The following is a 57,137-nucleotide window of genomic DNA, read 5'->3' as shown; positions in this document are numbered from 1 at the left end:
AGGAATCCGGCGATGCGATCCGGGCCGTCAGGGTGGGCAGCTCTTCCTTGCTGGCGGAAATGTCCAACTCGGCCCGCAGGGGTTGGCCCAGTCCGGAGAGGACGGTCAGCTTGCCCAACCCGGCGCCGTACGCCTGCGCCACAGGCAGGGTTGCCAGGGCGGCGGCAATTACGGTAACCCGGAGTTTGTTTCGCTTGTTATCGTCGGACACGGCGCACCCCTGTGGGGAATATTTTCCAGCAATCAAAATAACATCATGACCTTAGCCATGCAAGCTCAACCACCGCATCAGCTGTGACTTGCCTGACGAAACAACACCGCTCCCCGGCAGGGTATTACCCCAACAGGATGCGCAGCATGCGGCGCAGGGGTTCGGCGGCGCCCCACAGCAGTTGGTCGCCGATGACGAAGGCGGAAACGTATTCCGGGCCCATGTTCAGCTTGCGCACGCGGCCGACGCCGATCTTGAGACCACCGGTGATGGAGGCCGGGGTCAGTTCCTGCTCGGTGATGCCACGGTCGTTGGCGACGAACTTGACCCAGGGGTTGCCGGACTTGATGATGGATTCGATCTCGGCCAGGGGCAGGTCCTTCTTCAGCTTGATGGTCAGCGCCAGGCTGTGGCAACGCATGGCGCCGATGCGCACGCAGAGGCCGTCCACCGGCACGATCTGGCTGTTGCCGAGGATCTTGTTCACTTCGGCCTGGCCCTTCCATTCTTCCTTGGTCTGGCCGTTGTCCAGCTGCTTGTCAATCCAGGGGATCAGGCCACCGGCCAGGGGCGCGGGGAAGAATTCGTGGGGCACGTCCTCGCGAATGGTCTTGGCCACCTTACGATCGATTTCCAAAATGGCGGAGGAAGGCGTAGCCAGTTCGTCGGCCACGGCGGCGTGGATCACGCCCATGCCCTTGAGCAGCTCGCGCATGTGGTTGGCGCCGCCGCCGGAAGCGGCCTGGTAGGTCATGGAGGATACCCAGTCCACCAGGCCTTCGCGGAACAGGCCGCCGACGCCCATCAACAGGATGGAGTTGGTGCAGTTGCCGCCGATGTAGTTCTTGATGCCCTTGGCCAGGGCATTGCGGATCACCCCGTCATTGACCGGGTCGAGCACGATCACGGCATTGTCTTCCATGCGCAGGGTGGAGGCGGCGTCGATCCAGTAGCCGTCCCAGCCGGCGGCGCGCAGCTTGGGGAAGATCTCGGTGGTGTAGTCGCCGCCCTGACAGGAGATGATGATGTCCATCGCCTTCAGTTCGTCGATGTTGTTGGCGTCCTTCAGGGCGCCACCTTCCTTGCCGCCAAAGGCCGGGGCCTTGCCGCCGGCGGCGGAAGTGGAGAAGTACACGGGATCGATGTGGTCGAAATCCTTTTCTTCCACCATGCGCTGCATGAGGACGGAACCGACCATTCCACGCCAACCGACCAGGCCAACCTTCTTCATTTTCGTTCTCTCTTAACTCGATTCGTTCAACTTACAGGGCCGCCAGCACGGCGTCGCCCATTTCCTTGGTGCCCACCATCTTGGCACCGGCTTCCTTGATGTCGCCGGTGCGATAGCCCTGGGCCAGCACCTTCTTCACGGCGGTTTCGATGCGATCCGCCGGCTCGGCCAGATTGAAACTGTAACGCAGCATCATCGCGGCGGAAAGGATGGTCGCCAGGGGATTGGCGATGCCCTTGCCGGCGATGTCCGGGGCGGAACCGTGGATCGGCTCGTAAAGGCCGAAGCCCTTCTCGTTGAGGGACGCCGAGGGCAGCATGCCGATGGAGCCGGTGAGCATGGAAGCCTCGTCGGACAGGATGTCGCCGAACATGTTGCCGGTGACGATCACGTCGAACTGTTTCGGGCTCTTGAGCAACTGCATCGCGGCGTTATCCACGTACATGTGCTCCAGGGCCACGTCCGGGTACTCCTTGGAAACTTCGATCACCACTTCGCGCCAGAGTTGCATGGTGTCCAGCACATTGGCCTTGTCCACGGAACAGAGACGCTTGCCGCGTTTCTGGGCGGCCTGGAAACCCACGTGGGCCACGCGGCGAATTTCGCTTTCGCTGTAGCGCATGGTGTCGAAGCCCTCGCGCTCGCCATTGGCCAGGGTTTGGATGCCACGGGGCTTGCCGAAGTAGATGTCGCCGGTCAGTTCGCGGATGATCAGGATGTCCAGGCCGGCCACCACCTCGGGCTTCAGGGAAGAAGCATGGACCAGCTCGGGATAGACCAGGGCGGGCCGGAAGTTGGCGAACAGATTCAGCGCCTTGCGCAGACCAAGAATGGCCTGCTCGGGGCGCAGTTCCCGGGGCAGCGTGTCGAGGCTGAAATCGCCCACGGCGCCGAACAGGATGGCGTCGGCGGACTGGGCCAGCTTCAGGGTGTCCTCGGGCAGGGGATGGCCCTTGGCCCGGTAGCCGGCACCACCGACCGGGGCTTCCTCGAACTCGGCCTTGAGGTCCAGGGCCTTCAACACCCGCAGGGCTTCGGTGACGATTTCGGGACCGATACCGTCCCCGGGCAATACTGCAATTTTCATGGTCATTTCCTGATTACGCGAACAGCCAGGGCTGTTCGATACGACGACGGGCTTCGAATTCCTTGATCAGATCGGCATGGCGCAGGGTCAGGCCGATGTCGTCCCAACCGTTGATCAGGCATTCCTTGCGGAAGGGATCGATCTCGAAGTGGTAGCTGACGCCATCGGGTCGGGTCACGGTCTGGGCGGGCAGGTCGATCTTGAGGGTCATGCCCGGCGTGGCGGCCACCATGTCGAACAGGGCCTGCACTTCATTGGCCGCCAGCTTGATCGGCAGCAGGCCGTTCTTGAAGCTGTTGTTGTAGAAAATGTCGGCGAAGGTGGTGCCCACCAGGGCGCGGAAGCCGAAATCCTCCAGGGCCCAGGGTGCGTGCTCGCGAGAGGAGCCGCAACCGAAATTGTCCCGGGTCAGCAGGATGGAGGCACCCTGGTAGCGCGGCAGATTCAGCACGAAGTCCGGGTTGCGGGGACGGTTGCTGTTGTCCATGCCGGGCTGGCCCACGTCCAGGTAGCGCCACTCGTCGAAGGCGTTGGGGCCGAAGCCGGACCGCTTGATGGACTTGAGGAACTGCTTGGGGATGATGGCGTCGGTATCAACGTTGGCCCGATCCATGGGCGCCACCAAGCCCTCCAGTACGGTGAACTTGCGCATTACTTGGCCGCCTTCTGGATGGCCTCGCCACCCTTCTCGATATCCTGGCCGATGCCGCGGACAGTGTTGCAGCCGGTCACGGCGATGACGATCAGCAGGGCGGAAATCAGTTTGGTCATGATGTCTCTCCTCTCGCGGTCAGGGAAGTTCGCGCACGTCGGCAAAGTGGCCGGCGATGGCGGCGGCGGCGGCCATCGCCGGGCTCACCAGATGGGTACGGCCGCCGGCACCCTGACGGCCTTCGAAATTGCGGTTGGAAGTGGAGGCGCAACGCTCGCCGGGCTCCAGCCGGTCGGCGTTCATGGCCAGGCACATGGAACAGCCGGGCTCACGCCACTCGAATCCGGCGGCCTGGAAGATCTTGTCCAGTCCCTCCGCCTCGGCCTGACGCTTGACCAGGCCGGAACCGGGCACCACCAGGGCCAGCTTGACGTTGTCGGCCTTGCGCCGGCCCTTGGCCACGGCGGCGGCAATGCGCAGGTCCTCGATGCGGGAGTTGGTACAGGAGCCGATGAAGACCTTGTCGATCTTGATCTGCTTGATCGGCGTGCGCGGCGTCAGGCCCATGTATTGCAAGGCGCGCGCCACGCCTTCCCGCTTCACGGGATCGGTGTAGTCCTCGGGCGCAGGCACCACGTCGTTGATGGTCGCCACCATTTCCGGCGAGGTACCCCAGGTGACCTGGGGCAGGATGGCGCCGCCGTCCAGTTCCACCACGGCGTCGAACTTGGCGCCGGGGTCGGACACCAGGGTACGCCAGTGGGCCACGGCCTTGTCCCACTGCTCGCCCTTGGGGGAGAAGGGGCGATCCTTCAGGTAGTCGATGGTGTTCTGATCCACCGCCACCATGCCGGCCCGGGCACCGGCCTCGATGGCCATGTTGCACAGGGTCATGCGGCCTTCCATGGACAGGCCGCGGATGGCGGGGCCACCGAATTCAATGGCGTAGCCGGTGCCGCCGGCGGTGCCGATCTTGCCGATGACGGCTAGGGCCACGTCCTTGGCGGAGACGCCCTTGCCCAGCTGGCCGTTCACCTGCACCAGCAGGGTCTTGGATTTCTTTTGCAGCAGGCACTGGGTGGCCATCACGTGCTCCACCTCGGAAGTACCGATGCCATGGGCCAGACAGGCGAAGGCGCCGTGGGTGGAGGTATGGGAGTCGCCACAGACCACGGTCATGCCGGGCAGGGTGGCGCCGTTCTCGGGGCCCACCACGTGCACGATGCCCTGGCGCGGATCGCGGAAGGGGAAATAGGCCAGGGCGCCCACTTCGCGGATGTTGGCGTCCAGGGTTTCCACCTGCTGGCGGGACACCGGGTCGACGATGCCCAGTTCCCAGTGGTTCGTGGGGGTGTTGTGGTCGGCCGTGGCGACGATGGAGGACACGCGCCAGGGCTTGCGGCCAGCCAGCTTGAGGCCCTCGAAGGCCTGGGGACTGGTCACTTCGTGCACCAGGTGCCGGTCGATGTAAAGGAGCGCCGTGCCATCCGCTTCGGTATGGACCACGTGGCTATCCCATAGCTTTTCGTACAGCGTTTTCGCCATAAAACAGGGCTCTTAAAGGGTTCAGGGGGAATCCCGGAGGGAACTTGCAATTATGGCACAGCTTGCGGGAGGGCCCGCCGCCCCGGCCTGTCGGCCTAGAAAACCTGACGGATGCGCCAAAAGCGGGGAAATCGCGGCAGGCCCGCCGGCGTCAGGGAGGTGTAGCGATAGGTCAGCAGGGTGCCCGGCGCAGGCGGGTTGCGCCGTTCCTCGGCGGAAAACCCGGCGCCCAGGCGGAAGCGCTTGCCGTCGGGCATTTCCATCAACAAGGCGCCCATCTGCCCGGTCCATTTGCCCCGTCCCGGCAGGATCGCCACCACGACGGCCTCCGTGTCCTGCCAGGGCTTGAGCTTGAGCAGGTCATCATGCCGTCCCGAACGGTAGGGCGCGTCGGCGCGATGGAGCATCAAGCCCTCGCCCCCGGCGGCCACCACCTCCCGCAGCTTGCGTTGCAGGGCCTTGCGGCTCGGCACCTTGAACTGTTCGATCAACTGGACGAAGGGCGCGGGATGCTGCGCCAGCACCGCCCGCAGATGGGACAGGCGCGCGGTGAAATCCCCCGCCCCCTCGGGTTGGTCAAAAATCATGTAGCGCACTAGTCGCCACTCCGCATCCACCGGTCGCGCCTTGCGCACCGTGGCGGAGAGGGCATCGAATTGCTGCCGCCCCAGCCAAAGTTCCCCATCCAGGGCTTCCTCCGCCGGCAGGGCGGCGATAAACCAGTCCGGCGCCGGCACCGGACGGCCGCTACGGAAACGCAAGTCATGTCCATCCCACACGGCGCGGACGCCATCGAGTTTTTCGCTGACCCAGTAATCGGCCAGATCCAGCGACCTGGCCTCGGACCAGGTTTCCGCTAGCAGGAGCCTAGGCGGCGGCGTATCGCCCCCTGCCCGGGCTGCCCCGGCAAGGCAAAGCAGCCAACACAGGACGAGACGCAGGATCACGCTGCCGATTCCCGACGCATGCCCAACAGGATCACCACACCGCCAATGGCCGCGAACAAGGCAGCCAGACTGTAAGTGGGGCCGGCGCCCCAATGCTGCCAGCCGTATCCCGACACCAGCCCGCCCAGCACGCTGCCGCCGCCGAAGGAGAAACTGCTGTAGAGGGACTGGGCCCGGCCCTGATGGTGGCTGGCGAACCAGCGGTTGAGGGCGGCCATGGCGCCGGCGTGGCAGGCACCGAAGGTGGCGCCGTGGAGCACCTGGGCCAGGATCGCCAGGGGAATGGAGGCGACGCCCCAGCCGATCAGCAAAAACCGCAGCACGGCCAGGGCGAAGGTGACCGCCAGCAGGATGCGCAGGGGAAACCGGCGCAACAACCGAGGCATGGCGATGAAAACGAAGATTTCCGCCACCACCCCCAGGGCCCACAGGGCGCCGACCGCCGTCGCGGTATAGCCGTGGTCCACCAGATGGATGGAATAAAAGACATAGAGGGGGGCATGGGCCGCAGACATCAGGAAACAGGCCATCAGCAGGGCCATCACCTGGGACTGGCCGAGCACCTCGCGCAAGCGGCCGGCGCTCTTGACCGTTCCATTGGCGGCCCCTTCGCCCAGGGTGAGGGAAACCAGCCAAGTCGCCGCCAGCAACACACCGCACACGCCCAACAGGCTGTGCACCGAAAAATAGTCGAGCTGGATACCCACGCCCTGGACCGCCAGGATGAAACCGATGGAGCCCCACAACCGGATCGGACCATAGCGTTCGATGCGCTGTTGCAGGTTGGCCAGGGTCAGGGCCTCCACCAGAGGCAGGGCCGCCGTCCAGAAAAAGGACAGCAGCACCAGGATGGCGAAAAAGGCCCAGAAGCTCCGGGCCGGGAACAGCGACAAGAAGACGATCAGGCAGGCCGCCATGGTCCATTTGACGACCGCCGCCCGGGCATTGCGCCGGTCCGCCCACCAGCCCCAGAACAAGGGCCCGGCCAGGCGCATGAAGGAATGGGTGGACAACAGGACGCCGATTTCCCAGGCGCTCATGCCCTGCCCTTGCAGGTACAGGCCGAAATAGGTGACAAAGGCGCCGAGAAAGGCGAAGTAGCAGAAATACCACCCGGCCAGGCGCTGGGGCACGGACAGGATGTTCATTGCGGATCGCCCATGACCGGCACCGCTGCGCCGGGGAAAACACCGGGGCACAAAAAAACACACCCGACGGGGTGAACCGCCGGGTGGCTGGGGAGCGACATGGACAAAACCATGGCGCTTGGCACGGCCAAGGCCGCTGCTGCCATTGGAAGCCCCGTTTTAGGCCTTGTGGTCCTTCAACAGGTTGTAGAGCTCGTCCTTCAGCTTGAGGCGCTTCTTCTTCAGCGCTTCGAAGGTGTCGTCACCCACCGGCACGCCGCTGCCTTCGAGCTTTTCCACTTCGCTGGTGGCGGCGTGGTATTCGTCGAACAGGCGGGCGAAATGGTTGTTGCTGGTCTTGAGTTGATGGATCGCATCCTTGAATTCGGGGAATTCGTGGTGCAGGTCGTGATGTTCAACAGTCATGGTATCTCCTCGAGAAAGGTTGAAAACTCAGGCCTTGATGTGGCCGGGAATCTTGGGGGTCTCGCACACCACGTCGGCGCACTGGGCCCGATGACGCAAGGCGGCGTCCATCAGCACCAGCGCCAGCATGGCCTCGGCGATGGGGGTGGCGCGGATGCCGACGCAGGGGTCGTGGCGGCCATGGGTTTCCACCAGCACCGGGTTGCCCTGCAAGTCGATGGAACGACGTGGGGTGCGGATGCTGGAGGTGGGCTTGATGGCGATGTTGACGGTGATGTCCTGGCCGGTGGAAATGCCCCCCAGGATGCCACCGGCGTGATTGGTGACGAAACCCTCGGGGGTCATTTCGTCGCCATGGACGGTGCCGCGCTGGGCGACCGCAGCGAAGCCGGCGCCGATTTCGACGCCCTTGACGGCGTTGATGCCCATCATGGCGTAGGCGATGTCGGCGTCGAGACGGTCATAGACCGGATCGCCCCAGCCCACGGGCACGTTGGCGGCGGCGACGGAAATCTTGGCGCCAACGGAATCGCCGTCCTTGCGCAACTGATCCATGTAGGCTTCCAACTCGTCCACGATGGCGGCGTTGGGAGCGAAGAACGGGTTGGCGTCGATGGCCGCCCGATCCAGGAAGGGGATCTCGATGGGACCCAACTGGCTCATCCAGCCGTAAATCTCCACGCCGTAGCGCTGCCGCAGCCATTTGCGGGCAATGGCGCCGGCCGCCACGCGCACGGCGGTTTCCCGGGCAGAGGAACGGCCGCCGCCGCGATAGTCGCGGATGCCGTACTTCTGCCAATAGGTGTAATCGGCGTGACCGGGGCGGAAGCTCTGGGCGATGTTGCCGTAGTCCTTGCTGCGCTGGTCCTGGTTGCGGATCAGCAGGGCGATGGGGGTGCCGGTGGTCTTGCCTTCGAACACCCCGGACAGGATCTCCACCGTGTCGGGCTCGCGGCGCTGGGTGACGTGGCGCGAGGTGCCGGGCTTGCGCCGGTCCAGTTCGGCCTGGATGTCGGCCTCGGACAATTCGAGCCCGGGCGGACAGCCTTCCACCACGCAGCCGATGGCCGGGCCGTGGGATTCGCCGAAGGATGCGACGCGGAACAGGGTGCCAAGAATATTGCCGGACATGGATGAAAAATCAGGACAGTCAAACAACCGGGGCGTCGGCAACCGAGGCCCCGGACAAAAAAGACGACAGGATCAGGCCTTGCCGGCCTCGTCGGCGGGTTCGCCTTCCGGCCAGTCGCGGATATAGGCCTTGAGCATGCGGTTTTCGAAGCTCTGCTCCTCCAACACCGCCTTCGCCACGTCGTGGAAGGAAATCACCCCCATCAACACGGGGCCATCCATCACCGGCAGGTAGCGCATGTGCTGGTCCACCATCAGACGGCGCAGATCGTAAACCTCCATCTCGGGATCAGCCGCCACCGGGTCGCGCACCATGACGGCGGACACCAGAACGGATTCCCACTTGGCGCCACTGGCATGGACCGACTTGAGCACTTCGCGGAAAGTCAGCATGCCGACCATGCGCCCGCCCTCGAAACAGACCAGGGAACCCACGTCCAAATCACTCATGACCGTGACGGCCTCGCCCAAGGTCTTGTCCGGCGAAATCGTGTACAGCACGGTGCCCTTGATCGCAAGAATTTCACTGACTTGCATGGTCTGCCTCCTTTTTTCGGTCCCCGACGGCGGGATCTGCTCTTACGGTGACGGTGCTTATCGTTCCAGTTGGTCCAGCTTGCCCTTGACCTTGACCCATTCGTCAGCGTCGGGCAAGGGATCCTTGCGTTCAATGATGGGCGCCCATTGCTTGGCCAGTTCCGCGTTCAGGGCAACGAAATGCTCCTGCCCGGTCGGCACGTCGTCTTCCGCGAAAATCGCCTCGGCGGGACACTCGGCCACGCACAGGGTGCAATCGATGCACTCATCGGGGTCGATCACCAGGAAATTGAGGCCTTCCCGAAAACAGTCGACGGGGCACACATCCACACAGTCGGTGTACTTGCAGCGGATGCACGACTCGGTCACGACGTACGTCATAATGGTTTCCTACCGTTATTGCTTTACAAACCGCTATTGTAGTGGCTGGGAGGGTGGTCGGGGGGAGAATCCGGCGGACACCGCCCCGCCCTACCCCGGGCATATCGGCCCGATACACCCCCTCTATCCAGTATTTTGATAATCTAACGCCATGTTGAGCCGCCCGCAGCGGGCAGCGCCAACCTCCCAACACACCTAACGGACATACCGAGGATCCTCATGAGCGAACACATTCACCACGTTACCGATGCCACCTTCAAGGCCGAAGTGCTTGATTCCGCCACCCCCGTGCTGGTGGACTACTGGGCCGAATGGTGCGGCCCCTGCAAGATGATCGCCCCCATCCTGGACGAAATCGCCAAGGAATACGCGGGCAAGCTGAAAGTGGCCAAGCTCAACATCGACGACAACCAGAAGGTTCCCGGCGAATACGGCATCCGCGGCATCCCGACCCTGCACCTGTTCAAGGGCGGCAACGTCGAGGCCCAGAAGGTCGGCGCCCTGTCCAAGTCCCAACTGACCGCCTTCATTGACAGCAACCTGTAATACCGCTACATTGCGCCCCGGATTCGCCTGAGTCGGCCCATACCAAGGGCCTAGGCAATCCGGGACCGGCCCGGTCCGGCAGTACGGCGACCCCGGCCACCCCACCGAAAACACCCCGCCTTCCGACCAACCAGACAGACTCCTGTCTGGCAATGACCACATCCCTCACAGGTTTATCCCACAATGCATCTCTCGGAGCTCAAAGCCCTCCACGTCAGCCAGTTGCTGGAAATGGCCAGCACCAACGGCATCGAAGGGGCCAATCGCCTGCGCAAGCATGAACTGATCTTCGCGCTGCTGAAAAACCAGGCCAAGAAAGGCGAAACCATCAGCGGTGATGGCGTGCTGGAAATCCTGCCCGACGGCTTCGGCTTCCTTCGCTCGCCAGATACCTCCTACCTGGCCAGCACCGACGACATCTACATTTCCCCTTCCCAGATCCGCCGCTTCAATCTGCACACCGGCGACACCATCGAAGGCGAAATCCGCACCCCCAAGGACGGCGAGCGCTACTTTGCCCTGACCAAGCTGGACGCCATCAACGGCCAGTCCCCCGAGGCCTGCAAGTCCAAGATCCTGTTCGAAAACCTGACGCCGCTGCATCCCACCCAGCACCTCAAGCTGGAACGGGACATCAAGGCCGAGGAAAACACCACCAGCCGCATCATCGACATCGTCGCCCCCATCGGCAAGGGCCAGCGCGGCCTGCTGGTGGCGCCGCCCAAGAGCGGCAAGACGGTGATGATGCAGCACATCGCCCACGCCATCACTTCCAACCATCCCGACGTGGTGCTGATCGTGCTGCTGATCGACGAGCGGCCCGAGGAAGTAACGGAAATGACCCGCACCGTGCGCGGCGAAGTGGTGGCCTCCACCTTCGACGAGCCCGCCACCCGCCACGTGCAAGTGGCCGAAATGGTGATTGAAAAGGCCAAGCGCCTGACCGAACACAAGAAGGACGTGGTGATCCTGCTCGACTCCATCACCCGCCTCGCCCGCGCCTACAACACCGTGCAGCCCGCCTCCGGCAAGGTGCTGACTGGCGGCGTGGACGCCAACGCCCTGCAAAAACCCAAGCGCTTCTTCGGCGCCGCCCGCAACATCGAGGAAGGCGGCTCCCTGACCATCATCGCCACCGCCCTGATCGACACCGGCTCCCGCATGGACGAAGTGATCTACGAAGAGTTCAAGGGCACCGGCAACATGGAAATCCACCTGGACCGGCGCATGGCCGAGAAGCGGGTCTATCCCGCCATCAACGTCAACCGCTCCGGCACCCGTCGCGAAGAACTGCTGCTGGAGCCCTCCGTCCTGCAAAAGATGTGGGTGCTGCGCAAGCTGCTCTACAACATGGACGACCTGGAAGCCATGGAATTCCTCATGGACAAGATCAAGGCCACCAAGAACAATGGCGAGTTTTTCGACGCCATGAAGCGCGGTTGAGCGATAAACAAAACAGGGCTTGATTCCTCAGGGTTTTTTCTGGATAATCCCGCCCTCCCTGGCCCGCCACATTCACGGGCCGCAGATACCACCAAGGACAAGACACCATGAAAGAAGGCATTCACCCGAACTACGTCGAAGTGGACGTGACCTGCTCCTGCGGCAACAAGTTCAAGACCAACTCCACCAACGGCAAGCCCATCAACATCGAAGTTTGCTCCGAATGCCATCCTTTCTGGACCGGCAAGCAAAAGATCGTTGATACCGCTGGCCGCGTCGAGCGTTTCCGCCAGAAGTACGGCAAGAAGGCCGCCTGATACTCTGCGGCTTTGCGAAAAAGGCAGCCCCGGCTGCCTTTTTTATTTCCCGAACCGAGCCCATCCGCCGATGCCCCGAATCCCCTTGCCGCTGCCCGCCCTGCCGTTGATGTTGTTCTGCGCCGCCTACCTGTTGGCGGGGCTGGTGGGACACGACCCCTGGAAGGTGGACGATGCCGTGCACCTGGGGGTCGCCTATGAGTTCGCCCAGGCCGGCAACTGGTCCCTGCCCCGCCTCGGCCTTGACCCCTGGCTGGCCATGCCGCCCCTCTACCACTGGCTGGCGGCGTTGTTGGGCAAGGTGCTGGGGGGAATGATCGCCTTCCACAATGCCGCCCGCCTGGCCACCGCCCTCTGCGGCGCCCTGTTGTTCTACGGCCTGGCGCGGACGGCGCAACGCCTGCACGGTGACACCGCGGCCCTGGGCGCCCCCCTGCTGGCCATGGGCACGGTGGGCTTGCTGGTCCCCATCCACGAGGCCCAGCCACTGATCGGACTGCTGGCGGCCCAGGCTTTCCTCCATCTGACCCTCGCGCACTTGGCCCATGCCCAGGGCCGGCAGATCGCCCAGGCCGGCGTCGCCGCGGGGCTGTCCATCGCCGCCGGTCTGCTCTGCGTCGGCGCCCTGGCCGCCATTCCGCTCGTTGCCCTGCCCCTGCTTGCCCTGGCCCACCCGGCGTGGCGCGGTCAGCGCAGCCTGGGCATCCTCCTCGCCATCGGCCTCGGCCTGGGTCTCGCCGCCCTCTGGCCCTTCTTGCTATCCCAGCAATCGCCCCATTTGCTGCCAGCCCTGTGGCAAGCCGAACTGGCCAAGCTGACCCCGCCTCCATGGTCGGCGGACACCTTGCAGGACCACCTGGAACTGCTCGGCTGGGCCCCCTGGCCCCTGCTGCCCTTGGCGCTCTGGGCACTGTGGGTGCATTGCCGCCAACTGACAACGCCGGCGTTCTTCCTGCCCCTGCTGGGCAGTCTGTTGGCCTTGCTGCAATTGTTCCTGCTGGCGGAACCCCGCCCCCTCAATCATTTGTTGCTGATCGTGCCCCTGGTGCTGCTGGCCAGCGCCGGCGTGGAAAAACTGCGGCGCGGGGCAGCCAATGCCTTCGATTGGTTCGGCATGATGACCTTCACCCTGATCGGCGCCGTCGTCTGGCTGGGGGGCATTGCCATCATGACCGGCGCGCCAGCCCGGGTCGCCCGGAACTTCACCAAGCCCGAGCCGGGGTTCGTCGGCACATGGTCGACGCCGGCCGTGATCGTGGCGGCCCTGCTCACCCTGTTGTGGCTGTGGTCCCTGCTGCGCCTGCCCAAGTCGCCCTGGCGCTCCGCCACTCACTGGGCCGGCGGCTTGACCCTGATGTGGGGCCTGCTCGCGGCGTTGTGGATGCCCTGGATGGATTACGGCAAGACTTACCGACCCGTGGCCCTGGCCCTAGGTAAGGCGCTGGAACGCTCGGACGAATGCGTCGCGGCCCGCGACCTGGGCGATGCGCAAAAGGCATCCCTGCGTTATTTCATCGGCCTGGTTCCCCAGCCCTATGAAGCCCGCCACCGCTGCCCCCTGTTGCTGGTCCAGGGAGGAAGCCGCAGCGAGACCGTCCCATCGGGGTGGCGCAAGGTGTGGGAAGGCAACCGCCCCGGCGACAAGGGCGAGAAATTTCGACTCTATCGCCGCAATGGCTGAAGGCCAGGCCTGATTGCTTGTGGCCTATTGACCGGCGGCTATTGACTGCCGGCTATTTGCGGCGGAAATAAAACACGAAAACCGGCCCGTCCTGGGTCTCGGTATGCAATAGCGCGTTGCCGGTCTGGCGGGCAAAAGCGACGAAGTCTTTCTGCGAGCCAGGATCGGTGGCGAACACCTTCAGCACCTGGCCGCTGCCCAGTCCGGCCAGGGCCTTCTTGGTGCGCAGGATGGGCAAGGGGCAGGCCAATCCCTTGGCGTCCAGTTCCTGATCGGCAGTAATGGCGGTTGGTTCCGACATGGTCATGTCCTTCGTTTCCGGTGTTTATTGCGGCCGCTGGCCGGGCCTGTCCTTTTCCAACAGGGCGCGGACTTCCCGTAGGCGGGCATCCACCTGGGACTGCTCGTAGAAATCCCCGTCGGTCGCCTTTTGCGCCAGCTGCAACTGCTCCATGGCCCCCTGGAGCAGGCCCTGTTGATAGTAGGCATCGGCCAGCGCCCGGTGTTGACGGAACTCCTTGCCGAGCCCGGCGTAGGCCTTGGCCTGCATCAGATACAGGCGCGCCTCGGTACTGCGGCTTTGCTGCTCCTCGCCCAGCACCTGGAGCGCCTCTTGGTAGCGGCCGGCGTCGAGCAGGGTTTGGGCCAAAAGCAGGCTGACGGCAAACTCGCTGGGATGCTGGGCACGGGCCGCCCGCAGGATTTTCACCGCTGCCGCCGTATCCCCCTTTTTCACCTGGATTTCCGCCGCGAGGGTATCGACCATGGGCGAGGCAACCTTCAATCGCCGCACCTGCTGCAACTCCCGCTCCGCCTGGTCGGGCTTGTTGTCCCGCAGCCAGGCCCGGGCCATGCCGTAGTGAGCCGCGCCTTCCGAAACGTATTTGTGCTCCGCCAGCAGGGTGGAAAAGTCCGTCACCGCTTCTTGCGGCGTGCGCTCCTGGCTGCGCAGTTTGGCCCGTACCAAGTGGAAATCGAGGGAATCCACCACCTGCTTGTAGGGGCGCATCTGGATGCGGTTTTCCATGTCGGAAATCCGCTCCGTGGTCAGCGGGTGGGTACGCAGGTAGCCCGGGGCGCCGTTTTCGTAGATACGACCGAACTTGTCCAAACGAACAAAGAAGTCGCCCATGCCGCGGATGTCGAAGCCGCTCTGTTCCAGCAATTGCAGGCCGATTCGATCCGCCTCCCGCTCGAAGTCGCGGGAATAGCTAAGCTGGCTCTGCACCGCCGCCGCCTGGCCGCCGGCCATGGCGCCCATGGCCAGATCGGGGCGGCTGCGGGCGGCGAGGACGCCCACCGCCAGGGCCAACAGGGAGGCCATCTGGGTCTGCTGCTGGGCACTGACCTGGCGCGCCAAATGGTGCTGGGTGACGTGGGAGACTTCGTGGGCCAGCACCGAGGCCAGTTCCGACTCCGACTGGGCGGCCAGGATCAGGGCGGTATGAACGCCGATGTAGCCGCCGGGCATGGCGAAGGCATTGAGCATGGGGTCGCGCAGGGCGAACACCTCGAAGGTTTGTTGACTGCCTTTTTCGAGGTGCAGCGCCAAACGTCCCACGAGACGACTCAAATAGCCGTTGATCTCCGGGTCGTCGATGTAGGAAGGTTCATGGAGGCGGATGTCGTTCATGGCCTCTTCTCCCACCTTGCGTTCCATCTGGGGAGAAAAATCCACTTGGGCGGACTCCCCGAGACTCGGCAAGCCCTCGCCATAGGCGGGAGCAACAAGGGTTCCAGCAGGGGCGGCCAAGCCCAGGGAAAGGACGATGAAAGGCAACAACTTTTTCATGGCCGGTATGATAACCACTTCCTTCTGGGCGCCCGCCGCCCGTTTAACTTTGCTTACAAGCGACCATGAGCACCGATTCCAGTCCTCCTAGCAGTCCCCTCACCCATTTCAACGCCGAGGGCCAGGCCCACATGGTGGACGTGGGCCACAAGGCCGAAACCCACCGCCTGGCCCGGGCCGGCGGCAGCATCACCATGGCCGCGGCGACCTTGGCGCAAATTCGCCAGGGTGGCGCCGCCAAGGGCGACGTGTTGGGCGTGGCGCGCATCGCCGCGATCCAAGCCAGCAAGCGCACCGGCGAACTGATTCCCCTTTGCCATCCCCTTGGCCTGACCCATGTGAACGTGGTTTTCAGCATCGATGATGAACGCAATGCCGTCCATTGCGAAGTGACCGCCGAAACCTTCGGTCGGACCGGCATCGAGATGGAAGCCCTGACCGCTGTCTCGGTAGCCCTGCTCACCGTCTACGACATGTGCAAGGCCATGGACCGGGGCATGCGCATCGACAACGTCCGCCTCCTGGAAAAGCGCGGCGGCAAGTCCGGCCACTGGCAGGCCGCGTCATGACCGGCCGCGCAACAAGCACCCCGTTGCACGCCGTTGCTTTCGATTTCGACGGCACCCTGGTGGATTCGGCACCGGGCATCCTCAAGGGCATGGCCCTGGCCCTGGCCGAGAACCGGCTCGACCCCGTCGTCCCCCTGCGGGACGACATCATCGGCCCCCCCCTGCGCACCACCCTGGCCCTGATCAGCGGCAGCCAGGACGCCGCGCTGCTGGATCGTCTGACGGCCGACTTTAAGCGCTGCTACGACGGCGGTGGCTACCGGGACACGCGCCCCTACCCCGGTATCGACGCCGCCCTGCGCCGCCTGCACGAACAGGGGACCGCGCTCTACCTGGCCACCAACAAGCGCGGTACGCCCACGCGACTGATCCTCGACCACTTCGGCTGGACGCCCTGGTTTGCCGGGATTTACTGCCTGGACGAACACCCCGACTGCGCCGGCAAAAAACAGATGTTGGGCAAGATCCTCGGCGAGCAGCGCCTGCCCCCGGCGCGCACTCCCTACGTCGGCGACACCGAGGCCGATGCCGATGCCGCCGGCACCCAGGACATGCCCTATCTCCACGTGGCCTGGGGTTACGGCCATGATCTGTCCCCCACGGGTGGCCTGACCTGCGTCGAGCCCGAGGACCTGCCCGACCTGCTGGCGCGACTGCCATGGAATTGATCCTCTGGCGCCATGCCCAGGCGGAAGACCCGCTGCCCGACCAGGACGACCTGGCGCGCGCCCTCACCGGCAAGGGCCGCAAGCAGGCCAAGGCCATGGCACGCTGGCTGCATGCCCGTCTGCCGGCGGATACCCGCATCCTGGTCAGCCCAGCCCTGCGTACGCGGCAGACAGCCGATGCCCTCAAACTGCCCTATACGGTCATCCCCGCCTTGGCCCCGGACGCGGCGCCGGCTGCCCTACTACACGCAGCCGGCTGGCCAGCCCACCCCGAGCCCGTGCTGATCGTCGGCCACCAGCCCACGCTGGGCCTCTTGGCGGCCCGGCTGTTGTGCGGCCGCGAGCAACCCTGGTCGGTGAAAAAAGGCGCGGTCTGGTGGCTCAGGGCCGAAGGTAACGGCGCCAGCCTCGTGTCGGCCCTGTCCGCCGAGCAGCTTTGAAACCGCTGGCGCCGTGCTCGTGCGGTAAAGGTGATACCGGCAACAATGTCGTCCCCGCGCAGGCGGGGACCCAGCGGCTTCAACGCAAAGTGTCAAAGTTTCCACTAGACGTCACCGCCACGTTCCATTGCGCGCGAATTTCATGAGTCCCACAAGAACGAACATGTCGATCCTCAGCTCCCGTCATCTGCCCCTCTTCGCCCTGCTGCTGATCCTGGCCGCCAGCGCCGGACTCTATCTACCCTGGATCGACAATCCCCTGGTGTTCGACGATCCGAACCTGCTCAAATCGCCGGCCCTGGGGGACTACGCGATCATGCCGTTCTCCCTGTCGCCGCGCCAGTTCCCTTACTTCACCCTGGGCATGGAACAGGTGCTCTCCAACGGCAACCTGCACGTCTCCCGCTATGTAGCCTTGATCCTCCACGGCCTCAACGGCTTCCTGCTGTTCGCGCTGGCCCGACGCCTGCTGAACACCATTACCGAACCCAACAAAGCCGCCCTGCTGGCCCTGGCGGCGGGACTGCTGTTCGTGGTCCACCCCGTCTCGGTTTACGCCGCCGGCTACCTGATCCAGCGCACCATCCTCTTCGCCACTTTCTTCCTGCTGCTATCCGCCATCCAGTTCGACAAGGCACTCACCGAAGGCTCCTGGCACCGCGCCGTCTTCGCTGGGCTTTGCTACGGCATGGCTGCCATGTCGAAGGAACACGCCATGCCGGGATTTCTCGTCGTGGCAGCTCTGATTTTTCTGCGCGACTCAACAGCGCAGCGCACCTGCCGCCGACCATTGCTGGCGTTCCTTGCCGTTAGCGCACCGATTGCCGCATGGATCGCCCTCATCAAGCTCGGCTATGTTGCCGTTGCCTATGAACCAGACGTTGGCGAGATCATCGGCAGCAGCGGCTTCCCCGATGCCGGCTCCCGCCTAGGCAACTGGGCCTTGAGTGCCGCCCTCCAATGCGGTTTCTTTTTCCGCTATGTCGCTTTTTGGCTGTGGCCTGATCCGACAGGAATAAGCATCGATATCCGCCCCGACTTCGCCGCCATCACCCATGGTCCATGGCTATTTCTTGCGCCTGCCAGTCTGTTCGTCATGGCCGGCTGCGCCATCTACGGATTCACTTCACGACGGATAAGCCCCAGCCTTCGCCTTGTCGCCTTCGGCCTTTTCTGGATGCTGGTGCTTTTCTCCATTGAGCTGGCCACCATTCGCTTTCAGGAGCCCATCGTGCTCTACCGCAGTTATCTTTGGGCACCCGGCCTGTTACTCGCCGCGGTTGTCCTTAGCATCAAGGCAAAACCCCACGTTGCAGCACCAGTACTGTTGCTGTTGGTGGCGGCCTTGGTTTTCCTGAGCCAGCAACGGCTGGCGACCTTTGCCAGTGAGCTGTCCCTGTGGGAAGAGGCAGCAAACAAAATTCCCAATCTCAGCACCCCGGGTGCCATCCGCATTTTCTACAACCGGGGAATCTTTCGCTTGCGCAGCGGCGATCACGATGGCGCCGAGCAGGACTTTGAATGGGTGATCCAGACCGACCCCAAGGTAGTGCAAGGCTATCTTGGCCGCGCGGCGCTTCGGGTTACTCGACAGGAGTGGCAAGGTGCTGCCGAAGATTTGAGGATAGCCATTCATCTTCGTCCCGATGCAGCAATCTTGCATTACCGGCTTGGACTTGTTCTTAAAAAACTCCACAGACACCAAGAATCCGAAACAGAGATGTCAGAAGCTCAAAGTCTCGGCATGACATCACTCATAGAGCCATCTCCAAACAAAAACCCCGCAGCTCAATAGCTGCGGGGCCATGAAGACTAAGTAGCAATTAGTCTTTTAACGCCACTTCGCCAGTTCCGTCGTACACACAGAATTGGCAGTCAAGGTCCCATTGCCATACGTCCACGTCACAGCAGTCGTTCCAACTTGGGGAGTAACAGTAAAGTTGTTCCCGTTGGCACAAGCGCCGACGTTCTGCAACGTCACGGTCAACACACCTGTCGTTGCGGCCATTTGAATCCGCGCAATCTCATTGCCAAGGGTCGGTGTAGCAGACAAACCAAGGCCGCCAGAAGTTTGTGGATCAGTAAAACCAGTGACAGCGCCTCCAGTATCCGCGGCACCTAATGCAGTAAAACTGCCGCCATTGAACTGGGAGTATTCTGCCAGCGCTTGCTTGATCGGCTCCAAAGCTGCATTAACCTTGGATAGGCGAGCACGAACCATGTAGTCCTGATACTGCGGAATTGCCACTGCGGCCAGGATGCCGATGATGGCCACCACGATCATCAGTTCGATCAGGGTAAAACCTTGTTGAATCTTCTTCATGAAGTTCTCCTTACGGTTGAAATCTGCCGCCGGGGCGGCGAAATGCGCTGAAAAGCACGGAAACGCTTAGGCAAAGCCTGTGCCAAATCCTACCAAAGCCATAAACGGGCCTCAGCGGCGTTTGTCACGATGCCAGTGCGGGGAAGAGACGGGGTTTGCGGCAGAAAGTGACGATTTTCGTCACCCCAAAAGAGAAGATGCGCCACGAGGGCGCATCCTGTTTTCGTCCTGCTCTCGATCAGCCGGCCCGGGTTTTGTGACCGACGGAGGCGCTTTCGATCCAGCGCTTGATGCGGTTGGCGTCGCCGATCCGAGTCAGCTTGCCCCAGGAATCCAGCAGCACGATGATGGTGGGCTTGTTGTTGAACCAGGCCTGCATGACCAAGCACTTACCGGCCTCGTTGATGTAGCCGGTCTTGGACAAGCCGATTTCCCAACTGTTCTGCGTCCGCACCAGGGGGTTGGTGTTGCGGAACATTTCGTTGTGGCCCGCCACGTTGACTTCATATTCGGCGGTGGTGGTGAATTCCCGGATCAGGGGATATTGGTGGGCCGCGGCCACCATGCGCACCAGGTCGCGAGCAGTGGAAACGTTGGCGGAGGTCAGGCCGGTGGAGTCCTCGAAGTGGGTACCGGTCAGGCCCAGGGCCTCGGCCTTGCGGTTCATGGCGGCGACGAAGGCGGGACGACCACCGGGGTAGTAGCGGGAGAGGGACGCGGCGGCGCGGTTTTCAGAGGACATCAGGGCCAGGCGCAACATGTCTTCCTTGGGCAGCTGCGTGCCGACCTTAAGACGGGAACGGGTGCCCTTGAGCATATCCACATCCTCGTCACCGATCACCATCAGTTCCTGCAAATTCGGCTTGGCGTCCAGGCTCACCATGGCGGTCATCAGCTTGGTGATGGAGGCGATGGGCAGCACGGCACCGGCATTCTTCTCGAACAACACGGCACCGGTGGCCTGATCCTGCACCAGGGCGGCCGAGGATTGCAGCACCAGATGGTGGTTGTCCTCACGGAGCGTCGCGCTGTTGGCGGCTTCCGGCGCCACCTTGCGGGCGACGGGCACCGCTTTCTTCTTGGCGACCACGGGCTGCGCCTTGGTCGGCTTGACGCCGGCGTGGGTCTTGCCCGCCTTGGTCGGGGTGGATTTGTTCTTGTCGTGGGCAGCAAGGGCGCTCGGCGCGGCCAAAGAAACCCCCAAAACGGTGACAACGGCAATAACGGTCTGTTTCATAAAGATTTCCCCTTGGCAGCAGACAACATCTGCTGTTCGATATATCTTCTACGGCATTTTATAACAACAAATTAAGGAGATATACCGACTTCCTCAACAAAACATTAAGAAGTGGCAGCGACCTATTTTTCTATTATCGCCGAGCCCGGGGTCCTGTTGTGACAAAAAACACAGAAGCTTTCCATTGGCCGAGATCAAAAAGGGGATGGTGCCCTGTGCCATAATTACGCTTTTTGGGCGATCCAAAAGCAATAAAGGTTTGTCCCGCAGCGACCTCACCCGCGCGCCCCTGCGAAAAGACACCGCCGGCTATCCGCCGACCCTGCTCGATGCGACGAACCCGCCCTGATCATCCGTGTGGAGAAATTGATGACTCAGTCCCAGTCCGCCGTCGCCGCGAGCAACGTTAACGCGCCCGATTACGTCAAACACGCCAAGCTGAAGGCTTGGGTAGCCGAAGTGGCCGCCCTCACCCAACCGGACAACATCGTCTGGTGTGATGGTTCCCAACAAGAAGCCGACCGCCTTTTCGCTGAAATGGTCGAAGCCGGCAGCTTGATCAAGCTCAACCAGGCCAAGCGCCCCAACTCCTATCTGGCCCTGTCCGATCCTTCCGACGTGGCCCGGGTGGAAGACCGCACCTATGTCTGCCCCACCAACAAGGAAGACGCCGGTCCCAACAACAATTGGGAAGATCCGGTCAAGATGAAAGAAAAGCTGCGCGGCCTGTTCGCCGGCTGTATGCGCGGTCGCACCCTGTACGTCATCCCCTTCAGCATGGGCCCCATCGGCAGCCCCATCGCCCACATCGGCGTCGAGCTGTCCGACTCTCCCTACGTGGTGGTCAACATGCGGGTAATGACCCGCATGGGCCGCGCCGTGCTGGACCAGTTGGGTAGTGACGGCGAGTTCGTGCCCTGTCTGCACTCCGTCGGCGCGCCGCTGGAACCCGGTCAGAAGGACGTGAAGTGGCCCTGCAACGCCACCAAGTACATCTGCCATTTCCCCGAAACCCGCGAAATCTGGTCCTTCGGCTCCGGCTATGGCGGCAATGCCCTGCTCGGCAAGAAGTGCTTCGCCCTGCGCATCGCCTCCACCATGGCCCGCGACGAAGGCTGGCTGGCCGAACACATGCTGATCCTGGGCGTCGAGTCTCCCGAAGGCAAGAAGTCCTACGTGGCTGCCGCCTTCCCCTCCGCCTGTGGCAAGACCAACTTTGCCATGATGATCCCGCCCAAATCCCTGGACGGCTGGAAGGTCACCACGGTCGGCGACGACATCGCCTGGATCAAGCCCGGTGCCGACGGCAAGCTGTACGCCATCAACCCCGAAGCTGGTTTCTTCGGCGTCGCTCCCGGCACTTCCGAGAAGACCAACTACAACGCCCTGGCCACCCTCAAAGAAAACGTCATCTTCACCAACGTCGCCCTGACCGACGACGGCGATGTGTGGTGGGAAGGCATGACCAAGGAAGCCCCGGCTCACCTGATCGATTGGCAAGGCAAGGACTGGACGCCCGAAGACGGCAAGGCTGGTCGCAAGGCAGCCCACCCCAACTCGCGCTTCACCGCCCCTGCCAGCCAGTGCCCGTCCATCGACGCCGCCTGGGAAGATCCCGCCGGCGTGCCGATTTCCGCCTTCATCTTCGGCGGCCGCCGCTCCACCACCGTGCCCCTGGTGTACGAAGCCTTCAACTGGAACTTCGGCGTCTACATGGCCTCCACCCTCGGCTCCGAAACCACGGCCGCCGCCACCGGCGCCCAGGGCATCGTCCGTCGCGACCCCATGGCCATGCTGCCCTTCTGCGGCTACCACATGGGCGACTACTTCAACCACTGGCTCAAGATCGGCCACCAGGTTGAACATGCGCCCCGCATCTTCACCGTCAACTGGTTCCGCCAGGACGCCGACGGCAAGTTCATCTGGCCCGGCTTCGGCGACAACATGCGCGTGCTGAAGTGGATCGTCGGTCGTTGCAGCGGCCAGGCCGATGCCCGCCAGACCGCCCTGGGTTGGATGCCGGCCTACGAGGATATCGACTGGACCGGCCTCGACGCCATGAGCAAGTCCGAGTTCGAGGCCCTGACCAGCGTGGACACCGCCGCTTGGCGCGAGGAACTGAAGCTCCATGCCGAATGGTTCGACAAGCTGAAGAGCCGCCTCCCCCGGGAGCTGACCCTCAAGCTGGAACTGTTCGAACTGGGCATGGTGGACTAAGCCAGCTCAAGTTGTTCCGATCATGGCCACCCGCGGGTGGCCATTTTTTATGGTCCGCCGCCTGAAGGAATCCACGTCATGCAAATCGCCGAGCGAATGAAAGACATTGCCCCCTTCCACGTCATGGAACTGGTGCAAAGGGCCAAGGCGCTAGAGGCCGCCGGGCGCGACATCATTCACATGGAGGTCGGGGAGCCGGACTTCCCGACGCCGCCCGCCATCGTTGCCGCGGCTCAGCAAGCCATCGCCGACGGCAAGGTGTTCTACACCCACGCCCTGGGTTTGCCGCAATTGCGGGAAGCCATTGCCCAGGACTACCGCGCGCGCTTCGGCGTCGATGTGGCGGCGGAACGCATTGTCATCACCAGTGGCGCCTCCGCCGCCTTGCTGATGGCCCTCGGCGTCCTGGTGAACCCCGGCGACGAGATCCTGCTGGCCGACCCCGGCTACCCCTGCAACCGGCATTTCGTCCGGCTTTTCGAAGGGGTGCCGCGCGCCCTGGCGGTGGACGCAAGCACACACTTTCAACCCACCGCCCGCCAAGTGGCCGAACAATGGACAAGCCGCACCCGCGGCCTGATGGTGGCCAGCCCGGCCAATCCCAGTGGGACGCTGATGCCGCAGCAGGCGTTGACGGCCATCCTGGCCGAGGTGCGTCGTCGCGGCGGAACGCTGCTGATGGATGAAATCTACCAAGGGCTGGTCTACGGCGTGCCGGCGAGCAGTGCCGCCGCCTTGGGCGAGGACCTCTTCATCATCAACAGCTTTTCCAAGTACTTCGGCATGACCGGCTGGCGCCTGGGCTGGATGGTGGTGCCGCCGGAAGCCCTGCGTGCCGTTGAGAAGCTGGCGCAGAACCTCTACATCTCGCCGCCGACACCGGCCCAGTACGGCGCGTTGGCCGCCTTCGAGTCCGACACATTGGCATTACTGGAACAGCGTCGATGCCTATTCCAGGAACGGCGCGACATCCTGCTGCGGGGCCTGGCCGATTGCGGCATCGCAGTGCCCGCCCAGCCGGACGGCGCCTTCTACGTCTATGGCGACGTTTCAGCTCTGACCGACGACAGTTACACCTTTGCCCTGGAACTACTGGAACACGCTGGCGTCGCCGTCACCCCCGGCCTGGACTTCGGCGACACCCAACCCAAGCGCTACATGCGCTTCGCCTACGCCGTCGCTGCGGAGAAAATCGAGGAGGGCATTGCCCGGATCAAGCGCTTCGTCGCCATGCGTTGAAATGAAAAACGCACGGGCCGACAGCACCCGTGCGTTGAATACGTGGCCGACCTTGCGGTCGGCCAACCACCGATTCGCCTCAGGAAGGACGGGAGCCGGTGGGGAAAGGCCAAGCAGCGGCCGGATTCAAGGAAGACTTGATGCCGGGCGTTGCAGCGGTGGAAGGCGTTGCGGCAGGCGCAGCAGGCGCAGCGGCCTTCTTCACAGCGGGAGCCTTTTTCGCAGCAGGCTTGGCTGCGGGCTTCTTGGCAGCGGGCTTGGCAGCGGGCTTCTTCGCCACGGGCTTCTTGGCGGCGGGCTTGGCAGCGGGCTTCTTCGCCACGGGCTTCTTGGCGACGGGCTTGGCAGCAGGCTTTTTCGCCACGGGCTTCTTGGCGGCGACAGCCTTCTTGGCCACGGGCTTCTTAGCAACAGGCTTCTTGGCAGCCACGGGCTTCTTGGCGACAGCCTTCTTCGCCACGGGCTTCTTGGCGGCGACAGCCTTCTTGGCTACGGGCTTCTTAGCAGCCACGGGCTTCTTGGCAACGGCCTTCTTCGCCACGGGCTTCTTGGCGGCGACAGCCTTCTTGGCAACGGGCTTCTTAGCGGCCACGGGCTTCTTGGCAGCAGGCTTCTTCGCCACGGGCTTCTTGGCGGCGACGGCCTTCTTCGCCACAGGCTTCTTAGCAGCCACGGGCTTCTTGGCAGCAGGCTTCTTTGCTACGGGTTTCTTAGCTGCTGCGGGCTTCTTGGCAACAGGTTTCTTTGCAGCCGCGGGTTTCTTTGCGGCAGCGGGCTTCTTGGCAGCAGGCTTCTTAGCCGCCGGTTTCTTGGCTTTGGTCTCAGCCATGGGAACCTCCTAAAGGACAAGGGAACAAGGAAAACACCACTACTGCTTTTACATCTACAACCCGAATTGGGTATGCGTGCATTATTCACTGCAATCATGCAAAGGAAAGCAATGAATTCCTCACGTTTTTCCGCCCATCACTTCATTTAAGAACGCAGAACGGGAAACGTTGCGGAGACTAGCAAACGTATTCCTGGTTCACTCGCCACGTTGCACAGCTGCATACGCAACTGTCTCAATCCCACGACAACGCGCCTCCCGTCTGGTATTCGATGACGCGGGTCTCGAAGAAATTTTTCTCCTTCTTGAGGTCGATCATCTCCGCCATCCAAGGGAAGGGATTCTCCTCGCCAGTGAACATCGTATCGAGGCCGATCTGCTGGCAGCGCCGGTTGGCGATGTAGCGCAGATAGCCCTTGAACATTGAGGCATTGAGGCCCAGCACGCCACGCGGCATGGTGTCCTCGGCGTAGGCGTACTCCAGGTCCACGGCCTTCTTGAACAGTTCCCGCAACTCCGCGCGGAACTCGGCGGTCCACAGTTGCGGGTTCTCCAGCTTGATCTGGTTGATCAGGTCGATGCCGAAATTGCAGTGCATCGACTCGTCGCGCAGGATGTACTGGTACTGCTCGGCGGCACCGGTCATCTTGTTCTGCCGCCCCAGGGCCAGGATCTGGGCGAAACCGACGTAGAAGAACAGCCCCTCCATCAGGCAGGCGAAGACGATCAGGCTCTTCAGCAACTGCTGGTCTGCCTCGGCAGTGCCGGTGCGGAATTCGGGGTTGGTGAGCACGTCGATGAAGGGAATGAGGAACTCGTCCTTGGCCCGGATCGAGGGAACCTCGTGATAGGCGTTGAAAATCTCGCCCTCGTCCAGCCCCAGGCTTTCGACGATGTACTGGTAGGCGTGGGTATGGATCGCCTCTTCGAAGGCCTGGCGCAGCAGGTACTGGCGGCACTCCGGCGCGGTGATGTGGCGGTAGGTGCCGAGCACGATGTTGTTGGCGGCCAAGCTGTCGGCGGTGACGAAGAAGCCCAGGTTGCGCTTGACGATGCGCCGCTCGTCCTCGGACAGGGCAGCAGGGTCCTTCCACTGGGCGATGTCCCGCGCCATGTTGATTTCCTGGGGCATCCAGTGGTTGGCGCAACCGGCCAGGTACTTGTCCCAGGCCCACTTGTACTTGAAGGGCACCAACTGGTTCACGTCGGTGCCACCGTTGATGATGCGCTTGTCCTCTACCCGGATGCGGCGCAGGGCGGCATCCCCGGCCTCGTCTTCCCGGTCGGCCGGGGAGGGGCGGAGGAAACCGCCATCGCGGCCGGCGGTGAAACCGCCCGTGGAGGCGGGTGCAGCAAAGGACAGGTCTTCTTCGAACATGGTTTTCCTCCGGCTTTATTGGCAAGCTTCGCAATCGGGATTGTCTATGGAGCAGAACTGGGCCTCGGCCTGGGGTTCTGCCGCCACGGCGTTGAGGGCCCCAGCCTTGGTGGTGGACTTCTCGGCATGGGTGGCACCCAGGGTGCGCAGGTAGTAGGTGGTCTTCAGGCCGCGCTGCCAGGCCAGCTTGTAGGTCTCGTCGAGCTTGCGGCCCGACGCGCCGGCCATGTAGATGTTGAGGGACTGGGCCTGGTCGATCCATTTCTGGCGCCGGGAAGCTGCCTCCACCAACCAGGCGGGGTCGATCTCGAAGGCCGTGGCGTAGAGGTCCCGCAATTCCTGGGGCACGCGGTCGATGCGGGCCAGGGAGCCGTCGAAGTACTTGAGGTCGGCGATCATCACCTCGTCCCACAGGCCGAGGGCCTTCAGGTCGCGCACCAGATGCTCGTTGGCCACGGTGAATTCGCCGGACAAGTTGGATTTGACGTAGAGGTTCTGGTACTCGGGCTCGATGCAGGCCGAGACGCCCACGATGTTGGAAATCGTCGCGGTGGGGGCAATGGCCACGCAATTGGAGTTACGCATGCCCACCTGGGCGATGCGCTGGCGCAGGGCGTCCCAATCCAGGCTGGCGGAACGATCCACCTCCAGATAGCCGCCCCGTTCCCGGGCCAGCAGGTCCAGGCTGTCCTGGGGCAGGATGCCCTGATCCCAGAGGCTGCCCTTGAAGCTGGAATAGCGACCCCGTTCCTCGGCCAGATCGGTACTGGCCCAATAGGCGTGGTAGCACACGGCCTCCATGGAGCGGTCGGCAAACTCCACCGCCGCCTGGGAGGCGTAGGGAATGCGCAGCTCGTGCAGGCAGTCCTGGAAGGCCATGATGCCCAGGCCCACCGGGCGGTGGCGGACGTTGGAATTGCGCGCCTTGTCCACCGCGTAGAAATTGATGTCCACCACGTTGTCCAGCATGCGCATGGCGGTGCGGATGGTCTTTTTCAGCTTGTCCTGGTCCAGCTGGCCGTCCCGCAGGTGGGCCAGCAGATTCACCGACCCCAGGTTGCACACCGCGGTTTCCGTGGCGGAGGTGTTGAGGGTGATCTCGGTACACAAGTTGGAGCTATGGACCACGCCGACGTGCTGTTGGGGAGAGCGGATGTTGCAGGGATCCTTGAACGTCACCCAGGGATGCCCGGTCTCGAACAGCATGGTCAGCATCTTGCGCCACAGGGACAGGGCCGGCACCCGGCGGAACAGCTTGATCTCGCCCCGGTCGGCCTTTTCTTCGTAGCGGACGTAGGCCTCCTCGAAGGCGCGACCGTATTTGTCGTGCAGGTCGGGCACGTCGGAAGGGGAGAACAGGGTCCATTCGCCGGACTCCATGACCCGCTTCATGAACAGATCGGGAATCCAGTTGGCGGTGTTCATGTCGTGGGTGCGGCGCCGGTCGTCGCCGGTGTTCTTGCGCAGGTCGAGGAATTCCTCCAGGTCCAGGTGCCAGGTTTCCAGATAGGCGCAGACGGCGCCCTTGCGCTTGCCGCCCTGGTTCACCGCCACCGCCGTGTCGTTGACCACCTTGAGGAAGGGAATCACCCCCTGGCTCTTGCCGTTGGTGCCCTTGATCCGCGCGCCCAGAGCCCGCACATTGGTCCAGTCGTTACCCAGGCCGCCAGCGTATTTCTGCAACAGGGCGTTCTCCCGGATGGCGCCGAAAATCTGGTCCAGATCGTCGTCCACCGTGGTCAGGTAGCAGGAGGAGAGCTGGGAATGCAGGGTGCCCGAATTGAACAGGGTGGGGGTCGAGCTCATGAAGTCGAAGTTGGACAACACCTCGTAGAACTCGATGGCCCGGGTTTCCCGATCTATCTCATTGAGGGCCAGGCCCATGGCCACGCGCATGAAGAACACCTGGGGCAACTCGATGCGGCGTTCCTCGATGTGGAGGAAATAGCGGTCGTAAAGGGTCTGCAAACCCAGATAGCCGAACTTCAGGTCGCGCTTGGCATCCAGGGCCTGTCCCAGACGCTGCAGGTCGAACTGGGCCAGGCGCGGGTCGAGCAGTTCCGCCTGGATGCCCGTGCGGACGAAATGGGGGAAGTACTCGGCGTAACGCTGCGCCATGGCCTCCTGCCCCACCTCTTCGCCCAGCACCTCGCGGCGGATGGTGTGCAGCAGCAGGCGCGCTGTGACGTAACTGTAGGCGGGATCCTTCTCGATCAACACCCGGGCGGAAAGGATGGCGGACTTGCGCACTTCCTCGATCGGCACCCCGTCGTAGAGGTTCTTCAGGGTCGCGGCGAAGATGGCGGCGGGGTCGACCACGTCCCCCAGGCCTTCGCAGGCGGCGTCGAGCAGGTCGTGCAGGGCTTCCTGGTCCAGGGGATGGGCGACGCCGTCCTCCACCACGTTGAGGGCCAGTTCCGGTTGCAGGGCCGAGCGCTTCTGGCTGCGCTCCTGGGTCCGCCGTTCCCGGTAGAGGACGTAGGCCCGGGCCACGTCGTGCTCGCCGGAACGCATCAGGGCCAGTTCCACCTGGTCCTGGATGTCCTCGATATGCACCGTGCCGCCGTGGGGCTGGCGGCGCAACAGGGCGGCGATCACCGCCTCGGTCAAGCGCGCCACCATTTCCCGCACCCGGGCCGACACGGCGCCCTGGCCGCCGGTCACGGCGAGAAAAGCCTTGGTCAAGGCAATGGAAATCTTGGCGGGCTCAAAACCCACCACGGCGCCGTTGCGCCGAATCACCTTGAATTCGGGGATGGCGGTTCTGGAGGCTGGCGAGGGATCGGGGGAAAGATCGGGGGGAAGAGGCTTGGAGATCACATCGTCAGTCGCTAACCGCATCTTGGGACTCCCTGAAAGGAAAGGGGTGAAGGGGACAGTCATGCTCGACACAAAACACTATATCTAGTGTCTATATGTCAGATTGACACTAATTCTAGTGTTGCCCATCGGGCACCGCAATACACCCAATCGAAAAAAAAGAAGAAATTTTTCACGCCCGAAGAATGAAACGTCGTGACGTGCCAAGGATGCAAAACACCCACGGCGATAGACGGGGTTGGCGCTGACGAGAAGGTGTGCGGATGCAGGCATCCGGATATCCAGCGCCGGATTCCGCGCAGCGAGGAAAGGAAGGAGAAGGCCCTGGCACGCCTTTGCCCCGGTCGCAAGCCCATGTCACGAGCTCATGGCTGCGCCCCGGTCGCAGCATCAGGTTCATCCGCGCGCAGTCAGCCCACAGCGCAGAAAGGCAAACCGGAGAAGCCTGGGTTAAATCCGCCGCCAGTCAAAGGTCGGCCCCGGGTCGATCTTGCGACCGGGGGCGATGTGTTCGTGTCCGACCACGTCGACGATGGGGTAGCGCGATTTGAGCAAGGGAACCAGGTGGGCCAGGGTGGCGTACTGGTCCTCGGTGAAGGGCTGGGTTTCACACCCTTCCAACTCGATGCCGAGGGAAAAATCGTTGCAGCGGCTGCGCCCCCGCCAGGAGGACTGGCCTGCGTGCCAGGCACGGCGGTCGCAGGGCACATATTGGTACAGGCTGCCATCGCGGCGAATCAGGAAATGGGCGGACACCCGCAGGGCGGACAATCCGGCCAGACCGGGATGGACCGACTCATCCAGGGTATTGGTAAACAGGCGATGGATCGCGTCACCGTCAAAATGGCCCGGCGGCAAGCTGATGAAGTGCAGGACCAACAAGTCCACCTCCGCCCCCGCCGGCCGCTCATCCTGGTTGGGGGAGACATGGCGGTGGGCGCCGCGCACGAGTCCGTCGCCGTCCGTCTCCCAGGCAAGCATCGGCTCAGTCATTGAGGCCCAGGCGTTCCATGCGGTAGCGCAGGGAGCGGAACGTCACGCCCAACAGCTTGGCCGCGGCGGTGCGGTTGAAACGGGTTTTGTTGAGGGCGTCGAGCAGGGCCTGGCGTTCCACCTGATCCAGGTGGTCCTGAAGGGATAGGCTGGGGATCAGTCCCTCCTCCGCCGGCGGATGGCTGACCAAGGGCGCCAGATTGAGATCCTCCGGTTCGATCTGGGCATCGGTGCGCAGGGCCATGGCCCGCTCCAGGATGTTTTCCAGCTCCCGCACATTGCCGGGAAAGGAATAGGCCAGCAGGGCCTGGCGCGCCGCGGCACCCAGGGTCGGCGCGGGGCCGCCGGCCTCCGCCGCCAGCCGTTGCAGGATGCGGTCGGCCAACAGCAGCACGTCGCCGGCGCATTCCCGCAGCGGCGGCATGCGCAGTTCGATCACATTGAGACGGAAATACAGATCCTGGCGAAACCGGCCTTGTTCCACCAGGGCCCGCAGGTTCTGATGGGTGGCGCTGAGGATGCGCACATCCACCGGATCCTCGGTGGGGCTGCCGACCTTGCGCAGGCGCTTTTCCTGGATCACCCGCAGCAACTTCACCTGCATGGCCGGCGGCAGGTCGGCCACTTCGTCGAGGAACAGGGTGCCGCCGTGGGCCGCCTGGAAAAACCCGTCCCGGTCCTGGTCCGCGCCAGTGAAGGCGCCCTTGCGGTAACCGAAGAATTCGCTTTCCATCAAATTTTCGGGAATGGCGCCGCAATTGACCGGGACGAAGGCACCGGCACTGTGGGCGCCGAGACGGTGGATCAGGCGCGCCGCCATTTCCTTGCCGCTGCCGGATTCCCCCTGGATATGCACCGGCGCCTGACTGCGGGCCACCCGCTCGATGAGATTGCGCACCTCGGTCATGGCCGGAGAATCGCCAAGCAGGACGCCATCGTCCCGCGCCGGTCCCGCCGCAGCGGGCAAACCGACGGCGGTCTTCACCAATGCCCGCAGTTGCTCCAGGGAAACGGGCTTGGACAAATAATCGAAGGCACCGGCCTTGAGGGCAGCCACGGCATTTTCCGCACTGCCGTGAGCGGTGATGACCGCCACCGGCAGTTCGGGATGGCTGTCACCGATCTGGCGCACCAAGGCCAGTCCCTCGCCATCCGGCAGACGCATGTCGGTCAGACAGAGCTGGTACCGTTGCTCGGCCAGATACTGCCGGGCCTCCGCCAGATTGGCGGCGCAGTCTGCCACCAAGCCCATGCGCATCACGGTCATGTCCAGCAGTTCGCGGATGTCGGCTTCGTCATCCACGATCAAAACCCGTTTGGGGGATTCTCCCTTTTTCAATTCACCTCTCCGCGTTCAACCACGCCGACCGCTGATGCGGAAACGGGCACCCTTTTCCCCGTCCATCAGGGTCAGTACGGCTCCGTTGGCCTCGCATAATTCTCGAGCAATATAGAGCCCCAAGCCGGTTCCATTGCCCCGGGTCGTGAAAAAAGGCTCGAATACCCGGCCGCGCAAGGCCGCGTCGATACCCGGTCCGTCGTCCTCCAACCAGAGCTCCACCTGCTTGCCGAAAGCACCCGGACGCGCCATCAAGCTCACGCTGCCCACGCTGCCACTACAGTAGCGCAGGCCATTGCCCACCAGATTGGCCAGCACCCGCCCCAGATGGGCGCGATCGAAACTCAGCACTAGCCCAGGCTCGCAGTGCACGGTCAAGGCATGGGCCCGCTCCGGCTCGCTGAGCGCAAGATCCTCGGCAAAGGCGGAAAGGAAGGCGGCCAGGTCGATGGACTCGGGCTGGACCTTGTCCCGCCGTCCCAACTCCATCACATCGGTCACCAGCCGGTTGAGGCGACCAGTGTTCTCGCCGATGATGCGAGTAAGCCGCGCCCGCACCGCCGCCGGCGCCTCGCCCTCCGCCTCCTCCCGCAGCAATTCGGCGGCATGGCTGATGGCCGCCAGGGGATTGCGGATTTCGTGGGCCATGTTGGCGGTCAGCCGCCCCAGGGCCGCCAGCTTGATCTGTCGCGCCTGGGCCTGGAGCTGTTCGGCATCCTCAATGAACAGCAGGGAGTTTTCGCCGTCCCCGGCCGGCAGGTAACGGATGTGGAGCGGATGATTGGCAGGCGACAGCAATACCTCCTGCGCTTCGCCGCCTCCGTTCCGCCATTGACCGAAACGCTGGGCCAATTCCGGAAAAAACTCGTCCAGGGCCACTTGGCGCCATGGCTTCATGGCGCACAACTCGGCCGCCCGTGGGTTGTGTTGCAGCACCCGACCCAGGCTGTCCACCACCAACACCCCGTCCTGCATGTCGCGGATCACCTGGTCGTTGATGCGAATCTGGGCCGCCAGGGCTTCGCCCCGCTGCCGCGCCAGGCGTTCGCTGGCCACCACCCGCTGGGACAGCAGATGGGCTGAGATCGCCGTGCCGAAAAACCCCATGCAGACCAGCCCGGTGGCCGTGAAGTCCGTCACCACGCCATCCCCACGCAGCACGTGCAGGCCCTGCTCCAGCAACACCGCCACCGAGGCCAGGGCCGCGTAGAACAGGGTCAGCCGCCCCTGACCCACCAGGCCGGCGGCAGCCAGCACCACCAGGAGCATGTAGCTGAAACCGTTGCGGTAACTGCTGCTGAGGGACATCAGCAGGGTCAGCATCACCACGTCCAGCAACACCTCCAGGGTCAGCAGGGTGTTGAAGGAGGGGCGCCAGCGCAGGGGCTGAACGAAGATCAGGGCGATGGCGAACAACAGGTACAACCGAACCACGCCATTGCCCAGGCCAACCTCGCCCGGCGAGAAAAACGGCGCCGTCTGCATGAAGGTCGCCCCGAGGACGAACAGCAGCGCCACCGCCAGGCGGTAAATATGGAAGTAGTGCAGGGAACGCCAGAAGCTTTCGCCGGGGGACGGCAAACCATCCCGCAGGGGCAAGCCGACCGGGAAACTCAAGCGCGGCGCTCCCATCGCTGCTGGTGTTCACGACAACAAAAGGTTTGCCCGTCGACCACCACGGCCTCTTCCTTCGGCACATAAACCCGGCACTGGGCGCAGGGCACCATGGCCGACGATGCGGGGGGCGAGGGCGTCGCCCGGGGCGACTGGCGCTGCTGGCTGCGGGAACGGATCAATCCCCAGCAAACCAGCACCACCAACGACAGGAACAGCCATTTCACCATGAAGAATTCCTCGATTCGGCCATCTGGGCCGTCGCCCCAGGCTCGGGCACGGCAAGGGCCAAGTATACGGTCTCCCCTGCCCCACACCGATAGCCGCCGACTGGTCGACGCGGCGCGCGAACATCACCGCCACCCCAGCAAAAATGCCGTGCTCATAATGGCGCCATGCCAAGCGGGAAACCATCGCCTACAATGGCGCCGCCGGCCTGAAATGACGTCCGGCTCCGCGCGCGCAGCCCCCCGGATTGCCGAGAAAATAGTGACGCAGACGTCACGAAACAATGGGGATGGCTTAACCATGGGGTTTTCCCGGCCACACCCGGGATCGCGAAAAGCAATAAAAGGGCGCAACATCGATTACAACGAAAGTTATAATGAACTTGTCTTATCGCCCCACCCATTCCTAAGATACAGGCCGCCATGTCCAGCGTTCCCCCGCAATCCTCCAGCAGTCGCCAGCTCAAAGTCCTGGCCGTGGACGATACCGCCACCAATCGACAGATTCTGGAAGTTTTCCTGGGTAAGCTGGGCTATCACGTCATCACCGCCGAGAATGGGGCCATTGCCGTGGACACCTTTGCCAAGGAACGGCCTGACCTGGTGCTGATGGACGTCATGATGCCGGTGATGGACGGTTACGAAGCCACCCGTCGCATCAAGGCCATGGCCGGCGACCGCTGGGTGCCGGTGATCTTCCTGTCGGCCCTGTCCAAGGACGAGAACCTGGTGGCGGGCATGGACGCCGGCGGTGACGACTATCTGGCCAAGCCCATCAACTTCGTCGTGCTCGACGCCAAGTTGCGCTCCTTCTCCCGCACCCTGCACATGCAGCGTAGCCTTGATGCCTCGCTAAAACAGATGGCGGCGGTATCCGAGAACATCGTGGACGGTGTCATTACCATCGACGCCAAGGGCATCATCACCTGGGTCAGCCGCTCCACCCTCACCATCTTCGGCTATAGCCGGGAGGAAATGCTGGGGAAAAACGTCAGCATGCTGATGCCCGAACCCGAGGCATCCGCCCACGACGGCTATCTGGCCGCCTACACCTCCGGTGGCCCGGCCAAGATCATCGGCGTTGCCCAACGGGAAGTCACGGGCCTGCGCAAGAACGGCAGCACTTTCCCCCTGGAACTGGGGGTCAACGAAATGGTGGTGGACAACGAACACACCTACGTCGGCGTGGTGCGGGACATCAGTGAGCGCAAGATCATCGAAAGCCGTCTGCGTTCCAATGCGGAACGCTTGCAGGTCTATTACGACGAGCAGCAGCGGGAAAACCAACTGGCCCAGGACATCATGCAGCGCATGGTGCAGCACCCCGGCCTGGAAGATAGCGCCATCCGTTACTGGGTGGCCCCCGCCAACAACTTCAGCGGCGACATCGTCGCCGGCCTGCGCGATTCCCAGGGGCGGCTGTACACCCTGTTGGCAGACGCCACGGGCCACGGCCTGGCCGCCGCCATCAGCGCCCTGCCCGTGTTAACTGCTTTCTACGGCCTGGTGCAGTCGGAGCGTCGTCTCGCCGACATCGTCCGCCACCTCAACCAGAACCTGATGTCCATGTTGCCCGTGGGGCGCTTCGTCGCCGCCACCCTGCTCTGCATCGACCCCAAGGCGCGCAGCGCGCAGATCTGGCAGGGCGGCATGCCGCAGACCCTGTGGCTGGACGCCAAGGGCAACCTCAAGGAACGCCTGGTATCCGCCCATCTGCCCCTGGGCATCGTCGATTTCGACGATGAAATGGCCTGCGTGCACAGCCTGCGCTGGGACGAAGGCGACCAGTTCGTCCTCTTTTCCGACGGTGTGATCGAAGCCAGCGACGTCAATGGCGAAGCCTACGGCAAGGATCGCTTGCAGGAAGCCCTCACTGGCCGCAGCGCCGCCCAGCGCCTGGATGCGGTACGCCAGAGCCTGCGCGACCACACCGCGGGCATTGAACAACAGGACGACATCTCCCTGATGTTGATCGACTGCCGCGCCTGACGCGGCAGTACCGGCCCCGCCATCCAGCCCGTCGGACCGTGGCACAATCCGGCCCATGTTGAGCGTCCTGGTCATCGATGAATCGGAAACTCGCGCCGGAGAAATCTGCGCGGGCCTCGCCTTGGCCGGCTACCAGGTCGCCGCCTTGCTGCCCTCGGCGGTGGACCTGTCGGAAAAGGTCGAGCGGCTCAAGCCCGATGCCATCCTGATTCAGACCGACTCCCCCTCCCGCGACACCCTGGAACACTTGGCCGTGGTCAACGAGGCCATGCCCCGCCCGGTGGTCATGGTATCGAACAAACGCGATGCCCCCACCATCCGCAAGGCGATCAAGGCCGGCGTTTCCTCCTACGTGGTGGACGGCCTGACCCAGAAACGACTCAAGCCCATCCTGGAAGTGGCCATCGCCTCCTTCGAGGAATTCCAGGCCCTGCGCAAGGAACGGGACGAGGCCACCCAGAAGCTGGCGGAACGGAAAGTGGTAGACCGGGCCAAGGGCATCCTGATGAAAGCCCGCGGCATGGATGAGGACGAGGCCTACAACGCCCTGCGCAAGCTGGCCATGGACCGCAAGCAGCCCCTCGCCAAGGTGGCGGCCCAGGTCATCGAAATGGCCGAACTGCTGGGCTCCTGATTCCCGCCACGTTTCACTGACGACATGCGCCGATGATGATCGGCGCGCGTCGATTTCCATTCCCTTCCGTTTCCTCCATCAGCGAACTCCCGTGGCGCGATGTGGTGCAGCGCACCTAAACCATGCACAGTCCGGGTGCGAAGGCACGGTCCAATTTCCCGCTTTGTTTCGTCCCCCACAAACGACCGAATCCCGCGCCGCACAAGGCATTACAGAGAATGCACGAGAGGTGGCACATGCTTTGCATATAGAACACCAGCACGGGTCATAGGTGGATCCGGGCGATCAGATCAGAGTGGACAACGGCGTCCACGTTGAGCGAGCAAACGTCTTCGGGCGTTTTCTCATTCGGCGTGTGACGCCGTCTTTTTTTTGGTTTTTCGGAACGTCTAGCCAGCATCGCGACAAGGAGCCAACCATGGAGCAAAAGCCTCTCAACCATTCCCGCCGGGACTTCATCCGCTCGGCCACCGGCCTCGCCGTCGGTTCCGGCCTCATGGCCGCCGTCCCCCCGGGCGTTCGTTCCGGTGCCTGGGCCGCCGGCTCCGACGCCCCCGAAAAGAAGGAAGTGCGCATCGGCTTCATTCCCCTCACCGACTGTTCCTCCGTGGTGATGGCCAATGTGCAGAAATTCGACGAGAAGTACGGCATCAAGATCATCCCCACCAAGGAAGCCTCCTGGGCCTCCGTGCGGGACAAGCTGGTGAACGGCGAACTGGACGCCGCCCACGTGCTCTACGGCCTGGTCTATGGCGTGCAACTGGGCATCGGCGGCCCCAAGAAAGATATGGCCGTGCTGATGAGCCTCAACAACAACGGCCAAGCCATCACCCTTTCCAACCAACTCAAGGACAAGGGCGTCACCGACGGCGCCACCCTGGCCAAGCTGATCGCCAAGAAGGACAAGGAATACACCTTCGCCCAGACCTTCCCCACCGGCACCCACGCCATGTGGCTCTACTACTGGCTGGCCGCCCAGGGCATCGACCCCTTCAAGGACGTCAAGACCATCACCGTGCCCCCTCCCCAAATGGTGGCCAACATGCGGGTCGGCAACATGGACGGCTTCTGTGTCGGCGAGCCCTGGAACAACCGGGCCATCATCGACAAGATCGGTTTCACCGCCGTCACCACCCAGGATATCTGGACCGATCACCCGGAAAAGGTGCTGGGCACCACGGCTGAGTTCGTGCAGAAGTATCCCAACACCGCCCGCGCCATGACCGCCGCCGTGCTCGAAGCCGGCAAGTGGATCGACGCCTCCCTGGCCAACCGCCGCACCACGGCGGAAACCGTGTGCCAGAAGGCTTACATCAACACCGACATGGACGTGATCCTGGAACGGATGCTGGGCCGTTACAGCAATGGCCTGGGCAAGAGCTGGGACGACAAGAACTGCATGCACTTCTTCAACGACGGTGCGGTGAACTTCCCCTACCTGTCGGACGCCATGTGGTTCATGACCCAGCACAAGCGCTGGGGCCTGCTCAAGGCCGACCCGGACTACCTGGCCGAAGCCAAGAAGGTGAACCGCATCGACATCTACAAGCAGGCCGCCGCTGCCGCCGGCGTGCCCCTGCCCAAGAGCGAGATGCGCAGCCACAAGCTGATCGACGGCGTGGTCTGGGACGGCAAGGACCCCAAGAAGTACGCCGCCTCGTTCAAGATCAAGGCCTGATCCGGCCGCCCACGGGTGGCGGGACGTACCCCGCCCCGCCACCGCCAACAGGAGATAGCCATGAGCGCCGTCGTTGCCCTGAAACCCGCCGCCATCCACGCGGCAGAGGAACCCCTCAAGGAAGAAACCCACGTGCAGACCACCGCCCCCACCCCCAGCGCCGCCACCGAGGAAGGCACGCCCTTCGCCACCCACCTGCGCGAATTCCTGCTCAAGGCCATTCCCCCGATCTTCGGCATCGCCCTGCTGATCGGCATCTGGGGCCTGGCCACCATGAAGGGCGGTTCCATTCCCGCCCCCGGCCAAGTCTGGAGCGAGGCACTGAACATCTTCGCCGACCCCTTCTACAGCAACGGTCCGAACGACCAGGGCATTGGCTGGAACATCCTCTCCTCCCTGCAACGGGTCGGCCTCGGCTTCGGCGCCGCCGCCCTGGTGGGCATCCCCCTCGGTTTCGCCCTGGGCCGCTTCACCTTCCTCAACCGCATGTTCGACCCCATCATCAGCCTGCTGCGTCCGGTCTCGCCCCTGGCCTGGCTGCCCATCGGCCTGCTGGTGTTCAAGAAGGCCGACCCGGCCGCCACCTGGACCATCTTCATCTGCTCCATCTGGCCCATGATCCTCAACACTGCCGAGGGCGTGCGCCGGGTGCCCCAGGACTACCTCAACGTGGCCCGGGTGCTGAACCTGTCGGAAGCCAAGGTGGTGACCAAGATCCTGTTCCCCGCCGTGCTGCCCTACATGCTCACCGGCATCCGCCTTTCCATCGGCACCGCCTGGCTGGTGATCGTGGCCGCTGAAATGCTCACCGGTGGCGTCGGCATCGGCTTCTGGGTCTGGGACGAGTGGAACAACCTGAAGGTCGAGCACATCATCATCGCCATCTTCGTCATCGGCATCGTCGGCCTGTTGCTGGAACAGACCCTGCTGCTGATCGCCAAGCGCTTCACCTACGAAACCCGCTGATTGCCGAAGGAGACTGCCATGAGCAAAGCCATCGTCCAAATCGAGAATGTCGGCCAAACCTTCAGCACCAAGAAGGGTTTGTTCACCGCCCTGCGCGACATCAACCTGACCATCGCCGAAGGCGAGGTGATTTCCCTGATCGGCCACTCCGGCTGCGGCAAGAGCACCCTGCTCAACCTGATCGCCGGCCTGACCCTGCCCAGCAGCGGCGCCCTGATCTGCGACGGCCGCGAAATCGCCGGCCCCGGCCCGGAACGGGCCGTGGTGTTCCAGAACCATTCCCTGCTGCCCTGGATGACCTGTTTCGAGAACGTCTATCTGGCGGTGGAGCGGGTCTTCGGTCGCAAGGAAGGCAAGGCCAAGCTCAAGGCCCGCACCGAGGCGGCGCTGGAGATGGTGCACATGGGCCACGCCATGCACAAACTGCCCCACGAGGTGTCCGGCGGCATGAAGCAGCGGGTCGGTATCGCCCGCGCCTTCGCCATGGAGCCGAAGATCCTGCTCATGGACGAGCCCTTCGGCGCCCTCGACGCCCTGACCCGGGCCAGCTTGCAGGACGAAATGAACGCGGTGATGGCCAAGACCGGCGCCACCGTGGTCATGGTGACCCACGACGTGGATGAGGCCGTGCTGCTCTCCGACCGCATCGTCATGATGACCAACGGCCCGGCCGCCACCATCGGCGACATCGTGCAAGTCCAGCTCGACCGTCCCCGCGACCGTCTGGCCCTGGCCGAAGACAAGCGCTTTGCCGAATATCGCGCGGCGGTGCTGGACTTCCTCTACCGCAAGCAGTTGAAGAAGGCCGCCTAAGCCACGGTCACCCCATCCCGGTCGGCAACGGCGCCACCGGGATGGTTCGCAGTCCCCTCGCAAACAAGCATGTGAACAACGGCGTTCACGTTCCCGCCCCGGCCATTCCGGCGCGGGCGTGGATGCCGTTTTTTCTGAGCCCGCCGGCACCGGGCCGGGCAGGAAAGGAAATGTCATGAAGAAACTGAAATTGGTATTGGTGGGCAACGGCATGGCCGGGGTACGCACCCTGGAAGAACTGCGCAAGATCGCCCCGGACATGTACGACATCACGGTGTTCGGCGCCGAGCCCCATCCCAACTACAACCGCATCCTGCTTTCCCCGGTGCTGGCCGGTGAGATGACGCTCCAGGACATCGTTCTCAACTCCCGCGAGTGGTACGCCGAAAACGGCATCACCCTGCACACGGGCAAGAAGATCGTGAAGATCGACCGCCTGGCCCGCAAGGTATTCGCCGATGACGGCAGCGAGGCGGAGTACGACCGCCTGCTGCTGGCCACCGGCTCCTTGCCCTTCATCCTGCCGGTGCCCGGCAAGGACCTGCCCGGCGTCATCGCCTATCGAGACATCGCCGACACCGAAGCCATGATCGCTGCCGCCGCCACCCACAAGCACGCGGTGGTCATCGGCGCCGGCCTGCTCGGCCTGGAAGCCGCCAACGGCCTGGCCCTGCGCGGCATGGACGTGACCGTGGTGCACCTGGGCGAATGGATCATGGAACGCCAGTTGGACAAGCCTTCCGCCGACATGCTGATGCAGTCCCTGATGGACAAGGGCCTCAAGTTCAAGCTGGCCGCCTCGACGAGCGAACTGGTGGCGGGCCAGGATGGTCGCATCAGTGAGGTGAAGTTCAAGGACGGCTCCTCCATCCCCGCCGACCTGGTGGTCATGGCCGCCGGCATCCGCCCCAACACCGAGCTGGCCGAGAAGGCCGGCATCTTCTGCAACCGGGGCATCGTGGTGAACGACACCCTGCAAACCTACGATCCCCGCATCTATGCCGTGGGTGAATGCGCCAACCACCGGGGCATCGCCTATGGCCTGGTGGCGCCCCTGTTCGAACAGGCCAAGGTCTGCGCCAACCATCTGGCCATGTACGGCATCGGCCGCTATCAAGGCTCCGTCACCTCGACCAAGCTCAAGGTCACGGGCATCGACGTGTTCTCCGCCGGCGATTTCATGGGCGGCGAGCACGTGGATGAAATCCTGCTGCACGACCCCGCGGGTGGTGTGTACAAGAAACTCTGCGTCAAGGACGACAAGCTGGTGGGCGCCGTGATGTACGGCGACACCGCCGATGGCGCCTGGTATTTCCAGTTGCTCAAGGACAAGCAGGACATCAGCGACCTGCGCGACCACCTGGTGTTCGGCCAGTCCCACCTGGGCGATGCCGGCCACGCCGGCCAGAGCATGGCCGCCACCATGCCCGACGAAGCCGAGGTCTGCGGCTGCAACGGCGTCTGCAAGGGCACCATCGTCAAGGCCATCAAGGAACAGGGCTTGTTCACCCTGGACGACGTGCGCAAGCACACCAAGGCGTCCTCTTCCTGCGGTTCCTGTACCGGCCTGGTGGAACAGATCCTGGCCTCCACCGTGGGTGGTGCCTACCAACCCACGTCCGTGAGCGACAAGCCTGTCTGCGGCTGTACCGACAAGACCCACGGCGAAGTCCGCGCCGCCATCCGCGACCAGCACCTGCTCACCATTCCCGCCGTGTATCAGGCCCTGGGGTGGAAGACGCCCAATGGCTGCGCCTCCTGCCGCCCCGCCATCAACTACTACCTGATTTCCACCTGGCCCCACGAAGCGGTGGACGATCCCCAGAGCCGCTTCATCAACGAACGCCACCACGCCAACATCCAGAAGGACGGCACCTACTCCGTGGTGCCCCGCATGCTGGGCGGCCTCACCACGCCGGACGAACTGCGGGTCATCGCCGACGTGGCCGACAAGTACAAGGTGCCCACGGTCAAAGTCACCGGCGGTCAGCGTATCGACCTGCTGGGGGTGAAGAAGGACGATCTGCCCAAGATGTGGGCGGAGTTGGCCGACGCGGGGATGGTGTCCGGCCACGCCTACGGCAAGAGCATCCGCACCGTGAAGACCTGCGTCGGTGCCGAGCACTGCCGCTTTGGCACCCAGCTCTCCATGAACATGGGCGTCAAGCTGGAGAAGATGCTGTTCGGCATGTGGTCCCCCCACAAGGTCAAGCTGGCCGTCTCCGGCTGTCCCCGCAACTGTGCCGAAGCCGGCATCAAGGACGTGGGCGTGATCGGCGTGGATTCCGGCTACGAGCTGTACATCGCCGGCAACGGCGGCATCAAGACCGAAGTGGCCCAGTTCTTCTGCAAGGTGAAGAGCGACGAGGAAGTCATGGAATATTCCGGCGCCTTCCTCCAGCTCTACCGCGAAGAGGGCTACTACCTGGAACGCACCTGCCACTACCTGGAACGGGTGGGCATGGAGCACATCAAGAAGGCGGTGCTGGAAGACCCGGAACGACGCAAGGAACTCTACGAGCGCCTGCTCTATTCCCTGCAAGGTTACGAGGACCCCTGGACCGTGGCCGCCAAGAACCCCGAAGTCCGCCGCAACTACGAAACCCTGGAGGTATGACTATGGCCGATCAACAACCCAATCTGGACGTGGCTCCCGTGTGGAAACGGCTTTGCGATCTGGGGGAAATCCCCCGCCTCGGCAGCCGGGTGGTGAAGTCCCCCGTCGGCGACATCGCCGTGTTCCGCACGGCCCAGGACGAGGTCTTCGCCATGCACGACAAGTGCCCCCACAAGGGCGGCCCCCTGTCCCAGGGCATGGTCCACGGCAAGACCGTGACCTGCCCCCTGCACAGCTGGAAGATCGACCTGGAAACCGGCCAGGCCCTGGCCCCCGACGAAGGTTGCAGCCGCCCCTTCAAGGTCAAGCTGGAGGACGGCCTGGTCTGGCTGGCCTTGGGCTGACCCGTCCGTCAACCGTCTTCCGCAGAAGGAAACCCCGTCGTGGATGTCACGCCAATCCCAGCGGATAACGCGCCCGCCGCCGTCCCCCGGGCCGTCATCGTCAAGTTGCATCCGCCCCTGGCGGTGGCCGCCCTTTGCCTGTTCGGCGCGGGGCTGTGCGCCGGCCTCATGCTACCCGCCCCGCTGGCGATGCCGGACTGGCTGCCTGTCGCCGTCGCCATCCCCCTGGTCCTGGCGGCGCTCATGCTCGGCCGCCGTTCCTTGCGCGAATTCAGGGATTGGCAACTGGCCCTGGTGCGCTTCCTCGCCAGCGTGGCCGAGGGCGACTTGACCGCCCGCATCGAGCCCACCCGGCTCGGCCGCTTCTCGGGACAGGCGGAGCACATGAACGTCATGGCCCGCTCCCTGGTCAAGGTGTTCGCCGCCTTCAGCCGCCTTGCCCATGAACTGGCCAGCGTCGCCACGGAAAGCACCGCCAACGCCAGCGGTGGCGATTCCGGGGTGCGCACTCAGCGCGACGTCACGGTGTCCTCCGCCGCCACCCTGGAACAGCTGACCGTGAGCCTCGCCTCCGCCAGCGACCAAGCCAAGGAGGTGGCCGCCGTCGCCGCCTCCACCCGCCAGGTGGCCAGCAACGGCGCCCAGCGGGTGGCCGACCTGGCCCAGACCCTGGGCAACCTCGCGGGCGAAGTGGAAAGCGCCGCCACCATGGCCGATGCCCTGGGCAAGCGTTCCTCGGAGATCGGCACCATCGTCCAGGTCATCGCCGAGATCGCCGACCAGACCAATCTGCTGGCCCTCAACGCCGCCATCGAGGCGGCCCGGGCCGGCGAGGCGGGGCGCGGCTTCGCCGTCGTCGCCGACGAGGTGCGCAAACTGGCCGAGCGCACCGGCGACGCCACCCGGGACATCAACGGTCGCATCGAGGCCATCCGCGCCGACATCGGCCGCATCGTCGCCTCCATGGACCAGACCAACCAGCGCGCCCGGAACAGCGTGGACGAAGCGGGCAATGCCGCCGACACCCTGCGCCAGGTGGAAACCAGCACCCTGCAAACCGAAGCCCTGGTGCGCGACATTGCCGCCGCCAGCGCCGAACAAAGCCAGGCCAGCCAGGAGCTGGCCCAGGCCATCGACCAGGTGGCCCAACTGGCCGACAGCAACGAAGGACTGGTGCGGGAAAATACCGACCTGTCCCGCTACCTGGACCAGTTGGCGGTGCAACTGACCGACACCATCCACGCCTACCGCTTCGAGTAAGGGCGCACCATGATCCTGCCACTCAGCCTCGCCACCCTGCTCCTGGTCACCGTTTTCCTGTTCCGTCGCCGTCGTCGGCAACCCGTTGCGGGCGCGTCCATCCAAGCCCTGGGCTTGTGCGCCGACCTGATCCAGTTGGCCGGCCACCTGCAACAGCACCGGGGCATGAGCAGCGCCTGGCTCGCCGGCGATCAGAGTTTCGCCCGGCCCTTGAGTGCCAAGCGCAACGAGATCGACGCCCTGTTCCACCCCCTGCACCAAGCCGCACTGGAAGAGTGCAAACAGGCGCTGCCCTGCCTGACGGTGAACGACCTCGCCCTGTTCCGCTTCAAGTGGCGGGAATTGACGGACGGCCTATCCCGCCTCAGCGTGGAAAAATCCATCAGCGAACACAGCCAGTTGATCGCCACGGTCCTCGATTGGCTCGACGCCATCGGCGAAGCCCGGATTGCCCTGACCCAGGGCGACCGTCTGCCGCCGGGCCAGGTGAGGAATTACGTGCACCGCCTGCCTGCCCTGACCGAGTGCCTGGGACAAGCCCGTGCCATCGGCAGCAGCGTCGCCGCCCGGGGCAAGTGCTCGGCGGTGGCGCGAGTGCGCCTGATGTTCCTGGTGAACCGGGCGGAGTCCCTGCTGGATCAGGCCGTCGCGGCAGACGAGGCCCGCCACGGTAGCGGTGCCCAGGCCGCTGTGCAAAGCTTGGCTGGCTTGATCCGGGAACGCATCCTGGGTGGCAACGGCACGGTGGACCTGGGAGCCGACAGCTACTTCGGTCAGGCGACCCAGACCATCAACAGCGTTTACACCTGGATCGCCGCGTGCGGCAGCGACCTGCGACGCGATCTCGCCCAGCATTGACGGGGGTTTTCTCCTGACCCAGCCCGCCGGGCACAATTGCACCGATGGAATACCCGAGTGCCATGGTCCGATTCATGCTAGGTCCATGCCGGCTTCTGGCCCCTTCAAAAACAAAAACTCGAGGTCACTCCTGATGCGTTCAATGCTTCACTCGATTCGCGGCATGTTGTTGCTCATGGTGTTGGTATGCGGCGTCGGTTTCGTCGCGATTTTTGGCGGTGGCATCGCCGCCTTGAGAAGTCTGGGTCAGGCGACCGACGACATGGGCGCCGGCAAGGATGTGGTGGCGGACATTCTGCCGCCGCCGCTCTATCTGATTGAAACCCACTTGATCGCCTACCAGTTGCTGGACACGCCCCTGGCGGAACGCAAGCCCTTGGCGGAAAAGCTGAAACAACTGAAAAAGGATTTCGACGACCGCAACGCCTACTGGACCGGCGCCACGGTGGACAAGGCAGTGCGGGAAAGCCTGCTGGGCCTGCAAAAGGACAAGGGCACCGAGTATTTCGCCGCCCTCGACAAACGCTTCCTGCCGGCGGTGATGGAAGGCAACGACGAGGCCGCGCGCCAGGCCCTGGGGGAGTTGAAGCGGCTCTACCAGGCCCACCGCAGCGGCGTGGACAATACGGTGAAACTGGCCGGGGATTGGGCCGACGGCCGACTGGCAACCCTGAAGGCCACCGCCACCCAGGCACGTTGGCTGCTGGGCGGCGTCGGTGCCTTATGCATCCTGCTGTCCTTCGTCTTCTACCAATTGATCGCCCGTCGCATCGACCGCTTGCTGGGGGCTGAGCCCGAGGAGCTGCGGGCCGAAATGGCACGCCTGGCCCGGGGCGACCTGCGGCCCTCGGCCCGGGTCGGCGTGGCCGGCAGCGTCATGGCGGCCCTCAAGGAAGCCCAGGAAAAAATCCGCACCCTGGTGGTGAATACCTCGCGGGAAGCCGAGGAAGTGGAAAGCCAGGCCCACCAAGTCAGCACGGCCCTGACCTCCCTGGAAGGAAACTCCAATCAACTGGCCGCCTCGGCCCTGTCCACCAGCGCCGCCATGGAGGAAATTTCGGCCAGCATCGCCCTCATCGCCGACCAGGCCCATAGCGTGGGCGACACGGTACAGGAAGCCCAAAGCCAGGCGGTGCAGGGGGATCAAGCCCGCTTGCAAAGCCTGTCCAGCGTGCAACGATTGTCTTCCGCCAGCCGCGAGGCTCAGGAATCCGTCACTCGCCTTGGCGAGCAGTCCCAGCAGGTCACCAGCATCGTCCAGACCATCCGCGAGATCGCCGACCAGACCAATCTGCTGGCCTTGAACGCCGCCATCGAGGCGGCCCGGGCCGGCGAGCAAGGCCGCGGCTTTGCCGTCGTCGCCGACGAGGTGCGCAAGCTGGCGGAGCGCACCACCCGCGCCACCCAGGAAATCGAAAGCCTGATCTTCGCCATTCAGCATGGCATCCAGTCCGCCGTGGTCACCATCGACGGCAGTGCCTCGGACGTGGAACAGGGGCTGCACCACGTGGAAGCGTCCGGTGCCTCCCTGGTGGCCATCCAGCAGAAGATCGCCGAGGTCTGCGCGGCCATGGCCGACATCGTCAATGCCACCCAGGAGGTACGGACGGCGGCCCAGCAGGTGGCGAACAACATGGAGCAACTGGGCTCCCTGGCGGAAACGGGCAACGCCACCACCCAGGACACGGCGCGCTCGGGTTCGGTGCTTCAGTCGGTTGCCCTGCGCCTGCGTGGTGCCATGAGCGCCTTCACCCATTGAGCTCAGACGCCAGGGCTGCAACAGCCCTGACAGACAAATACGGCGAATCGCCGCGCCAGTACCCGATTCGGGCAGGACTTTCTCCTGCCCGTTTTTTGTGCAACACTGTCTATCAGTGTTACTACGTAGATCCCGCAGCCAGTCAGTCAATCGTCCTAAAGTTATAGTAATTTCGGTCGCCAATGCCCCGTAGAGGTGCATGTCTCAGCGCTTGACCCCACACTTTGACCGCAAGGAACTTCCATGCTGCAAACCATGACACTGCGCCGCCGACTGGCGCTTTCAGTCCTCATCTCCCTCGTCGGCCTATTGCTGCTGGGCTTCTTCCAGGTCAATCACCTGCGCCAACAATTGTTGGAAGACCGCAAGGTCACCCTGCGGGCAGCGGTGGACGTGGCCTTGTCCACCATCAAGGGCTTCCAGGAACGGGAAGCCAAGGGTGAGTTGAGCCGGGAAGACGCGCAGAAAATGGCGGCCCAGGCGGTGACCAGCATGCGCTATCTGGGCGAGGAATACTTCTACGTCTATACCGCCAAGGGGCGCGGCATCGCCCACATCAACCCCAAGTACATCGGCGCCGAGCATTGGGACCGCCAGGACAAGTCCGGCGGCTACCCGGTCCGCGACCTGATCAATTCCGCCCTGCAAAAAGTGGACTTCATCCAGACCCTGACGGTGAAGCCCGGCGGCACCGAACAATTCCCCAAGTTGCACCACGTCGAGCATTTCGCCCCCTGGGATTGGGCCGTGGGCTCCGGCTTGTACATCGACGACCTGAACCGCCTGTTCTACCAACAACTGATCTACGTCGCCGTGGTCATCGCCCTGATCATGGTCGCGGTGGGCGCCGCCGCCTGGGTCCTGTCCCGCAGCATCCTGCGCCAGATCGGCGGCGAGCCGGCCGAGGCGGTGCAAGCCATGAAAACCGTGGCGGGCGGGGACCTGACGATCACCCTGCGCCCCAACAACGACGACAGCCTGGTGGGTGAGCTGGCGCGGCTGGTGCAGTCCCTGCGGGAGATGATCAAGAACATCGCCGCCGGCTCGGCCCAGGTCACCCAGGCCGCCAACGACATCAGCCAGACCTCCAGCGAAGTCGCCCACGCCGCCGCCACCCAGGCGGATGCCACCCAGTCCATGGCGGCCGCGATGGAGGAACTCACCGTGTCCATCACCCACGTCTCCGACAACGCCCTGGAGACGGAGCAACACTCCAACACCGCCGTGGAACTGGCCGCCCAGGGGGAACGCAACGTGACGGCGACCGTGGACAACATCGCCGCCCTGCTCAACTCCGTCGCCACCGCCACCGAAAAAGTCCGCACCCTGGCGGGCAACGCCGAAGAGGTCGCCCACACCGCCGGCACCATCAACAACATCGCCTCCCAGACCAACCTGCTGGCCCTCAACGCCGCCATCGAGGCAGCCCGGGCCGGGGAGCAGGGCCGCGGCTTTGCCGTGGTGGCCGACGAGGTGCGCAAGCTGGCGGAACTGACGGAAAAAGCCACCCTGGAAATTTCCGCCGTGGTGGAAAGGATTCAGAGCGAAACCGTCGCCGCCGCCCAGGTCATGGAAAGCGCCCTGCCGGAAGCGGAAAAGGCCAAGCTGTCGGCCGCCGACACCAACGCCCTGCTGCAACAGATTTCCCAGGGCGCCCAGGTCGCCCAGTCGCTGGTGCGGGACGTGGCCTCCTCCACCAAGGAACAAAGCGTGGCCAGCACCTCCCTGGCGCAGCAGGTGGAACGCATCGTCGGCCAGGTGGAACACACCAGTCAGAGCATGGACGTCACCGCCGAAGCGGCGCGCTCCCTGCAAACCATCGCCCAGGAACTGAGCGCGGCTACCTCCCGCTTCCGTCTCTAACAGCCAGGCGGGGGACACACATGTGCCCCCCGGTCCTGAGCATCACGCCGCCCGCGTCTTGTCGACCGTCGTCGCCAGGCGCTTGAGTTCCGGCATACAGGAACCACAGGAAGTCCCGCATTTGCGCTTGGCCTGGAGTGCCGCCAGGTCGAGGCCGGCGGCGTACTCGGCGAGGATTTCGTCCTCGGACACGTCGAAGCAATTGCACACCACCTTGCCCCGCCGCTTGCTGCCGGTGGGGGGCTGATCCACCGGCGCCAGCAGCCAGCGCCGCAGTTCCGCTGGCATGGCGCCCCGGGTCATGATGTCGGTCAGCCAGTCCTTGGCCTTGGCTTCCCCGGCCAGACGCACCCCCAGCAATAAACCACCCTCGATCCGCGCCCGCTTGGAGATGCCACGCTTGCGGTCGGCGAAGCGCAGGGCGTGGGCATCGTCCAGGCCCAGGGCGTTGTCGAAGTCCGTCAGTTGCTCGGCGCTCCAACCATCCTCGGCCTTGAGGCACCAGCCCTGGAACACCAGCACCGGATCTTCCCGCCCACTTAGGGTCAAGGTGGCGTGGTCGCAACGGTGCAGCCAGGGTTGCAGGGCAGCGTGCAGGGCCAGGGTGGTGGCACCGGCGCCAGCCGGGGCACGGAACAGGGCGACGATCTGCCAATGGGCCTCGAACTTCTCGATGGAGACCGCCGCGTGCTTGAGTTCCGGCTGCTTGGAGATGGGATCGAAGAGGGGCGTGGTCACCGTGTTGGCGCCACCGCCGCGCATGAACTGGCCGCCCCAGTGCATGGGCATGAACAACTGGCCCGAGCGCATGGAGGCCGTGGCCTTGACCCGGGCGACGAAGCTGCCCCGCTTGTTCTTCACCTTCACCAGGCCGCCATCCTCCAGGCCGCGCCGATAGACGTCGTCGGGATGGATTTCCAGCAGGGGTTCCGGCGCATGGTTGAACAGGCGGGCCACGGTGCCGGTGCGGCTCATGCCGTGCCACTGGTCCCGCAAGCGGCCCGTGGTGAGGCGGAAGGGCTGGCGGGCATTGGGCATTTCGGCGCTGGGCGCCGGCCGCACATTGAGGAACCTGGCCTTGCCGCTGGCGGTGGAAAACACACCATCCTCGTAGAGCCGGGTCTTGCCTGTGCTGGCGCCTGCGGGGAAGGGCCACTGCTGGGGCCCTTGCGTTTCGAGCAGAGCGTAGGAAAGACCGGTAATGTCCAGGTCGCGACCTCGGGTGGATTCCCGATGCTCGTTGAACACATCTTCGCTGCTAGTGTAGGAGAACATGCGCTGGGCCAGTTCGCCCTTGCCCAGCGCCCGACCAAGGGCCAGGGCGAAATCGGCGGCGATGCGCCAGTCGGGGCGGGCTTCGCCGATGGCGGGCACAGCGGCCTGAAGCCGGGTGATGCGACGTTCGGAATTGGTGACGGTGCCGCCCTTCTCGCCCCAGCCGGCGGCAGGCAGCAGCAGGTCGGCAAATGCCGTGGTGTCTGTCTGGCGGGCCGCTTCCTGGACCACGACGAAATCGCAGGCAGCCAGGGCGGCCTTCACCTGGTCCGACTCGGGCAGGGACTGGGCCGGATTGGTACAGGCGATCCAGAGGGCCTTGATCTTGCCCTCGGCCACGGCCTTAAACAGCTCGATGGCCGTGAGGCCCGGCTGGGCGGGCACCTCGTCCACACCCCAGAGCCGGGCCACTTCGGCCCGGTGTTCGGGGTTGGCCAAGTCGCGGTGGCCGGACAACAGGTTGGCCATGCCGCCGGCTTCCCGCCCGCCCATGGCGTTGGGTTGGCCGGTGAGGGAAAAGGGGCCACAGCCGGGCTTGCCGATCTTGCCGGTGGCCAGGTGCAGATGGATCAGGGCGGCGTTGTTGTGGGTGCCCTGGGCCGACTGATTGAGGCCCTGGCACCACATGGAAATGGCCTTTTTGTCCCGGCTCCCCAGCCAGCGGGCGGCGGTGACGATGTCGGCCTCGGGCAGGCCGCAGATTTGGGCGGCCACGGCGGGGGTGAAATCACGCACGGTGTCGCGCAGGGCGTCGAAGCCTTCAGTGTGGGCGGCGATGTAGTCCAGGTCGCAGAGGCCGTCCCACATCATGACGTGCAGCATGGCGTGGTAGAGGGCCACGTCGGTGCCGGGCAAGAGCGGCAGGTGCAGGTCGGCAGCCTCGGCGGTGTCGGTGCGGCGCGGGTCGGCGACGATGAGCTTGAGGTCCGGATTGGCCTTTCTTGCGTCCTCGATCTGGCGGAAGACGATGGGGTGGGCCCAGGCGGTGTTGGCGCCGGTGATGAAAATGCAGTCGGTGAGGGCGATGTCCTCGTAGGCGCAGGGCTGGGCGTCGGCACCCAGGGTGGCCTTGTAGCCGGTAACGGCGCTGGACATGCAGAGACGGGAATTGCTGTCGATGTTGTTGCTGCCGATCAGCCCCTTGGCCAGCTTGTTGAAGACGTAGTAGTCCTCGGTCAGCAACTGGCCGGAGATGTAGAAGGCCACGGCTTCCGGGCCGTGGGTCTTGATCACCTCGGCGAAGCGTTCGGCGGCCTGGTCCAGGGCGGCCTCCCAGCTCACCCGTTGGCGCGCTTGGTTCTTGCTGCTGCGCAATTCGGGATACTGGGCGCGCAGGGACAGGGTTTCCGGCGCCACGGTGAAATGCAGGGTGGCGCCCTTGGTACACAGGCGGCCGCGATTGGCCGGGTGGTCCGGGTCGCCGCGCACACCGGTGATCTGAACGCCGTCGTGTTCAGCGATGACACCGCAGCCGGTGCCGCAATAAGGACAAGTAGTCTTGGTTTCCATGGCGGAAGCTCGCAAAAAGACAAAGGGAAGTGGAGAACGCTGAGGGGTGGCGGCGTTGCCACATCCTGGTCGGCTCAGGTGGGGAACCTGAAAGAGGGCCGACGGGGCTTCCTGTCGTAATGCGCTCGGGTCAGCGGGCCTGGTAGCAACAGGGACGACGGCGTCCCACCCGATGACACGGTCTTTTTGCAAGGTGCGTGCCATGGCTTTTTCGCCGTATGGCGCGGTTTTGCGCGACACCAGCGAGGGTTTCATGCGCCGCGATGGTGCATGGGGCACCGTGAAAGAAAGGCCTTGGTGCAAAAGTTATTTCAAGATGCGACGGGTTCCTGTCGGTCGTTTTAATCCCTTCCTATAATGGCCGCGAAGGAGATAGACATGACGGAACCGTGGTTTTCCCGGGCCTTGGCCCTGATCGACGAGGCCAATAGCGCCGACCCCAATCACGAAATCGGCGACGATGGTCGCCCGGTGGCGAAGGAGGTTCTCTACGGCCAGCGCATGAGCGAAATGCTCGGCCGCTTTGCACCCCAGGCCGATGGCGCCATGCAAGTGGCCGTGCGTGCCCAGCACATTCGCCGTTGGACGGTGCCCCGCGACCGCTACCCCATGGACAAGGTGGGTTATCACCAGTGGCGTACCGGCTTGTACAAATTCCACGCCGAGGAAGCTGCGGCCATCGCCCGTCAGGCCGGCGCCAGCGCGGCGGACGTGGACCGCATCCAGACGGCGGTGGGCAAGCGGGACCTGAAGAACAATGCGGACACCCAATTGCTGGAAGACGTGGCGGGCCTGGTTTTCATCGAGCACTACATGCTCGGCTTTGCCCAGCAAAAAGCCGACTACAGCGAAGAAAAATGGCTCGGCATCATCGCCAAGACCTGGCGCAAGTTGTCCGAGGCGGCGCGCCAGTTCGCCCTGGGCGGTGGCATCCGGCTACCGGAGCCTCTGGTACCCCTGATCCAGAAGGCCATTGGCGCCGGAACTTAAAGTAATCTGATATAAAGCCGTAGCTTGACCATGTTTATATTGAAGTCTGCTCGGAATTCGGCGGACGGAAAACCGAACAAAGGGTAGGTATGGATATCGGATTCATCGGTCTCGGCTTGATGGGCAGGCCCATGGCCCAGCACCTGGCTGCCGCGGGCCACCGTCTGCATTTGTGGGCCCGTCGGGCCGACACGCTGGCGCCCTTCAAGGACACCGACGCGGTGTGCCACGATTCCCCGGCCGCTCTGGCCGGCCAGGTTGACGCGCTGATCACCATCGTCGCCGATGGTCCCGACGTGGCGGAACTGCTGCTGGGCCCCGGCGGCATCGCCGACGGCGCCCGGCCCGGCCTGATGGTGGCCGACATGAGCACCATCTCCCCCAGCATCGCCCGGGACGTGGCGGAAAAACTGACGGCCAAGGGCATCGATTTCCTCGACGCCCCCGTCTCCGGCGGCGAAAAAGGCGCCAAGGAGGCGACCCTCACCATCATGGTCGGCGGCAAGGCGGAAGTCTTCGAGAAAATGCGCCCCCTGTTCGAGGTCATGGGCCGCACCATCACCCACATCGGTGCCAGCGGCGCCGGACAAGTGGCCAAGGCCTGCAACCAGATCCTGGTCGGGGCGGGCATCACGGCGGTGTCCGAAGCCTTCCTGCTGGCCAAGAAAAGCGGCGTGGACCCGGCCAAGGTGCGCGAGGCCCTGCTCGGCGGCTTTGCCTACAGCAAGGTGTTGGACGTGCACGGCGCCCGCATCCTGGCCGGCGACTTCAAGCCCGGCTTCAAGGCCTGGATGCACCAGAAGGACTTGCGCATCGTGATGGAGGAGGCCTGCCGTCAAGGCGCGCCCCTGCCCACGGCGGCCCTGGTGGCCCAGTTGCTCAATGCCCTGGTGGGCAGCGGCGGCGGCGAGGAGGACTCCCTCGCCATCTACAAAATGCTGGAGAAACTAGGTGCCTAAGACGCACCCGCCGCCCACGCCGGCCTCGTCCTTGAGCGATGGCGGCATGGCCAAGGCCCTGCGTCCCCTGGGCGGCACCCTGGCGGCCCAGAATGTGCTGGAACTCAAGGCCATTCTGGAAAACGCCACGGTGGGCATCATCTTCACCCGCAACCGGGTGGTGGTACAGGCCAATCCCGTGGCGGCCCAAATGTGGGGCTTCGACGACGTTGCCGACATGATCGGCCTGCCCGGCATCACCCTCAATCCCAGCCCGGAGGACTATGCCGCCCTGGGGCGAGAGGCGATCCCGGCCCTGACCAGCAGCCGGCCCTACCGGGGTGAACGGCAGATGATGCGCAAGGATGGCACCCTGTTCTGGTGCCGCATCTCGGCCAAGGCCATCGACCCCCACCGGCCACAGGACGGCACCATCTGGATCATGGAGGACGTCAGCGACGACCGCCACATGCGGATCATGCTGGAAACCTCCACCCGGGAACTGCTGGGCATCTTCAACACCAGCCTGATCGGCATCGCCGTGGTACGCCAGCGCCGCATCGTGCGTTCCAACGAGTGCTTCGAAAGCATGCTCGGCTACAGCGCCACCGACCTGCTGCACATGCCCCTGGAGCAATTGTTTTCCCGGGAAGGCGTGCTCCAGGAAGTGATCCAGACCTTCTACCAGGATCTGGCCCTGGGCAAGGAATTCCGCAGCGAACTGCGCCTGCGCCGCCAGGATGGAAGCCTGTTCTGGGGCCGCATTTCCGGCCGAGCCTTCGATCCGGAGGATCCGCCGGCGGGTTCCGCCTGGCTGGTGGAGGACATCTCCGCCTACAAGGAAGCGGACGCCCTGCTGCGCCAGGCCCTGGAGGAACAAAAGACCATTTTCGACCACGCCGCAGTGGGCATTCTCTACACCCGGGGCCGCACCGTGCTCAAGGCCAATCCCAAGGTGGCCGAGCTTTTCGGCTACGCCTCGGAAGAACTGGTCGGCAAGGAAACCCTGTCCCTGCACCCCTCCGAGGTCGCCTTCCACGAGTTGCGCGAAAAAGCCCAGGAGGTCATCCGCCGCAGCGACACCTTCGTCGCCGAAATCCCCGGCCAGCGCAAGGACGGCAGCGCCATCTGGTTGCGCATCTCGGGTCGTCGCACCCGCGAGGACGAAAGCACCGGCCTCGAGGCCATCTGGATTTTCGAGGACGTCACGGAGCGCCGACTGGCGGAAGAGGCCCTGCGCCAAAGCCGCGACGAATTGGAAAACCGCGTGCAGGAACGCACCCTGGAGCTGGCCACCGCCAATGCCCAGTTGCAGGACGAAATCTTCGAGCGCATGCAGACCGAGCAGCGCATCTGGCACCTGGCCCACCACGACACCCTGACCGGCCTGCCCAACCGGGCCCTGCTCCAGGACCGCCTGGGCCAGGCGATCAACCAGGCCCTACGCCGCAATACCCGGGGCGCGGTGCTGTTCCTCGATCTGGACCGTTTCAAGTCCATCAACGACTCCCTCGGCCACGCCATCGGCGACGAGCTGCTGAAGAACATCGCCGACCGGCTGCGGGGCGCGGTACGCAGCGTGGACACGGTGTCCCGCCTCGGCGGCGACGAATTCGTCGTGGTGTTGAACGAGATCGGCAGCCTGGACGACACGGTGATGGTGGCGGAAAAGATCATCGCCGCCCTGGCGCCCGTCACCTACATCGACAACCACGCCCTGCAAATCACCCCCTCGATCGGCATCAGCGTCTTCCCCGACGACGGCACCGAGGCCATGCAGTTGATGCGCAATGCCGACACCGCCATGTACCACGCCAAGGCGGCGGGACGGAACAACTTCCAGTTCTTCACGCCGCGCATGAACGACGAGGCGACCCGCTTCTTCAACCTGGAACATCGCCTGCGCACCGCCATCGCCCGGGGCGAACTGCTGCTCCACTACCAGCCCCTGGTGGACCTGGAGCGCTCGGCGGTATGCGGTGCCGAGGCCCTGGTGCGTTGGAACGACCCGGAGCACGGCATGATCTCGCCGGGAGAGTTCATCCCCGTCGCCGAGGAAACCGGGTTGATCGTTCCCCTCGGTGAATGGGTGTTGCACGAGGCCATGCGTCAGAACCGCCAATGGCAGGACGAAGGACGCCCGGCGATTCCCGTCTCGGTGAACCTCTCGCCCCGCCAATTCCGCCAAAAGGAGCTGGTGGACACCATCCGCAACATCCTGGTGGATACGGGCCAGCCCGCCTCCCTGCTGGAACTGGAAATCACCGAGGGCGCCCTGATGCAGGACGTGGAGGAAACCCTATCCCGCCTCGGCGAGCTGGCCAGCATGGGCGTCAACCTGGCCATCGACGACTTCGGCACCGGCTATTCCAGCCTGGCCTACCTCAAGCGCTTCCCGGTGCACAAGCTGAAGGTGGATCAGAGTTTCGTTCGCGACCTGTGCGACGACAAGGAAGACGCCGCCATCGTCTCGGCCATCATTGGCCTGGCCCGCAACCTGGGCCTGGACATCCTGGCGGAAGGGGTTGAAACCGACGCCCAGTTGGGCGTGCTGATGAACTACGGCTGCCGCAAGTTCCAAGGGTATTATTTCTCCCGGCCCCTGCCGCCCCTGAACGCAGACCATATCTTCAACCCGCCGCCCCTGCTGGCGCGGCCCTAAACCCAAGCAAAAAGGAAAAACCATGAGTACCACCACCACCGACAGCGGCCTGGTGATCGAAGAGATCGTCGTCGGCGAAGGCGACGTGGCCGAAGTCGGCCACCAGGTCAGCGTGCATTACACCGGCTGGCTCACCGACGGCCAAAAGTTCGACTCCAGCCTGGACCGGGACGAACCCTTTGAATTCCCCCTCGGCAAGCGCTGGGTCATCGCCGGCTGGGACGAAGGCGTGCAGGGTATGAAGGTGGGCGGCAAGCGCAAGCTGACCATCCCCCCGGAATTGGGCTACGGCCCCCGCGGCGCCGGCGGCGTGATCCCCCCCAACGCCACCCTGGTGTTTGAAGTGGAGTTACTCGGCCTGAGCTAAGAAATTCGTCGGACCAAAGTAACCAAGCAAAGGGGCTCGGTAACACCGAGCCCCTTTCATTTTGGCAATGTATCGGTTCAGCGAATAATGCCGCCACCGAGACAAACTCGGGATTCGTAGATCACCACGCTCTGGCCCGGCGTCACCGCCCATTGGGGCGCGGCGAAGTCCACGTCGCAGGTGTCGGCGTCCACCCGCTCCACCTCGCAGGGGGCGTCGGGCTGACGATAACGGGTCTTGGCGGCGTACACCCAGTGGGTATGGGGTGCCTCGCCGGAGACCCAGGACAGGTCGATGGCGGTCAAGCGGTCCTGCAACAGGGCGGGATGATCATGGCCCTGGACCACGTAGAGCACATTCTTGTCCATGTCCTTTTTCGCCACGTACCAAGGCAGTTCCGGTGCACCCTTGACGCCGCCGATGCCGAGTCCGTCGCGCTGGCCCAGGGTGTGGTACATCAGGCCCTGGTGCTGGCCCATGACCTGCTCCGTATCCAGATTGCGGATTTCCCCGGGCTGGGTCGGCAGGTAGCGTTGCAGGAATTCGCGGAAGGGTCGTTCGCCGATGAAGCAGATGCCCGTGGAGTCCTTCTTGGCGTGGTTGGCCAGACCGGCGTCAGCGGCCATCTTGCGCACGTCGCGCTTGTAGAGATCGGCCAGGGGGAACATCGCCTTGGACAACTGGGCCTGGTTCAGCCGATAGAGGAAATAGCTCTGGTCTTTGCTGCCATCCTCGGCCTTGAGCAGTTGATATTTGCCCTGGAACTCCCGCACACCGGCGTAGTGGCCGGTGGCGATGCGGTCGGCGCCGAGGCGCAGGGCGTGGTCGAGGAAGGCCTTGAACTTGATTTCGGCGTTGCACAGCACATCGGGATTGGGCGTGCGGCCCGCCTGGTATTCCTTGAGGAATTCGGCGAAGACCCGTTCCTTGTACTCGGCGGAGAAGTTCACCGCCTCGATCTCGATGCCGATGGTGTCGGCGGCGGACACCGCATCGATCAAGTCCTGGCGCGAAGAGCAGTACTCGTCGTCGTCATCGTCCTCCCAGTTCTTCATGAACAGGCCGATCACTTTGTAGCCCTGCTGCTTGAGCAGGAGCGCCGCCACCGACGAGTCCACCCCGCCGGACATGCCGACGACTACGGTTCCCCGCCCGCCGCCGGGCCGCCCCAGGGCGGGCGCGTTCATCTCGCCGGAGCGCAGCGAATCCCCGTCACCCCTTTCCTTGGGAAAGGGGCTGGGGGAAAGGTTATTTTCATCAGACATCCGGTCCCTCTCCATCCATCCAGTTTTGCAAGGGCATGACCAATGCCGGCTTGCCGTTATCCACGTACCAGCTATCCACCACGTAACGCACCGGGGCCTCGCCATCCTCGCTGTTGATCTCGTCGATGGCCACTGCATTGTGTTCCATCACCAGGTGCCGTAGCCGATGCACCCGTCCCGCCAAGCGGTGGAAGCGCAGCATGTGGCGGCTTTCCAGTACTTTCAAGAACCGTTCGGTGGTGAGGGAATGGTCAATGCAATCCATGGTGCCGTATTCCCCTTCGTCGGCATAGTTGCCGCCCCGGTCAGCATGGATCGGCGTCTGCTCGCCGGCCCAGCCATAAAGGCTGCCCACCGCCAAGGTCAACAGCGCCCGCTCCTGCTCCGGACTCGCGGCCAGGGC

The 57,137-nt window shown here is 64.0% G+C and carries 51 protein-coding genes (2 of these 51 running past the window's edge); 25 read left to right on the top strand and 26 right to left on the bottom strand.

What is annotated here, in order from left to right:
- The 12 genes from ACYQ2U_RS02610 to fdxA form a co-directional block, all read right to left on the bottom strand.
- A protein-coding gene (locus ACYQ2U_RS02610) for a FimV/HubP family polar landmark protein (RefSeq protein ID WP_459948776.1) crosses the window boundary here: on the bottom strand, positions 1–211 show its 5' end (the start). Its footprint begins 2,909 nt before the window's first position; 211 of the gene's 3,120 nt are visible here — the first part of the coding sequence; it begins with the start codon at positions 209–211; its stop codon lies off the left edge, out of view.
- 124 nt (positions 212–335) lie between these two features.
- Complete coding sequence (gene asd / locus ACYQ2U_RS02605) at positions 336–1,442, bottom strand: aspartate-semialdehyde dehydrogenase (protein WP_459948775.1); 1,107 nt, start codon at positions 1,440–1,442, stop codon at positions 336–338.
- Positions 1,443–1,473: 31 nt separating this feature from the next.
- Positions 1,474–2,529 carry a 3-isopropylmalate dehydrogenase gene (gene leuB / locus ACYQ2U_RS02600; protein WP_459948774.1) on the bottom strand — a complete coding sequence of 352 codons (1,056 nt, stop codon included), beginning with the start codon at positions 2,527–2,529 and terminating at the stop codon, positions 1,474–1,476.
- Between the two features lie 13 nt (positions 2,530–2,542).
- Positions 2,543–3,181 (bottom strand): 3-isopropylmalate dehydratase small subunit, encoded by a 639-nt coding sequence (leuD, locus tag ACYQ2U_RS02595; protein ID WP_459948773.1) that lies wholly within the window; start codon positions 3,179–3,181, stop codon positions 2,543–2,545.
- A complete protein-coding gene (locus ACYQ2U_RS02590; RefSeq protein WP_459948772.1) occupies positions 3,181–3,300 on the bottom strand; it encodes an entericidin A/B family lipoprotein in 120 nt (39 codons plus the stop codon). Before ACYQ2U_RS02590 ends, leuD begins: the two co-directional genes overlap by 1 nt.
- Before the next feature lie 19 nt (positions 3,301–3,319).
- A complete protein-coding gene (gene leuC / locus ACYQ2U_RS02585; RefSeq protein WP_459948771.1) occupies positions 3,320–4,726 on the bottom strand; it encodes a 3-isopropylmalate dehydratase large subunit in 1,407 nt (468 codons plus the stop codon).
- 95 nt (positions 4,727–4,821) lie between these two features.
- Positions 4,822–5,673 carry a DNA ligase gene (locus tag ACYQ2U_RS02580; protein ID WP_459948770.1) on the bottom strand — a complete coding sequence of 284 codons (852 nt, stop codon included), beginning with the start codon at positions 5,671–5,673 and terminating at the stop codon, positions 4,822–4,824.
- Positions 5,670–6,821, bottom strand: coding sequence for an MFS transporter (locus ACYQ2U_RS02575; protein WP_459948769.1), 1,152 nt, complete (start codon positions 6,819–6,821; stop codon positions 5,670–5,672). The genes ACYQ2U_RS02580 and ACYQ2U_RS02575 overlap by 4 nt, the downstream gene beginning before the upstream one ends.
- A 159-nt stretch (positions 6,822–6,980) precedes the next feature.
- Positions 6,981–7,226, bottom strand: coding sequence for a YdcH family protein (locus ACYQ2U_RS02570; protein ID WP_459948768.1), 246 nt, complete (start codon positions 7,224–7,226; stop codon positions 6,981–6,983).
- 27 nt (positions 7,227–7,253) lie between these two features.
- Positions 7,254–8,357 (bottom strand): chorismate synthase, encoded by a 1,104-nt coding sequence (gene aroC / locus ACYQ2U_RS02565; RefSeq protein ID WP_459948767.1) that lies wholly within the window; start codon positions 8,355–8,357, stop codon positions 7,254–7,256.
- 72 nt (positions 8,358–8,429) lie between these two features.
- Positions 8,430–8,894: a CBS domain-containing protein gene (locus tag ACYQ2U_RS02560; RefSeq protein ID WP_459948766.1), complete on the bottom strand. Its 465-nt coding sequence runs from the start codon at positions 8,892–8,894 to the stop codon at positions 8,430–8,432.
- Positions 8,895–8,951: 57 nt separating this feature from the next.
- The gene (fdxA, locus tag ACYQ2U_RS02555; protein WP_459948765.1) at positions 8,952–9,275 is read right to left on the bottom strand and encodes a ferredoxin FdxA; all 324 of its coding nucleotides are present in this window, start codon (positions 9,273–9,275) and stop codon (positions 8,952–8,954) included.
- Positions 9,276–9,494: 219 nt separating this feature from the next.
- On the opposite strand from fdxA, the gene trxA reads away from it, so the two are divergent.
- The 4 genes from trxA (at position 9,495) to ACYQ2U_RS02535 (ending at position 13,262) form a co-directional block, all read left to right on the top strand.
- Positions 9,495–9,821 carry a thioredoxin TrxA gene (gene trxA, locus ACYQ2U_RS02550; protein ID WP_459948764.1) on the top strand — a complete coding sequence of 109 codons (327 nt, stop codon included), beginning with the start codon at positions 9,495–9,497 and terminating at the stop codon, positions 9,819–9,821.
- A gap of 183 nt (positions 9,822–10,004) precedes the next feature.
- On the top strand, positions 10,005–11,264 hold the full coding sequence (gene rho, locus ACYQ2U_RS02545; RefSeq protein ID WP_459948763.1) for a transcription termination factor Rho: 1,260 nt from the start codon (positions 10,005–10,007) through the stop codon (positions 11,262–11,264).
- A gap of 107 nt (positions 11,265–11,371) precedes the next feature.
- Positions 11,372–11,581, top strand: coding sequence for a 50S ribosomal protein L31 (rpmE, locus tag ACYQ2U_RS02540; protein WP_459948762.1), 210 nt, complete (start codon positions 11,372–11,374; stop codon positions 11,579–11,581).
- Between the two features lie 70 nt (positions 11,582–11,651).
- A complete protein-coding gene (locus ACYQ2U_RS02535) occupies positions 11,652–13,262 on the top strand; it encodes an ArnT family glycosyltransferase (RefSeq protein WP_459948761.1) in 1,611 nt (536 codons plus the stop codon).
- 52 nt (positions 13,263–13,314) lie between these two features.
- Here ACYQ2U_RS02535 and ACYQ2U_RS02530 read toward each other — a convergent pair whose 3' ends face one another.
- Positions 13,315–13,545 (bottom strand): sulfurtransferase TusA family protein, encoded by a 231-nt coding sequence (locus ACYQ2U_RS02530; RefSeq protein WP_459949234.1) that lies wholly within the window; start codon positions 13,543–13,545, stop codon positions 13,315–13,317.
- A gap of 42 nt (positions 13,546–13,587) precedes the next feature.
- Entirely contained in the window at positions 13,588–15,054 is a 1,467-nt protein-coding gene (locus tag ACYQ2U_RS02525) for a M48 family metalloprotease (RefSeq protein WP_459948760.1), read from the bottom strand.
- A gap of 65 nt (positions 15,055–15,119) precedes the next feature.
- Here ACYQ2U_RS02525 and moaC point away from each other — a divergent pair, with 65 nt between their 5' ends.
- The 4 genes from moaC (at position 15,120) to ACYQ2U_RS02505 (ending at position 18,526) form a co-directional block, all read left to right on the top strand.
- Positions 15,120–15,623 carry a cyclic pyranopterin monophosphate synthase MoaC gene (gene moaC, locus ACYQ2U_RS02520; protein ID WP_459948759.1) on the top strand — a complete coding sequence of 168 codons (504 nt, stop codon included), beginning with the start codon at positions 15,120–15,122 and terminating at the stop codon, positions 15,621–15,623.
- On the top strand, positions 15,620–16,291 hold the full coding sequence (locus ACYQ2U_RS02515) for an HAD family hydrolase (RefSeq protein ID WP_459948758.1): 672 nt from the start codon (positions 15,620–15,622) through the stop codon (positions 16,289–16,291). The genes moaC and ACYQ2U_RS02515 overlap by 4 nt, the downstream gene beginning before the upstream one ends.
- A complete protein-coding gene (locus tag ACYQ2U_RS02510) occupies positions 16,282–16,731 on the top strand; it encodes a SixA phosphatase family protein (RefSeq protein WP_459948757.1) in 450 nt (149 codons plus the stop codon). Before ACYQ2U_RS02515 ends, ACYQ2U_RS02510 begins: the two co-directional genes overlap by 10 nt.
- Before the next feature lie 163 nt (positions 16,732–16,894).
- Entirely contained in the window at positions 16,895–18,526 is a 1,632-nt protein-coding gene (locus ACYQ2U_RS02505) for a tetratricopeptide repeat protein (RefSeq protein WP_459948756.1), read from the top strand.
- A 36-nt stretch (positions 18,527–18,562) separates the two neighbouring features.
- On the opposite strand, the gene ACYQ2U_RS02500 is transcribed toward ACYQ2U_RS02505, so the two are convergent.
- Both ACYQ2U_RS02500 and pbpG read right to left on the bottom strand, forming a co-directional pair.
- Positions 18,563–19,054, bottom strand: a complete 492-nt coding sequence (locus ACYQ2U_RS02500; protein WP_459948755.1) for a pilin — start codon at positions 19,052–19,054, stop codon at positions 18,563–18,565.
- A gap of 238 nt (positions 19,055–19,292) precedes the next feature.
- Positions 19,293–20,291, bottom strand: a complete 999-nt coding sequence (gene pbpG, locus ACYQ2U_RS02495; RefSeq protein WP_459948754.1) for a D-alanyl-D-alanine endopeptidase — start codon at positions 20,289–20,291, stop codon at positions 19,293–19,295.
- 369 nt (positions 20,292–20,660) lie between these two features.
- Here pbpG and ACYQ2U_RS02490 point away from each other — a divergent pair, with 369 nt between their 5' ends.
- Both ACYQ2U_RS02490 and ACYQ2U_RS02485 read left to right on the top strand, forming a co-directional pair.
- A complete protein-coding gene (locus ACYQ2U_RS02490; RefSeq protein WP_459948753.1) occupies positions 20,661–22,508 on the top strand; it encodes a phosphoenolpyruvate carboxykinase (GTP) in 1,848 nt (615 codons plus the stop codon).
- A gap of 78 nt (positions 22,509–22,586) precedes the next feature.
- Complete coding sequence (locus ACYQ2U_RS02485) at positions 22,587–23,747, top strand: pyridoxal phosphate-dependent aminotransferase (protein WP_459948752.1); 1,161 nt, start codon at positions 22,587–22,589, stop codon at positions 23,745–23,747.
- Between the two features lie 79 nt (positions 23,748–23,826).
- Here the strand turns inward: ACYQ2U_RS02485 and ACYQ2U_RS02480 are convergent, their stop codons facing one another.
- The 7 genes from ACYQ2U_RS02480 to ACYQ2U_RS02450 all read right to left on the bottom strand — a co-directional run bounded on the left by ACYQ2U_RS02480 (position 23,827) and on the right by ACYQ2U_RS02450 (position 32,950).
- A complete protein-coding gene (locus tag ACYQ2U_RS02480) occupies positions 23,827–24,576 on the bottom strand; it encodes a histone H1-like DNA-binding protein (protein WP_459948751.1) in 750 nt (249 codons plus the stop codon).
- A 235-nt stretch (positions 24,577–24,811) separates the two neighbouring features.
- Positions 24,812–25,954 carry a ribonucleotide-diphosphate reductase subunit beta gene (locus tag ACYQ2U_RS02475; RefSeq protein ID WP_459948750.1) on the bottom strand — a complete coding sequence of 381 codons (1,143 nt, stop codon included), beginning with the start codon at positions 25,952–25,954 and terminating at the stop codon, positions 24,812–24,814.
- A 15-nt stretch (positions 25,955–25,969) separates the two neighbouring features.
- Positions 25,970–28,795 (bottom strand): ribonucleoside-diphosphate reductase subunit alpha, encoded by a 2,826-nt coding sequence (locus ACYQ2U_RS02470; RefSeq protein WP_459948749.1) that lies wholly within the window; start codon positions 28,793–28,795, stop codon positions 25,970–25,972.
- 429 nt (positions 28,796–29,224) lie between these two features.
- On the bottom strand, positions 29,225–29,767 hold the full coding sequence (ampD, locus tag ACYQ2U_RS02465) for a 1,6-anhydro-N-acetylmuramyl-L-alanine amidase AmpD (RefSeq protein ID WP_459948748.1): 543 nt from the start codon (positions 29,765–29,767) through the stop codon (positions 29,225–29,227).
- Positions 29,760–31,070, bottom strand: a complete 1,311-nt coding sequence (locus ACYQ2U_RS02460; protein ID WP_459948747.1) for a sigma-54-dependent transcriptional regulator — start codon at positions 31,068–31,070, stop codon at positions 29,760–29,762. Before ACYQ2U_RS02460 ends, ampD begins: the two co-directional genes overlap by 8 nt.
- Positions 31,071–31,121: 51 nt before the next feature.
- On the bottom strand, positions 31,122–32,723 hold the full coding sequence (locus ACYQ2U_RS02455; protein WP_459948746.1) for a sensor histidine kinase: 1,602 nt from the start codon (positions 32,721–32,723) through the stop codon (positions 31,122–31,124).
- Positions 32,720–32,950: a PP0621 family protein gene (locus tag ACYQ2U_RS02450; RefSeq protein WP_459948745.1), complete on the bottom strand. Its 231-nt coding sequence runs from the start codon at positions 32,948–32,950 to the stop codon at positions 32,720–32,722. Before ACYQ2U_RS02450 ends, ACYQ2U_RS02455 begins: the two co-directional genes overlap by 4 nt.
- A gap of 420 nt (positions 32,951–33,370) precedes the next feature.
- Here ACYQ2U_RS02450 and ACYQ2U_RS02445 point away from each other — a divergent pair, with 420 nt between their 5' ends.
- From ACYQ2U_RS02445 to ACYQ2U_RS02395, 11 genes are all read left to right on the top strand, one after another.
- A complete protein-coding gene (locus ACYQ2U_RS02445) occupies positions 33,371–34,936 on the top strand; it encodes a SpoIIE family protein phosphatase (protein WP_459948744.1) in 1,566 nt (521 codons plus the stop codon).
- Between the two features lie 55 nt (positions 34,937–34,991).
- On the top strand, positions 34,992–35,570 hold the full coding sequence (locus ACYQ2U_RS02440) for an ANTAR domain-containing response regulator (protein WP_459948743.1): 579 nt from the start codon (positions 34,992–34,994) through the stop codon (positions 35,568–35,570).
- 418 nt (positions 35,571–35,988) lie between these two features.
- On the top strand, positions 35,989–37,248 hold the full coding sequence (locus ACYQ2U_RS02435; RefSeq protein WP_459948742.1) for a CmpA/NrtA family ABC transporter substrate-binding protein: 1,260 nt from the start codon (positions 35,989–35,991) through the stop codon (positions 37,246–37,248).
- Positions 37,249–37,308: 60 nt separating this feature from the next.
- Complete coding sequence (gene ntrB / locus ACYQ2U_RS02430) at positions 37,309–38,214, top strand: nitrate ABC transporter permease (protein WP_459948741.1); 906 nt, start codon at positions 37,309–37,311, stop codon at positions 38,212–38,214.
- An 18-nt stretch (positions 38,215–38,232) separates the two neighbouring features.
- Positions 38,233–39,027, top strand: coding sequence for an ABC transporter ATP-binding protein (locus ACYQ2U_RS02425; protein WP_459948740.1), 795 nt, complete (start codon positions 38,233–38,235; stop codon positions 39,025–39,027).
- 175 nt (positions 39,028–39,202) lie between these two features.
- On the top strand, positions 39,203–41,644 hold the full coding sequence (gene nirB, locus ACYQ2U_RS02420) for a nitrite reductase large subunit NirB (protein ID WP_459948739.1): 2,442 nt from the start codon (positions 39,203–39,205) through the stop codon (positions 41,642–41,644).
- Between the two features lie 2 nt (positions 41,645–41,646).
- Positions 41,647–41,988 carry a nitrite reductase small subunit NirD gene (gene nirD, locus ACYQ2U_RS02415; protein ID WP_459948738.1) on the top strand — a complete coding sequence of 114 codons (342 nt, stop codon included), beginning with the start codon at positions 41,647–41,649 and terminating at the stop codon, positions 41,986–41,988.
- A 39-nt stretch (positions 41,989–42,027) separates the two neighbouring features.
- Complete coding sequence (locus ACYQ2U_RS02410; protein ID WP_459948737.1) at positions 42,028–43,248, top strand: methyl-accepting chemotaxis protein; 1,221 nt, start codon at positions 42,028–42,030, stop codon at positions 43,246–43,248.
- Between the two features lie 9 nt (positions 43,249–43,257).
- A complete protein-coding gene (locus ACYQ2U_RS02405) occupies positions 43,258–44,106 on the top strand; it encodes a nitrate- and nitrite sensing domain-containing protein (RefSeq protein ID WP_459948736.1) in 849 nt (282 codons plus the stop codon).
- Between the two features lie 133 nt (positions 44,107–44,239).
- Positions 44,240–45,865, top strand: coding sequence for a methyl-accepting chemotaxis protein (locus ACYQ2U_RS02400; protein ID WP_459948735.1), 1,626 nt, complete (start codon positions 44,240–44,242; stop codon positions 45,863–45,865).
- A 243-nt stretch (positions 45,866–46,108) separates the two neighbouring features.
- A complete protein-coding gene (locus ACYQ2U_RS02395; protein ID WP_459948734.1) occupies positions 46,109–47,728 on the top strand; it encodes a methyl-accepting chemotaxis protein in 1,620 nt (539 codons plus the stop codon).
- Between the two features lie 42 nt (positions 47,729–47,770).
- Here the strand turns inward: ACYQ2U_RS02395 and ACYQ2U_RS02390 are convergent, their stop codons facing one another.
- Positions 47,771–50,512, bottom strand: a complete 2,742-nt coding sequence (locus ACYQ2U_RS02390; protein WP_459948733.1) for a nitrate reductase — start codon at positions 50,510–50,512, stop codon at positions 47,771–47,773.
- Between the two features lie 378 nt (positions 50,513–50,890).
- Here ACYQ2U_RS02390 and ACYQ2U_RS02385 point away from each other — a divergent pair, with 378 nt between their 5' ends.
- From ACYQ2U_RS02385 to ACYQ2U_RS02370, 4 genes are all read left to right on the top strand, one after another.
- A complete protein-coding gene (locus ACYQ2U_RS02385) occupies positions 50,891–51,502 on the top strand; it encodes a DUF4202 domain-containing protein (RefSeq protein WP_459948732.1) in 612 nt (203 codons plus the stop codon).
- 89 nt (positions 51,503–51,591) lie between these two features.
- Positions 51,592–52,461, top strand: a complete 870-nt coding sequence (locus tag ACYQ2U_RS02380) for an NAD(P)-dependent oxidoreductase (protein ID WP_459948731.1) — start codon at positions 51,592–51,594, stop codon at positions 52,459–52,461.
- Positions 52,454–55,102, top strand: a complete 2,649-nt coding sequence (locus ACYQ2U_RS02375) for a sensor domain-containing protein (protein WP_459948730.1) — start codon at positions 52,454–52,456, stop codon at positions 55,100–55,102. The genes ACYQ2U_RS02380 and ACYQ2U_RS02375 overlap by 8 nt, the downstream gene beginning before the upstream one ends.
- Before the next feature lie 22 nt (positions 55,103–55,124).
- Positions 55,125–55,469 carry an FKBP-type peptidyl-prolyl cis-trans isomerase gene (locus ACYQ2U_RS02370; protein ID WP_459948729.1) on the top strand — a complete coding sequence of 115 codons (345 nt, stop codon included), beginning with the start codon at positions 55,125–55,127 and terminating at the stop codon, positions 55,467–55,469.
- Positions 55,470–55,546: 77 nt separating this feature from the next.
- Here the strand turns inward: ACYQ2U_RS02370 and mnmA are convergent, their stop codons facing one another.
- Together mnmA and ACYQ2U_RS02360 are read right to left on the bottom strand one after the other, a co-directional pair.
- Positions 55,547–56,656: a tRNA 2-thiouridine(34) synthase MnmA gene (gene mnmA, locus ACYQ2U_RS02365; protein WP_459949233.1), complete on the bottom strand. Its 1,110-nt coding sequence runs from the start codon at positions 56,654–56,656 to the stop codon at positions 55,547–55,549.
- Between the two features lie 70 nt (positions 56,657–56,726).
- On the bottom strand, positions 56,727–57,137 hold the 3' portion of the coding sequence (locus ACYQ2U_RS02360) for a hypothetical protein (RefSeq protein ID WP_459948728.1). 165 nt of this gene lie beyond the right edge of the window; only the last 411 of its 576 coding nucleotides appear in the window; its start codon lies beyond the right edge, outside the window — the gene reads right to left on this strand; the stop codon is at positions 56,727–56,729.

This window comes from Denitratisoma sp. agr-D3, assembly GCF_054658675.1.
This window is presented reverse-complemented; position numbering and strand designations above follow the sequence as displayed.

What these genes read in the sequence shown, in the direction of transcription:
- asd (WP_459948775.1), bottom strand. Translation starts at nt 1,442, where the DNA reads ATGAAGAAGGTTGGCCTGGTCGGTTGGCGTGGAATGGTCGGTTCCGTC.
- leuB (WP_459948774.1), bottom strand. Translation starts at nt 2,529, where the DNA reads ATGAAAATTGCAGTATTGCCCGGGGACGGTATCGGTCCCGAAATCGTC.
- leuD (WP_459948773.1), bottom strand. Translation starts at nt 3,181, where the DNA reads ATGCGCAAGTTCACCGTACTGGAGGGCTTGGTGGCGCCCATGGATCGG.
- ACYQ2U_RS02590 (WP_459948772.1), bottom strand. Translation starts at nt 3,300, where the DNA reads ATGACCAAACTGATTTCCGCCCTGCTGATCGTCATCGCCGTGACCGGC.
- leuC (WP_459948771.1), bottom strand. Translation starts at nt 4,726, where the DNA reads ATGGCGAAAACGCTGTACGAAAAGCTATGGGATAGCCACGTGGTCCAT.
- ACYQ2U_RS02575 (WP_459948769.1), bottom strand. Translation starts at nt 6,821, where the DNA reads ATGAACATCCTGTCCGTGCCCCAGCGCCTGGCCGGGTGGTATTTCTGC.
- ACYQ2U_RS02570 (WP_459948768.1), bottom strand. Translation starts at nt 7,226, where the DNA reads ATGACTGTTGAACATCACGACCTGCACCACGAATTCCCCGAATTCAAG.
- aroC (WP_459948767.1), bottom strand. Translation starts at nt 8,357, where the DNA reads ATGTCCGGCAATATTCTTGGCACCCTGTTCCGCGTCGCATCCTTCGGC.
- ACYQ2U_RS02560 (WP_459948766.1), bottom strand. Translation starts at nt 8,894, where the DNA reads ATGCAAGTCAGTGAAATTCTTGCGATCAAGGGCACCGTGCTGTACACG.
- fdxA (WP_459948765.1), bottom strand. Translation starts at nt 9,275, where the DNA reads ATGACGTACGTCGTGACCGAGTCGTGCATCCGCTGCAAGTACACCGAC.
- trxA (WP_459948764.1), top strand. Translation starts at nt 9,495, where the DNA reads ATGAGCGAACACATTCACCACGTTACCGATGCCACCTTCAAGGCCGAA.
- rho (WP_459948763.1), top strand. Translation starts at nt 10,005, where the DNA reads ATGCATCTCTCGGAGCTCAAAGCCCTCCACGTCAGCCAGTTGCTGGAA.
- rpmE (WP_459948762.1), top strand. Translation starts at nt 11,372, where the DNA reads ATGAAAGAAGGCATTCACCCGAACTACGTCGAAGTGGACGTGACCTGC.
- ACYQ2U_RS02535 (WP_459948761.1), top strand. Translation starts at nt 11,652, where the DNA reads ATGCCCCGAATCCCCTTGCCGCTGCCCGCCCTGCCGTTGATGTTGTTC.
- ACYQ2U_RS02525 (WP_459948760.1), bottom strand. Translation starts at nt 15,054, where the DNA reads ATGAAAAAGTTGTTGCCTTTCATCGTCCTTTCCCTGGGCTTGGCCGCC.
- moaC (WP_459948759.1), top strand. Translation starts at nt 15,120, where the DNA reads ATGAGCACCGATTCCAGTCCTCCTAGCAGTCCCCTCACCCATTTCAAC.
- ACYQ2U_RS02515 (WP_459948758.1), top strand. Translation starts at nt 15,620, where the DNA reads ATGACCGGCCGCGCAACAAGCACCCCGTTGCACGCCGTTGCTTTCGAT.
- ACYQ2U_RS02510 (WP_459948757.1), top strand. Translation starts at nt 16,282, where the DNA reads ATGGAATTGATCCTCTGGCGCCATGCCCAGGCGGAAGACCCGCTGCCC.
- ACYQ2U_RS02505 (WP_459948756.1), top strand. Translation starts at nt 16,895, where the DNA reads ATGTCGATCCTCAGCTCCCGTCATCTGCCCCTCTTCGCCCTGCTGCTG.
- ACYQ2U_RS02500 (WP_459948755.1), bottom strand. Translation starts at nt 19,054, where the DNA reads ATGAAGAAGATTCAACAAGGTTTTACCCTGATCGAACTGATGATCGTG.
- pbpG (WP_459948754.1), bottom strand. Translation starts at nt 20,291, where the DNA reads ATGAAACAGACCGTTATTGCCGTTGTCACCGTTTTGGGGGTTTCTTTG.
- ACYQ2U_RS02490 (WP_459948753.1), top strand. Translation starts at nt 20,661, where the DNA reads ATGACTCAGTCCCAGTCCGCCGTCGCCGCGAGCAACGTTAACGCGCCC.
- ACYQ2U_RS02485 (WP_459948752.1), top strand. Translation starts at nt 22,587, where the DNA reads ATGCAAATCGCCGAGCGAATGAAAGACATTGCCCCCTTCCACGTCATG.
- ACYQ2U_RS02480 (WP_459948751.1), bottom strand. Translation starts at nt 24,576, where the DNA reads ATGGCTGAGACCAAAGCCAAGAAACCGGCGGCTAAGAAGCCTGCTGCC.
- ACYQ2U_RS02475 (WP_459948750.1), bottom strand. Translation starts at nt 25,954, where the DNA reads ATGTTCGAAGAAGACCTGTCCTTTGCTGCACCCGCCTCCACGGGCGGT.
- ACYQ2U_RS02470 (WP_459948749.1), bottom strand. Translation starts at nt 28,795, where the DNA reads ATGCGGTTAGCGACTGACGATGTGATCTCCAAGCCTCTTCCCCCCGAT.
- ampD (WP_459948748.1), bottom strand. Translation starts at nt 29,767, where the DNA reads ATGACTGAGCCGATGCTTGCCTGGGAGACGGACGGCGACGGACTCGTG.
- ACYQ2U_RS02450 (WP_459948745.1), bottom strand. Translation starts at nt 32,950, where the DNA reads ATGGTGAAATGGCTGTTCCTGTCGTTGGTGGTGCTGGTTTGCTGGGGA.
- ACYQ2U_RS02445 (WP_459948744.1), top strand. Translation starts at nt 33,371, where the DNA reads ATGTCCAGCGTTCCCCCGCAATCCTCCAGCAGTCGCCAGCTCAAAGTC.
- ACYQ2U_RS02440 (WP_459948743.1), top strand. Translation starts at nt 34,992, where the DNA reads ATGTTGAGCGTCCTGGTCATCGATGAATCGGAAACTCGCGCCGGAGAA.
- ACYQ2U_RS02435 (WP_459948742.1), top strand. Translation starts at nt 35,989, where the DNA reads ATGGAGCAAAAGCCTCTCAACCATTCCCGCCGGGACTTCATCCGCTCG.
- ntrB (WP_459948741.1), top strand. Translation starts at nt 37,309, where the DNA reads ATGAGCGCCGTCGTTGCCCTGAAACCCGCCGCCATCCACGCGGCAGAG.
- ACYQ2U_RS02425 (WP_459948740.1), top strand. Translation starts at nt 38,233, where the DNA reads ATGAGCAAAGCCATCGTCCAAATCGAGAATGTCGGCCAAACCTTCAGC.
- nirB (WP_459948739.1), top strand. Translation starts at nt 39,203, where the DNA reads ATGAAGAAACTGAAATTGGTATTGGTGGGCAACGGCATGGCCGGGGTA.
- nirD (WP_459948738.1), top strand. Translation starts at nt 41,647, where the DNA reads ATGGCCGATCAACAACCCAATCTGGACGTGGCTCCCGTGTGGAAACGG.
- ACYQ2U_RS02405 (WP_459948736.1), top strand. Translation starts at nt 43,258, where the DNA reads ATGATCCTGCCACTCAGCCTCGCCACCCTGCTCCTGGTCACCGTTTTC.
- ACYQ2U_RS02400 (WP_459948735.1), top strand. Translation starts at nt 44,240, where the DNA reads ATGCGTTCAATGCTTCACTCGATTCGCGGCATGTTGTTGCTCATGGTG.
- ACYQ2U_RS02395 (WP_459948734.1), top strand. Translation starts at nt 46,109, where the DNA reads ATGCTGCAAACCATGACACTGCGCCGCCGACTGGCGCTTTCAGTCCTC.
- ACYQ2U_RS02390 (WP_459948733.1), bottom strand. Translation starts at nt 50,512, where the DNA reads ATGGAAACCAAGACTACTTGTCCTTATTGCGGCACCGGCTGCGGTGTC.
- ACYQ2U_RS02385 (WP_459948732.1), top strand. Translation starts at nt 50,891, where the DNA reads ATGACGGAACCGTGGTTTTCCCGGGCCTTGGCCCTGATCGACGAGGCC.
- ACYQ2U_RS02380 (WP_459948731.1), top strand. Translation starts at nt 51,592, where the DNA reads ATGGATATCGGATTCATCGGTCTCGGCTTGATGGGCAGGCCCATGGCC.
- ACYQ2U_RS02370 (WP_459948729.1), top strand. Translation starts at nt 55,125, where the DNA reads ATGAGTACCACCACCACCGACAGCGGCCTGGTGATCGAAGAGATCGTC.
- mnmA (WP_459949233.1), bottom strand. Translation starts at nt 56,656, where the DNA reads ATGAACGCGCCCGCCCTGGGGCGGCCCGGCGGCGGGCGGGGAACCGTA.